The 57,671-nt window shown below is 44.9% G+C and carries 50 protein-coding genes and 3 pseudogenes (1 of these 53 running past the window's edge); 26 read left to right on the top strand and 27 right to left on the bottom strand.

The window, feature by feature from the left end:
• Positions 1-1,385, top strand: partial view of a CHAT domain-containing protein gene (locus RIE73_RS03635; RefSeq protein WP_446399889.1) — the 3' end only. The gene continues 5,647 nt to the left of window position 1, outside the view; only the last 1,385 of its 7,032 coding nucleotides appear in the window; its start codon lies off the left edge, out of view; it ends in the stop codon at positions 1,383-1,385.
• A gap of 461 nt (positions 1,386-1,846) precedes the next feature.
• Here the strand turns inward: RIE73_RS03635 and RIE73_RS03630 are convergent, their stop codons facing one another.
• Genes RIE73_RS03630 through RIE73_RS03620 form a run of 3 tightly spaced genes read right to left on the bottom strand, consistent with a single transcriptional unit; the run spans position 1,847 to position 2,614 of the window.
• Positions 1,847-1,984: a hypothetical protein gene (locus RIE73_RS03630; protein WP_446399888.1), complete on the bottom strand. Its 138-nt coding sequence runs from the start codon at positions 1,982-1,984 to the stop codon at positions 1,847-1,849.
• A gap of 20 nt (positions 1,985-2,004) precedes the next feature.
• Entirely contained in the window at positions 2,005-2,223 is a 219-nt protein-coding gene (locus tag RIE73_RS03625) for a hypothetical protein (RefSeq protein WP_446399887.1), read from the bottom strand.
• Positions 2,216-2,614: a hypothetical protein gene (locus tag RIE73_RS03620; protein WP_446399886.1), complete on the bottom strand. Its 399-nt coding sequence runs from the start codon at positions 2,612-2,614 to the stop codon at positions 2,216-2,218. Before RIE73_RS03620 ends, RIE73_RS03625 begins: the two co-directional genes overlap by 8 nt.
• A 168-nt stretch (positions 2,615-2,782) precedes the next feature.
• Between RIE73_RS03620 and RIE73_RS03615 the strand changes: the two genes are divergently transcribed.
• Positions 2,783-3,250 (top strand): hypothetical protein, encoded by a 468-nt coding sequence (locus RIE73_RS03615; RefSeq protein ID WP_446399885.1) that lies wholly within the window; start codon positions 2,783-2,785, stop codon positions 3,248-3,250.
• A gap of 33 nt (positions 3,251-3,283) precedes the next feature.
• Complete coding sequence (locus tag RIE73_RS03610) at positions 3,284-3,646, top strand: hypothetical protein (protein ID WP_446399884.1); 363 nt, start codon at positions 3,284-3,286, stop codon at positions 3,644-3,646.
• Between the two features lie 258 nt (positions 3,647-3,904).
• On the opposite strand, the pseudogene RIE73_RS03605 reads toward RIE73_RS03610, so the two are convergent.
• Positions 3,905-4,009 (bottom strand): annotated as a pseudogene (locus RIE73_RS03605) (transcriptional regulator); the annotation flags it as partial.
• A gap of 101 nt (positions 4,010-4,110) precedes the next feature.
• Here RIE73_RS03605 and RIE73_RS03600 point away from each other — a divergent pair.
• Both RIE73_RS03600 and RIE73_RS03595 read left to right on the top strand, forming a co-directional pair.
• Complete coding sequence (locus tag RIE73_RS03600; protein ID WP_446399883.1) at positions 4,111-4,530, top strand: hypothetical protein; 420 nt, start codon at positions 4,111-4,113, stop codon at positions 4,528-4,530.
• Between the two features lie 45 nt (positions 4,531-4,575).
• Positions 4,576-5,715, top strand: coding sequence for an IS4 family transposase (locus tag RIE73_RS03595; RefSeq protein WP_446399882.1), 1,140 nt, complete (start codon positions 4,576-4,578; stop codon positions 5,713-5,715).
• Between the two features lie 402 nt (positions 5,716-6,117).
• On the opposite strand, the pseudogene RIE73_RS03590 reads toward RIE73_RS03595, so the two are convergent.
• Positions 6,118-6,423: pseudogene (locus RIE73_RS03590) on the bottom strand (helix-turn-helix domain-containing protein); the annotation flags it as partial.
• Between the two features lie 255 nt (positions 6,424-6,678).
• On the opposite strand from RIE73_RS03590, the gene RIE73_RS03585 reads away from it, so the two are divergent.
• Positions 6,679-7,752, top strand: coding sequence for a DUF262 domain-containing protein (locus RIE73_RS03585; RefSeq protein WP_446399881.1), 1,074 nt, complete (start codon positions 6,679-6,681; stop codon positions 7,750-7,752).
• A 13-nt stretch (positions 7,753-7,765) separates the two neighbouring features.
• Entirely contained in the window at positions 7,766-8,752 is a 987-nt protein-coding gene (locus RIE73_RS03580) for a hypothetical protein (protein ID WP_446399880.1), read from the top strand.
• Here RIE73_RS03580 and RIE73_RS03575 read toward each other — a convergent pair.
• Positions 8,729-9,428: pseudogene (locus tag RIE73_RS03575) on the bottom strand (Uma2 family endonuclease). The gene RIE73_RS03580 and the pseudogene RIE73_RS03575 sit on opposite strands and share 24 nt — an antisense overlap.
• Between RIE73_RS03575 and RIE73_RS03570 the strand changes: the two are divergent.
• From RIE73_RS03570 to RIE73_RS03560, 3 genes are all read left to right on the top strand, one after another.
• Positions 9,428-9,568, top strand: coding sequence for a hypothetical protein (locus RIE73_RS03570; protein WP_446399879.1), 141 nt, complete (start codon positions 9,428-9,430; stop codon positions 9,566-9,568). The pseudogene RIE73_RS03575 and the gene RIE73_RS03570 sit on opposite strands and share 1 nt — an antisense overlap.
• Positions 9,569-9,636: 68 nt before the next feature.
• Positions 9,637-10,269: a TetR family transcriptional regulator C-terminal domain-containing protein gene (locus RIE73_RS03565; RefSeq protein ID WP_446399878.1), complete on the top strand. Its 633-nt coding sequence runs from the start codon at positions 9,637-9,639 to the stop codon at positions 10,267-10,269.
• 113 nt (positions 10,270-10,382) lie between these two features.
• Positions 10,383-11,045, top strand: a complete 663-nt coding sequence (locus RIE73_RS03560) for a glutathione S-transferase family protein (protein ID WP_446399877.1) — start codon at positions 10,383-10,385, stop codon at positions 11,043-11,045.
• A gap of 291 nt (positions 11,046-11,336) precedes the next feature.
• On the opposite strand, the gene RIE73_RS03555 is transcribed toward RIE73_RS03560, so the two are convergent.
• Entirely contained in the window at positions 11,337-12,701 is a 1,365-nt protein-coding gene (locus RIE73_RS03555; protein ID WP_446399876.1) for a protein kinase domain-containing protein, read from the bottom strand.
• A gap of 208 nt (positions 12,702-12,909) precedes the next feature.
• On the bottom strand, positions 12,910-14,370 hold the full coding sequence (locus RIE73_RS03550; RefSeq protein WP_446399875.1) for a protein kinase domain-containing protein: 1,461 nt from the start codon (positions 14,368-14,370) through the stop codon (positions 12,910-12,912).
• 348 nt (positions 14,371-14,718) lie between these two features.
• Here RIE73_RS03550 and RIE73_RS03545 point away from each other — a divergent pair, with 348 nt between their 5' ends.
• Positions 14,719-14,928 carry a hypothetical protein gene (locus RIE73_RS03545; RefSeq protein WP_446399874.1) on the top strand — a complete coding sequence of 70 codons (210 nt, stop codon included), beginning with the start codon at positions 14,719-14,721 and terminating at the stop codon, positions 14,926-14,928.
• An 84-nt stretch (positions 14,929-15,012) separates the two neighbouring features.
• On the opposite strand, the gene RIE73_RS03540 is transcribed toward RIE73_RS03545, so the two are convergent.
• The 6 genes from RIE73_RS03540 to RIE73_RS03515 form a co-directional block, all read right to left on the bottom strand.
• Positions 15,013-16,419, bottom strand: a complete 1,407-nt coding sequence (locus RIE73_RS03540) for a DUF3370 domain-containing protein (protein WP_446399873.1) — start codon at positions 16,417-16,419, stop codon at positions 15,013-15,015.
• A 343-nt stretch (positions 16,420-16,762) separates the two neighbouring features.
• The gene (locus RIE73_RS03535; RefSeq protein ID WP_446399872.1) at positions 16,763-16,978 is read right to left on the bottom strand and encodes a hypothetical protein; all 216 of its coding nucleotides are present in this window, start codon (positions 16,976-16,978) and stop codon (positions 16,763-16,765) included.
• 280 nt (positions 16,979-17,258) lie between these two features.
• Complete coding sequence (locus RIE73_RS03530; RefSeq protein WP_446399871.1) at positions 17,259-19,109, bottom strand: protein kinase domain-containing protein; 1,851 nt, start codon at positions 19,107-19,109, stop codon at positions 17,259-17,261.
• Positions 19,110-19,199: 90 nt separating this feature from the next.
• The gene (locus RIE73_RS03525; protein WP_446399870.1) at positions 19,200-20,825 is read right to left on the bottom strand and encodes an NB-ARC domain-containing protein; all 1,626 of its coding nucleotides are present in this window, start codon (positions 20,823-20,825) and stop codon (positions 19,200-19,202) included.
• A 150-nt stretch (positions 20,826-20,975) separates the two neighbouring features.
• Complete coding sequence (locus tag RIE73_RS03520; protein ID WP_446399869.1) at positions 20,976-21,941, bottom strand: phosphoribulokinase; 966 nt, start codon at positions 21,939-21,941, stop codon at positions 20,976-20,978.
• Between the two features lie 204 nt (positions 21,942-22,145).
• A complete protein-coding gene (locus tag RIE73_RS03515; RefSeq protein ID WP_446399868.1) occupies positions 22,146-22,496 on the bottom strand; it encodes a 4a-hydroxytetrahydrobiopterin dehydratase in 351 nt (116 codons plus the stop codon).
• Between the two features lie 424 nt (positions 22,497-22,920).
• Here RIE73_RS03515 and argJ point away from each other — a divergent pair, with 424 nt between their 5' ends.
• From argJ to RIE73_RS03500, 3 genes are all read left to right on the top strand, one after another.
• Positions 22,921-24,162 carry a bifunctional ornithine acetyltransferase/N-acetylglutamate synthase gene (gene argJ, locus RIE73_RS03510; protein ID WP_446399867.1) on the top strand — a complete coding sequence of 414 codons (1,242 nt, stop codon included), beginning with the start codon at positions 22,921-22,923 and terminating at the stop codon, positions 24,160-24,162.
• A gap of 181 nt (positions 24,163-24,343) precedes the next feature.
• Positions 24,344-24,757 carry an IS200/IS605 family transposase gene (gene tnpA, locus RIE73_RS03505; protein WP_446399866.1) on the top strand — a complete coding sequence of 138 codons (414 nt, stop codon included), beginning with the start codon at positions 24,344-24,346 and terminating at the stop codon, positions 24,755-24,757.
• A gap of 214 nt (positions 24,758-24,971) precedes the next feature.
• Positions 24,972-25,271: a hypothetical protein gene (locus tag RIE73_RS03500; protein WP_446399865.1), complete on the top strand. Its 300-nt coding sequence runs from the start codon at positions 24,972-24,974 to the stop codon at positions 25,269-25,271.
• A 96-nt stretch (positions 25,272-25,367) separates the two neighbouring features.
• Here RIE73_RS03500 and RIE73_RS03495 read toward each other — a convergent pair whose 3' ends face one another.
• Positions 25,368-25,991: a class I SAM-dependent methyltransferase gene (locus tag RIE73_RS03495; protein WP_446399864.1), complete on the bottom strand. Its 624-nt coding sequence runs from the start codon at positions 25,989-25,991 to the stop codon at positions 25,368-25,370.
• 112 nt (positions 25,992-26,103) lie between these two features.
• Here RIE73_RS03495 and hemH point away from each other — a divergent pair, with 112 nt between their 5' ends.
• Positions 26,104-27,270 (top strand): ferrochelatase, encoded by a 1,167-nt coding sequence (gene hemH, locus RIE73_RS03490; RefSeq protein ID WP_446399863.1) that lies wholly within the window; start codon positions 26,104-26,106, stop codon positions 27,268-27,270.
• 224 nt (positions 27,271-27,494) lie between these two features.
• Here the strand turns inward: hemH and rpsU are convergent, their stop codons facing one another.
• The 3 genes from rpsU to RIE73_RS03475 all read right to left on the bottom strand — a co-directional run bounded on the left by rpsU (position 27,495) and on the right by RIE73_RS03475 (position 31,701).
• Complete coding sequence (rpsU, locus tag RIE73_RS03485; protein ID WP_446399862.1) at positions 27,495-27,674, bottom strand: 30S ribosomal protein S21; 180 nt, start codon at positions 27,672-27,674, stop codon at positions 27,495-27,497.
• A 388-nt stretch (positions 27,675-28,062) separates the two neighbouring features.
• The gene (gene dusB, locus RIE73_RS03480) at positions 28,063-29,067 is read right to left on the bottom strand and encodes a tRNA dihydrouridine synthase DusB (protein ID WP_446399861.1); all 1,005 of its coding nucleotides are present in this window, start codon (positions 29,065-29,067) and stop codon (positions 28,063-28,065) included.
• A gap of 240 nt (positions 29,068-29,307) precedes the next feature.
• On the bottom strand, positions 29,308-31,701 hold the full coding sequence (locus tag RIE73_RS03475; protein WP_446399860.1) for a VIT domain-containing protein: 2,394 nt from the start codon (positions 31,699-31,701) through the stop codon (positions 29,308-29,310).
• A 497-nt stretch (positions 31,702-32,198) separates the two neighbouring features.
• Between RIE73_RS03475 and RIE73_RS03470 the strand changes: the two genes are divergently transcribed.
• The 6 genes from RIE73_RS03470 (at position 32,199) to RIE73_RS03445 (ending at position 38,532) form a co-directional block, all read left to right on the top strand.
• A complete protein-coding gene (locus RIE73_RS03470) occupies positions 32,199-32,450 on the top strand; it encodes a FitA-like ribbon-helix-helix domain-containing protein (RefSeq protein WP_446399859.1) in 252 nt (83 codons plus the stop codon).
• 499 nt (positions 32,451-32,949) lie between these two features.
• Positions 32,950-33,195: a UPF0175 family protein gene (locus tag RIE73_RS03465; protein ID WP_446399858.1), complete on the top strand. Its 246-nt coding sequence runs from the start codon at positions 32,950-32,952 to the stop codon at positions 33,193-33,195.
• Entirely contained in the window at positions 33,192-33,686 is a 495-nt protein-coding gene (locus RIE73_RS03460) for a DUF3368 domain-containing protein (protein ID WP_446399857.1), read from the top strand. Before RIE73_RS03465 ends, RIE73_RS03460 begins: the two co-directional genes overlap by 4 nt.
• 182 nt (positions 33,687-33,868) lie before the next feature.
• Entirely contained in the window at positions 33,869-35,791 is a 1,923-nt protein-coding gene (locus RIE73_RS03455; RefSeq protein WP_446399856.1) for a ShlB/FhaC/HecB family hemolysin secretion/activation protein, read from the top strand.
• Between the two features lie 103 nt (positions 35,792-35,894).
• Positions 35,895-37,307, top strand: a complete 1,413-nt coding sequence (locus tag RIE73_RS03450) for a tetratricopeptide repeat protein (protein ID WP_446399855.1) — start codon at positions 35,895-35,897, stop codon at positions 37,305-37,307.
• A gap of 76 nt (positions 37,308-37,383) precedes the next feature.
• Entirely contained in the window at positions 37,384-38,532 is a 1,149-nt protein-coding gene (locus RIE73_RS03445) for a tetratricopeptide repeat protein (RefSeq protein WP_446399854.1), read from the top strand.
• 31 nt (positions 38,533-38,563) lie between these two features.
• On the opposite strand, the gene RIE73_RS03440 is transcribed toward RIE73_RS03445, so the two are convergent.
• The 5 genes from RIE73_RS03440 to RIE73_RS03420 all read right to left on the bottom strand — a co-directional run bounded on the left by RIE73_RS03440 (position 38,564) and on the right by RIE73_RS03420 (position 46,106).
• Positions 38,564-43,483, bottom strand: coding sequence for a CHAT domain-containing protein (locus tag RIE73_RS03440; protein WP_446399853.1), 4,920 nt, complete (start codon positions 43,481-43,483; stop codon positions 38,564-38,566).
• Complete coding sequence (locus RIE73_RS03435; RefSeq protein WP_446399852.1) at positions 43,470-43,637, bottom strand: hypothetical protein; 168 nt, start codon at positions 43,635-43,637, stop codon at positions 43,470-43,472. The genes RIE73_RS03440 and RIE73_RS03435 overlap by 14 nt, the downstream gene beginning before the upstream one ends.
• A 334-nt stretch (positions 43,638-43,971) precedes the next feature.
• Positions 43,972-44,160 (bottom strand): CPXCG motif-containing cysteine-rich protein, encoded by a 189-nt coding sequence (locus tag RIE73_RS03430; protein WP_006104692.1) that lies wholly within the window; start codon positions 44,158-44,160, stop codon positions 43,972-43,974.
• A 133-nt stretch (positions 44,161-44,293) separates the two neighbouring features.
• The gene (locus RIE73_RS03425) at positions 44,294-45,418 is read right to left on the bottom strand and encodes an MFS transporter (protein ID WP_446399851.1); all 1,125 of its coding nucleotides are present in this window, start codon (positions 45,416-45,418) and stop codon (positions 44,294-44,296) included.
• Positions 45,419-45,689: 271 nt separating this feature from the next.
• Positions 45,690-46,106 (bottom strand): thiol-disulfide oxidoreductase DCC family protein, encoded by a 417-nt coding sequence (locus RIE73_RS03420; RefSeq protein WP_446399850.1) that lies wholly within the window; start codon positions 46,104-46,106, stop codon positions 45,690-45,692.
• 364 nt (positions 46,107-46,470) lie between these two features.
• Between RIE73_RS03420 and RIE73_RS03415 the strand changes: the two genes are divergently transcribed.
• Complete coding sequence (locus RIE73_RS03415; protein ID WP_446399849.1) at positions 46,471-47,322, top strand: DUF2382 domain-containing protein; 852 nt, start codon at positions 46,471-46,473, stop codon at positions 47,320-47,322.
• Positions 47,323-47,452: 130 nt separating this feature from the next.
• Complete coding sequence (locus RIE73_RS03410) at positions 47,453-48,280, top strand: DUF2382 domain-containing protein (RefSeq protein WP_446399848.1); 828 nt, start codon at positions 47,453-47,455, stop codon at positions 48,278-48,280.
• 117 nt (positions 48,281-48,397) lie between these two features.
• Here RIE73_RS03410 and RIE73_RS03405 read toward each other — a convergent pair whose 3' ends face one another.
• Positions 48,398-49,261 (bottom strand): endonuclease/exonuclease/phosphatase family protein, encoded by an 864-nt coding sequence (locus RIE73_RS03405; RefSeq protein ID WP_446399847.1) that lies wholly within the window; start codon positions 49,259-49,261, stop codon positions 48,398-48,400.
• A 251-nt stretch (positions 49,262-49,512) separates the two neighbouring features.
• Here RIE73_RS03405 and RIE73_RS03400 point away from each other — a divergent pair, with 251 nt between their 5' ends.
• Together RIE73_RS03400 and RIE73_RS03395 are read left to right on the top strand one after the other, a co-directional pair.
• Positions 49,513-51,201: a potassium channel family protein gene (locus tag RIE73_RS03400; RefSeq protein WP_446399846.1), complete on the top strand. Its 1,689-nt coding sequence runs from the start codon at positions 49,513-49,515 to the stop codon at positions 51,199-51,201.
• Positions 51,202-51,399: 198 nt separating this feature from the next.
• Positions 51,400-51,594: a hypothetical protein gene (locus RIE73_RS03395; protein ID WP_446399845.1), complete on the top strand. Its 195-nt coding sequence runs from the start codon at positions 51,400-51,402 to the stop codon at positions 51,592-51,594.
• Positions 51,595-51,993: 399 nt separating this feature from the next.
• Here the strand turns inward: RIE73_RS03395 and RIE73_RS03390 are convergent, their stop codons facing one another.
• Entirely contained in the window at positions 51,994-54,720 is a 2,727-nt protein-coding gene (locus RIE73_RS03390; RefSeq protein ID WP_446399844.1) for a right-handed parallel beta-helix repeat-containing protein, read from the bottom strand.
• Between the two features lie 232 nt (positions 54,721-54,952).
• On the opposite strand from RIE73_RS03390, the gene RIE73_RS03385 reads away from it, so the two are divergent.
• Positions 54,953-55,162 carry a hypothetical protein gene (locus RIE73_RS03385; RefSeq protein WP_446399843.1) on the top strand — a complete coding sequence of 70 codons (210 nt, stop codon included), beginning with the start codon at positions 54,953-54,955 and terminating at the stop codon, positions 55,160-55,162.
• Positions 55,163-55,267: 105 nt separating this feature from the next.
• Here the strand turns inward: RIE73_RS03385 and RIE73_RS03380 are convergent, their stop codons facing one another.
• Complete coding sequence (locus RIE73_RS03380) at positions 55,268-56,320, bottom strand: pentapeptide repeat-containing protein (RefSeq protein ID WP_446399842.1); 1,053 nt, start codon at positions 56,318-56,320, stop codon at positions 55,268-55,270.
• Positions 56,321-57,263: 943 nt separating this feature from the next.
• On the bottom strand, positions 57,264-57,671 hold a 408-nt coding region (locus RIE73_RS03375; protein ID WP_446399841.1), incomplete at its 5' end, for a zinc ribbon domain-containing protein.

The following is a 57,671-nucleotide window of genomic DNA, read 5'->3' as shown; positions in this document are numbered from 1 at the left end:
ATATTCGGATTATTAGCGTTGATGATACCCGTGATATCCCAGTGAATCCGGTTGATTTAACCACCGCTGATGCCAATCAAAGTCAATCCCCGATTGAAAAGGAAGAATCTAGGGTGATGGAGATTGATACCTTATTTAGTCGAGACTATGAAAAGTATTTTGGTACCCAGAGACGGTCGGGGATTACTTTAGAACAAGCGCGAGAAATCTTACGTCAAAATGAAGCGGCGACCGGGGTGAAGTCGGCGGTGATTTATGTGGTATTTGCCCCACAAACGATTAGCGCGGTGCCTGAGGATGTAGACGTTACGCCAAATAATACCAGTTTATTGCGATCGCTAACCCCGCAACCGAGCGATCGCTTGGAGTTAATTGTCATCTGTGCCGATGGACAACCGATTCGGCGATCGGTTAATGTAACCCGAGCCGAAGTCTTGGACATGGCAGATCAATTTCGCCGCACGGTAACCAATGTAATCGATGACCAGAACTATCTGCCACCCGCTTACCAGATGTATCAATGGTTAATTCAACCAATCGCCGCTGATTTAGCCGCGCAAGACATCAAGCATTTGGCATTTGTTATGGACACCGGGTTGCGTTCCATACCCATTGCCGCTTTGTATGATGGTGACCAGTTTATCATTGAAAACTATAGTGTCGGCTTAATGCCTAGCCTTAGTCTCACCGATACTCGTTATCAAGATGTCAGAGATGATTCAGTGTTGGCAATGGGGGCTTCCAAGTTTCGCGATAAGGCGTCTTTACCGGGTGTTCCCATCGAGTTACAGGTGATTGCGGATCAAGTATGGCAAGGTGAATCCTTTCTGAATGAAGAGTTTACCTTAAATAATCTCCAGCAAGCACGGCGAAAAGCAGCGTATGGTATTGTGCATTTAGCTACCCATGCCGAATTTCAACCGGGAAAACCTGCCAACTCTTACATTCAGTTGTGGGACAATAATAAACTCAAGCTGGATCAAATGTGGCGGTTAGACTGGCATAAACCGACAGTAGAACTGTTGGTTTTAAGTGCCTGTCGCACGGCGTTAGGAGATGAGGAAGCGGAATTAGGATTTACGGGGTTAGCGGTACAATCTGGAGTCAAGTCAGCCTTGGGTAGTCTCTGGTATGTGAGTGATGAGGGGACACTGGGACTAATGACCACATTTTACGAGAAACTCAAACAAAGTTCTACTAAAGCCGAAGCCTTGCGAAAGGCACAACTGGCAATGCTTACAGGTGAAGTGCAACGAGAAGGCGATCGCTTAATCACGACTAAGGGTAGTATTCCCTTACCATCCGATTTTCCGGCGTCGATTAACCCAGACTACAGCCATCCTTATTATTGGAGTTCTTTTACTCTAATTGGTAATCCGTGGTAGTGGGGAAAGTTTTGACCCTTCGCGACCCTCGAGGGAACCTGGTTTTGATGGTCTACCGCGCTGGTTCGTCATTCTCTCCTTTATCGTCGCTAACCTCGTCTTCATCATCAAGGTTTTTACCAGTCTTCGTTTGCAACTCGGCATAAAGACGTTCCAGCCTTGCCTTTCTATTGCTTAGCTGCTTGAGTCGGTTGTTATGGAATTCTATTTGCGAACTGTGATATGCCGTCAACTGGTCATTTTCATCGAGCAGTTCGCGGATGATTCCCCCAGCAGTAGTTCCTCTGTGAGTATCGCCGAATCGATCCGTATTTCTCCTCTGGCTAGTCTCTGTACTAGCTGAGATCTCGACATTCCCAGAGCTTTGGCTTTCTGACGGAATAATTCCCAGTCCCTCGGTTCGAGCCTCAAAGTTACTGTCTTGGTGTTCCTGTCTGATTTCGGTCTACCACGTTTGTTTGTCATTGTCTTTCCTCGTCGCTAACCTTGTCCTCATCATCAAGGTTTTCGCTAGTCTTTACCCGTAATTGGTCAAACAGTTCTTCTAGCTGGCGCTGCCTTTTTTCCAGCCGTTCCACTTCTGAGCGATAATGAGCCAACTGAATCGCGTTTTCCTCTATCAGTTGGCGAAGGATTCCCCCAGAAATCGTTCTTCGGCTAGTTGCGAAAGGTTCTCCTGAATTTCCCCTCTGGCAAATCGCTCCACCAGTTCTGACCTGCTTATTCCCAGTTGCTGCGCTTGAGATTGTAGAAGCTTCCACCCCTTCGGCGTAATCATCAGCGATACGTTTTTCGCGTTTTCTCTGGCTGATTTTGGTCTGCCGCGCTTGTTAGTCATTCTCTCGTTCCTCATCGCCAACCTTGTCTTCCTCGTCGAAGTCTTCAGGAGTTTTTTGCTGCAAATCCCGGTATAGCTGTTGAAGACAGCTAAGCCGCGCCTTCAATCGAGGTAACTTTTGTTCCAGATATGCCAATTCCTCTTGGGTTTCCAAGATTAATTGGCTGAGGATTCCCCCAGATATTTCGCCTTTTGAAACGCTTGTAAGTCTTGCGGATTTTGGACTCTGGATATTTGGGTGATCAGTTCCGTGCGGGTCATTCCCAGACTGGCTGCTAGCTGATTGAGGTTTTCCCAATCCTTGGGTTCGAGCCGTATCCCGACGCTGATCGTCTTCCGGTCTGATTTCGGTCTGCCGCGCTTCTTCGTCATTCCCTGTCGTATTGGTCATTGAGCGTTCCTTTGAATTATCGCATAAACAGAAATTACCTCTTGACAAAATTATTGCACAACATAAAATAAAATAATTGCCAAACAAAAATTATTTGGCAGCCAAACAGTAAATACACTTCCTGGAAAGCGATCGCTCTTCCGTGACAACCTTATCCAGCTTTCGACGATGAAACACTCCGACTGGCTACGCCTTCAATCCGAAGGCGAGAGCATCTGTGCTATCTTGCGCCAACAAGGTTATGTCTGCCGCAAACAGACTCGACGCCTATCCTGGAAACTTTCTAAAACGGGTCAAAACGATTACATGCTCAGATGGCTACCAGCACCCATCAATGAATGGAATTTGATGCCCAACGATACCAGCCCACAATGGGAACAGCTTTGGCAACTCATTGAGGGTACCTTAAGCACCATCAGAGGGGAAGCCAGGAAAATTCTGCTCAAACCCACTTCACAACTGGAAAATAACTCCCGCCCTTGGGCAATTATCCGACTCTTACCTGATGCCAGACGGCATACAGTGGCGAGATTTTTCAACCGTCAAGATGCAGAAGATTACCGACGCTTTCTCAAGCGTTTTATACCGGATGCTGAATTTGAAGTCTTTTTCGATGTTCCTAACGAACAGCTTTAAGGCACAACTAATTAAACCAGGGATCAAGCGATCATGACCGCCTTATTTTGCCGCATCAAACCTGCCCAAAACTTCCGCATCACTAAGCATCAAGTTGCCAGATTCTTAAATATTCCTGCTTCCCTCATCGTAAAAGTCGAATCATGGCTCTACGTTATCTTTGTCCACCGCCTCGACAAAGGAGGACAATTCATCAGCTATCGTCAGATGGAACAATGGAAAAATGCCATTGCCTGTCACCTGCAAAAATGCTCTACCAATCAACAATTACACAGTTTGTGGAATGCGATTAAATATGATCAGACAAAGCACCGCAAACAATATCCTGATTCCATCTTGCCTTTCCTCAAGACAATCTGGGAAAAATGCCTTCAGAGTAGGTTTGTAGCGAAATAACCCCATGCAAGAGGAGGCGATTGAAATCGCTGCTACACAAACATAGGCGAAGCCTTCCCGAAGGGTAGTCCGCCTGCGCGGACTAGGTTATAACGGGGGTAGCTAACCCGGATTTGGTATTAGAACGCTACTTAGTATTAGACTTGATTTTAAGAGCGATCGCGCTTATTTTGCATTGATGTTGGATGGGAGTGGATGTTGGGTTTCGGCGCGTCAACCCAACCGACAGTGATAGGCGATCGCACTATCCTGCAATCGTTAGATAAACAGCGCTGGCGAAATCTGGAAGTAATCGCCAAGTGCCTTAGCTTGTGCTTTGCTAATGAATCGCTTGCCGTTTACCACTTCAGACACTACACCCTGAAGGGGTGACAAGCAGCTCAAAAGCTTGGCAGACAAAGCATTTCCCCCCTCAAGCCTCGAAAAGATGAGAGCTTATTGACAGGTTTATTGCGAATGAATCAGTGAATGAGAATGATAATCACCTGGGTGACGATCCAAGAGTCAGTTGGTTATCTTTAATCCTTAAATACTCCCCCCAAATCAGCACCCCTTCAGGTCACAAGGTTTTGGGGGCGGCGTGCGATCGCGTCGAAGAAGCGGGCGATTCAAACCCCTTGTCAGGCATGGGTTGTGGAGAAAGGCAATCTGGAGGAAGAGAGGCGCATGCGATCACGCAATTAAAGGGAATAGAAAATATTGCGCTTGAAACCCTGATACAAACAAAGCACAGAGCGATTAAACAAGAGAAAAGACGACAGAAAAATCCCGAAAAGTCTCACCGTGAGGGAATTTCAATTTTGGGGCTGAGTGGAATGGCTTCCGTTAGGACATTTTGGAGTTTTTGCAAAAACTTAAATAAAAATGTATGTATTTTATGGTAAAAAAAGAGCGGTCTATCTCGGTTCAAGTTAACCGCCCAATAAATAATGCTACCCCAATTCTATCACAGTTGTCTTAAGAATTATCTAAGTGAGTCTCAACTCCTCACCCTAGAAATTTTACTTTGGCTGCTGCAAGTACATAAACAAGTCAAGATTGAGAGATTAGCCGCGCTCTTTCCTGTACCCATCCTTTATCAAAGTAGGAGGAAACATCTGCAAAGGTTTTTAGTTCTTCCCAATCTTAGTCTACCATTAATTTGGTTTCCGATACTTAAATATATATTAAGAACTCAAGTTCCTCTCGGAAGTCGTGTTATTCTGGCTATAGATAGAACCCAATGGGACAGCAATAACTTATTAATGATTGCTGTGATTTGGAAAAAACGTTCCTTCCCTGTATATTGGCAATTTTTGGAGAAAGCGGGCAGTAGCAATATATCCGAACAAATAGCAGTTATTCGTCCAGTCTTAAAATTGCTTTCCCGTTATCAAATTGTTATCATTGGAGATCGGGAATTCCGCAGCGTTGAACTAGCCTACTGGCTGAAGACAAAGAAGGTATTTTTTGCATTGCGGATCAAGCAAGATACTTATATCCGTCAATCAAAAGGAAACTATCAACAGCTAAGTAAGTTGGGTTTAACTCCGGGGATGAAGTTATTTCATTCGGGAGTTAATTATACAAAGAAAAAGGGATTTGGTCGTTTTAATTTAGCCGCTTATTGGAAACGGAAGTATCGAGGTTCATGTGAAAAACAAGGCTGGTTCATTTTGACCAATTTAAGTAGTATTGATGAAGTGATTCAGGTTTATCAATCTCGCAGTGGTATAGAATCCTTGTTCAAAGATTGTAAGACGGGTGGCTATAACCTAGAAGGAACTAAGGCATGCATAGAACGTTTAAATCGTTTAGTCTTGTTAATTGCCATGGCTTATACTATCGCTTCTTTAAGAGGTAACAAAACTCGCTATCAAAAGCAACAAAAATATATCTGTCGTCTCAGAGAAGTAGCAAGAAGCCAGAGACGTCACAGCAACTTTTGGCTTGGTCTTTATGGATTGACCTGGACTATTGGATGGGATTTTTGTCAAGTCATGGTTGAGAAACTTATGAGGGTTAATCGCTCTAAAATACATTGCTTTCAGCAAGGGTTGAAGGCAATGTATTTAATAAAAAATTATTAACTGCTTTTTCTTGAAATTAAGCTGTATAAACTCTCCCTATTCCCATTCTATTCTTGACTAATTTTAACCCAAAATATTCAACAATTCAAGAGTCTGGGTAGCAATATTCTGCTCTTAAACTTGAGCAGTAACTAAAAAAACTGACGCGATTCGCAGTCCGCGATAGCGAGAGCTTCACGCACGGATAGACCCGAAATCCATCTAGCCGTTGCTGGGTAATGTTTTGGCAACAAGAAAAAGTTAAAGACAATCAACATACTCCTGGAGTGTCACCCAGGTGATTATCATTCTCATTCACTTATTCATTCTCAATAAGCCTGTCAATAAGCTACCATCTTTTTGAGGCTTGAGGGGGGAAATGCTTTGTCTGCCAAGCTTTTGAGCTGCTTGTCACCCCTTCAGCACTACACCACTCGATCCAATCACACCCACCAAGTCAGCTTGACGAGTGCCACTGGATTCCATGATGTGTTGGAGAATTTCATGAGGTGCAGCTTGATCCATCGGATAGTTCTGTTCCTCATAGGCTTCAATCAGCGTTACAAGCAACTTGTGTAACGCTTTCTCCTCTGGAGTTCGGTGTTTAGCAAAGGTTAGCCGTTCTGCTTCTGCTAGGGCGCGATCATACTCCTGTTCTGTCTCAATCACTTTGGGCGCGACTTGTGCGAGTAGATGACGATAAGCGGCTTGGTCAAAAGTAAGGGTCATTTTTCCACTTTTTTTTAATCAGAGTTAAATTGAGGGTGTGATCGCCTTAGAGTTGATTGTAAGAGCGATCGCGCTTATCTGGTGTTGATGTTGCAGGAGAGTGGATGTTGGGTAACAGGCGTCAACCCAACCTACAGCGATGGGCGATCGCACTTAGTACCGCTAGAATAATTATAAATAAATCACGAACGGCTCAAACCCAAAATCTTAAATAGAGATTTTTATCGTTAAACCTATACTACAATCGATAAAGTTATGATGAATAGAGCAATTAATTTTCAAACAGTTTCTTGGTTTTGGGATCTTTACACAAGGAAGTTGCTCGATCTCGATCCCCCCTATCAAAGACGCAGTGTTTGGAATCAAGATTACAAGGATTTTTTTATAGATACTGTTCTCAATAATTATCCTGCACCAGCAATTTTTTTGTATCAAGACATTACGGCTGAAGGCATTTCTAAATACAGTGTTGTTGATGGAAAACAAAGGCTATCTACTTTGTTTGAGTTTGCTCAAAACCAATTTCCTGTCAGCGAAACTGCAACTATTACAAACCTTAGAGGTAAATATTTTAAGGATTTAGATACTGAGGTTAAACAAAATTTTTGGAAATATCAGTTTGCAGTTGAATACCTTCCATCTTCAGATGAAGCCATCATTAATAATATATTTGACCGGATTAATCGAAATGTTAGTAAATTAACCCCTCAAGAGCTTCGCCATGCAAAGTTTAATGGAGTATTTATTAACGCAGTGGAGGATTTAACTCAATGGATGAGTAATGTTCTTTCACCCAACTCCAAATTACCCAACTTTCCTTCAATTAATACAAAATCACGAAAGCAAATGAAGGATGTAGAATTAGTTGCTCAACTTTTACTTTTTTTAGAGGAAGGAGTCAAATCTTACCGTCAAGAAGACCTGGATAAAGCTTTTAGTGATAGAGAAGTTAATTGGGACGATCAAGACGAGATAGAAAATGAATTTAAACACGTCATTCAATTGATAAAAAAGCTTATAGAAAAATCCCCTGATCATATAGATTTGCGGAAAACTAGGCTAAAAAATCAAACTGATTTTTATTCGCTTTTTGCAGCTATTTCAGAATTAAATCGTGATAATTATGATTTTTCAAACAGGTTGCCTGAAGTATCTAGCAAAATAAATGATTTTCTAAAAATCGTTAACTCTCCAGAAGAAACAACTAATATTCAAGAAGCGCAAGATTATCATGATGCTATTACAAGTTCACCACTTTACTCTAGCGTTGAAAAAACTAAAGTTAGAATTGATATTTTAAAATCTTTAATACAAGGAAATATTATTTAATTTTAATTTATTAATGATTTATCCTTCAATTTTAGAACGTCGCTATCTAGAATACCTTCCTTTTGTAGAGCAAGTGGCAAGTCGAGTTAAGGACACTATAATTAACTTTTGTGAAAAAAATGGATATGCCTCAACTTATCGAATTAAAACCAAGGAATCTTTGGCAGAAAAGATTGAAACAGGTAGGTTTAAGAAATGGTCGGATTTAGATGATTTATTTGGATGTACAGTTATTATACCAACCTTATACAAAGAAACAAATGTGATCCAATTTTGCAAAAATACCTTTGAAGTTGTTAAAACCATTAAAAGAGGACAAAACAAAAAATCACCCGATACTTTTCGATTCGATACAACTAGAATCTATGCTCGTTTAAAAAAACCAGAAGATGCAATTGCCAATAAACAATTAAACATTTTTGATATTATATTTGAGATTCAAATCAAAAGTGCTTTTGAACATGCCTGGACAGTTTCCACTCATGAATTAGTTTATAAAAGTTCTACGATTGACTGGAAAAGACTTCGTTTAGCCGCACAAATTAAAGCTACTGTTGAACAACTAGATACACTGATTTTGGCATTTGAACAAGCCTATCCTAGTATACAAGATAATGACTATCCTGAAATTAAAAGAAAGCGGCAACTAGCTATCGCGACCCAAGAGCTTTTTGATCAAGGTAAAATTCCCCAAGAACTGAAGCCAAAAGATATGACCCGTTTTTGCGATAACGTATATCGTATTCTTGCTAGTGCTAAGAAAGAGAATAATATTCAAGACATTATTAAATGTATTAAACAAAAAATTAATTCAACACCAACAAAGCAAATTCCTCGGAGCATATCTTTGTGGCAATATTTCATCGCAATTTTAGTAGAACACCAATTTATTAAGTTCCCCTTACCAAAGTATTATTTTCACGTAACCGATGAATTAATTACGCTTTATCCAAAATGTTTTGACAACAATATCAATTCAACTTTCCAATATAATAGCTAACTGCTCTACAAACATTGCATGTTCCTCCGAAGCTAAACCTTCCTGCAAAACTGACAACACCCTCGCCATATTTCCGGCTAACAAATCACCTGCAGCTAACCACAATCCGGGAAACACTCGACTCCGGATTACATTCCCTTCATCCACGGGTAACGATACATACTCACCCTGCTGCAAGTAAAACCAATCAAGCCTCCGTTCACACACTTGCTGGCGCAATATACTCTTGCACCTCATTGCGACGATACGCCCGTTTCTTGTCATGCAAGTCTATTGCCACACTACTTGCTGCAATTTCTGCTACTAATTCCGGCGCACCCTCGATATAATCATCTTCGCTGAGTCTCGCCTGTCCCCCTACATTTTCATCAATTAACAGTACAGCATCGGGTTGGGGTTCGTTGTCTAAATCTAAACGAATGGTAGGTTCAATCCCTAACTCAATTCCAGATGTCGCCACTTGATAATTGCCCAGCCAAATAATTAAATTAGCGTGAGGTTGACTGTGACTTCTAAAACGCAGTGCAGCAGGCAAGTAAACGACTCCTTCAATTAGTTCAGCTTTCTGGAGAGAAGGCATCGCATTATAACGACGCTCAAATTCATAACGATTTAAGCGATCGCCACTTTCAAGCGCTGGAGGTAAAGACTCTTGCTGGAAGGGAGTTTGAACCATTGATTGCCGTTGTCGCTAGTGTTGATGTCTCTATCCCTAGATCCTATCTGCTATCATCCGGTATTCCCACAACTCGACGAAGCGCGATCGCATGGCTGATGGCGAAGACAGCGCCACTACGAAATAAGCGCGATCGCTAAATTTTGGTCTATTGCCTTTTTCGAGATCGACCTGCTATAGTGCAAAAAAGACCGCTCGGTTTCCATTTATGTCAAAAGCTGAACAAACCAAAAACCGAATTATTCAGCAAGCCGCAGACCTATTTAACCAGCAAGGTTACGCCGGATCGTCCATGTCGGATATTATGGCGGCGACGGGGTTGAAGAAGGGCGGGATTTATAACCACTTTGCCAGCAAGGATGAGTTGGCGATCGCGGCTTTCGATTTTGCTGTGCAGCAGGTGAGTCAGCGTTATATCCAAGCGTTGAAAGGGAAACAGGGGGCAATTCCCTGTCTCCAAGCGATCGTTCACACCTTCTCTACTGCTCCCGAAGAGGTGTCTCTTAAAGGTGGATGCCCGTTGCTCAACACGGCGATTGAGAGCGACGATACCCATCCCGCCTTGCGAGAGCGGACACAACGCGCTATGTCTAGATGGCGTAATCTGATTCATCAGGTTGTCCAACAAGGAATAGAGGCAGGGGAAATTCAGCCGACGGTTAATCCCGATGCGGTAGCAACGATTTTGATCTCCACTCTGGAAGGATCGCTGATGATGACCAAATTGTATGGCGATCGCATCCATCTGCAACGCGCTAAGGAACATCTTGATCGATACGTGGAGGATTTGCAGGTAAGGCAGGAGGCAGAAGGCAGAAGGCAGGAGGGTTCTTACGAATGACGAATGACGAATGACGATCAGATCCGTTAACTTTCATTGTTCCCACCTACTTATTTTTTTGGCTCAAAAAAGACCAATCGGTCTTAATTTAATGTAAATTGCTGGAGGCTTTAATGCTAACGTTCTACTACCATCCCCTATCACCGATCGCCCGTCGGGTCTGGATTGCACTCTTAGAAAAAGGAATTCCCTTTGAGCCAGTGATCGTGAATCTGAATGGGGAACAATTCCAGCCTGAATTCCTATCGCTCAATCCGTTTCACCATGTCCCGGTTTTAGTGGATGGGGAACTGCGAATTCTGGAATCTTTGGCAATTCTGGACTATTTGGAGGCGAAATATCCCAGCCGATCCTTGCTTCCTCAAACACCAGAGGCGATCGCTCAAATGCGGATGGTGCAAATGGTGACAACCAATGAACTCACGCCCAAGTTGCCTGGGTTGGCGATTGCCAGCGACTCCTCAGAACCCAACGCGGCAACGGTTGAACAGATTGCCACTGTCCTCAATTTTCTAACTCAACAACTGGGCGAGTTGGCTTATTTCGGCGGAAATGATTTATCTTTGGCGGACATTACAGCGGGGACAGCCTTTCCCCTGCTGACGCGACTCGGTATTGAGTTGCAAGGACATCCGGCGATCGCGGCTTGGTACAAGCGTATCACCGCCCGACCCTCTTGGCAGCAAACGGAACTTGATGACAATGACTTTAACACCTGGAAACGATTCGTATCATTGATGATTAAACGTCGTCAACGGCAAACAGCAAGGACATAATTTCACAACCGCAACGGATTGGCATTGATTCTCGGCTATGTCCCAGGGATGAAGTGAAGGAACGAGGCTTCCATCCTCCCGCCTGTTTTTGTGACCTATACAGGACGCTAGTACAAAACAGTAGAAGTTTTTGATCACCTCGGTACTGGGGTAGTTGGGCAGATTTGAGCATAAGTCATCAGTCAATTGTAGGGGCGGGTTTAGGAACTTAGGTCAGCATTTGACCAATAATTTATCAACAAAACCCGCCCTCATATCATGTCCTGAGGATACCGTTCAGAACCTTTATCTTCACAGTAAACGAGACAGTAGCAAATAGATCAAGCGAAATAGAGCCGTTACCGCGATCGCACTCGCCGCCGTAATCCCTCCAGCAATGATCACTTCTAGCATAGACCAACTACCTCGAAGCGGAGGGATAAACAATACAATCGCAGTTATTCCGCTAATCATGAGCAAATTCTTGCCTTGAATCAGGCGACGGTATTGGGTATAAACTAAACCACCAACGACCATACCCAATAATCCCACACTTATACCTGAAATCCCCAGAAAACTATATAGAACAATAAAAATTAATCCAGTTTCAAATCCAATAAACGCCGCGTCATAAAAAATTTCGGATAGTGAACGAGGTAGACTTGGTGAATGGTGTGGGTTAGTGATAACCGTTTGGGGTTGAGGTTGAGGTGATACGGGTTGTGAGTCCAGAGCATCAATCACCTCTTGAGCCGATTGAAAACGCTGAATTGGTGCTTCTAAGAGCAGCTTGTCTAATACATCGGCTAGGGTGTCACTAACGTTGATATACTGCTTCCAATGCCAACAATTGGTATGGGAATCACGCAGTTCTTTGAGATCTTTACCTGCCAACAAAACAACTATTGTCACAGCTAAAGCATACAAGTCAGAGGCAGGTTTAACTTCTCCCCCTATCATCTGTTCAGGTGGAGCATATCCAGGGGAATAAATGCCCGTCGAGGAGTTAGATGATTGTTCTCCTGCTATTTTGCTAACCTGCTTAACTGCACCAAAATCCAACAAGTATAACTGCCCATTGCGGTGACGCATAATATTGGAGGGTTTAATATCCCGATGGATTGAACCGTTCTCATGGACAAACTTGAGGATTTCCAGCATTTCTCGGAAAATTTGTATAGCTTCTGTTTCTGAGAATGTGCCTTTGGTTTGCCGTTCTTCTTCTAAATCTTGCCCATCAATAAATTCCTGTACCAAGTAAAAGAATTTCTCTTGAGTATCAGGTTGGGATAACTTGGCAACACTTAAGGGAAAAAAGGCATAAAGATTAGGAATTTGAGGATGATTATTACCCAGTTGTTCTAACACTTCTGCCTCCTGCTCGAATAACGCTTGAGCTTTAGCGAGTTGGGAGGGACTTAATTGATCAGAAGGCTGAAACTGCTTGACGACACAATAGCGCATCATTGGGGTGTGGCGATCGCGTGCCAAAAACGTTGTGCCAAACCCTCCCTGATTTAGCAACTGGGTTGGAATATAACGACCCCCCAAAATAAGTGGTATTCCACAAGCTGTACAATATCTCTGCTGTGCTGTTTGCAGCGTGGCTTTCTGATCCAGTTCAGCAAAGAAGTTTTGGGGACGAGGGCAATGGGGGCGAGTGCAGTGGATTTCCATTGTTCATATCCAAAGAAGTCATAAGTTATCAGTTATATATAAGTTATAAATCAATTGTAGGGGCGGGTTTAGGAACTCAAGTCCGCTATTCACCAATAACTGAAAAGCAAAACCCCCCCTGATTCATCAGTCTTGGCTACGGAACCCTTCACTTCGTTCAAGGGAACCTGGTTTTGAGTCGCGATCGCGCCTTGTATCACTTTTATCTTCATAGCCAACGAGACAGTAGTAAATAAATCAAGCGAAATAGGGCAGTTATCGCGATCACACCCGCTCCAGCCAACACTCCAGCCACAATGACTGCTGGAATTGACTTATCGGCGAGGAATGCTAGGATAAACGATAAAACTAAAGTAATTCCGGCAAGAATCGGCAAGTCTTTACCTTCAATAATTCGGCGGTATTGGGTATAGATTAAACCCCCAACCGTCATCCCCACCAATCCCACACTAATCCCTGATACCAATCCCCCACTAATCCCTAAAATATCAAAGATACTTCCCAAGACACTAAAAACTAACGCCCCTTCAAAGCCAGTAAACCCTGCGCTGATTAACGTTTCTGATAGGGTAAAACGGGATTTTGGTCGCTGAATCGCGGGTTGTTGCTGAACCACAGGTTGCGGCTGAACCACAGGTTGTTGTTGAACGACTGGTTGGGGTTTGGGAGTAGGGGGAGGTGGAGGTGGTGGTGCTGGGGGAGTTCGACGCGGTTTGAGAGCGTCCATCACCTCTTGAGCCGATTGAAAGCGTTTATTTGGGGTTGGTAGAAGCATACGGTCTAAGACTTCTGCTAACGTATCACTAACCTGAGTATAGGTTTTCCAGTTCCAAGCGTTATTGTAGGAATCATATAACTCTTCTGGCTCTTTCCCCGTGAGCAACATAATCAACGTTACCGCCAACGCATACAAATCTGTTGACGGGTAAACTTGCGCCCCTGACATTTGTTCCGGTGGCGCAAATCCCATCGAATAAATGCCAGTCGATTTGCCAGATGGGGTTCCGGCGGCTGCGCCTTTGGTAACTTGTTGTTTAACCGCTCCAAAATCTAACAGATACAAGCGTCCATTCCGGTGACGCATGATATTAGAGGGTTTAATATCCCGATGGATTGAACCATTCTCATGGACAAACTGAAGTACCTTCAGCATTGCCCGCAATACTTCTAGGACTTCAGCTTCCGAGAAAGTACCTTGGGTTTGCAGTTCTTCCTCCAGGTCTTGTCCATCAATAAATTCCTGGACGAGGTAGAAAAACTGGTCTTCTTTACCCGATTGGTTCAAATTACCAACGCTCAAGGGGAAAAAAGCATAGAGATTGGGAATTTGGGGATGACTATTACCCAATTGTTCCAATACTTCCGCTTCCCGTTCAAACAAACCTTGGGCGATGGCGAGTTGTTGGGGACTTAAGTCACCAGACGGCTGGAACTGCTTGACAACACAATCGCGCATCGTTGGCGTATAGCGATCGCGTGCCAGAAATGCGGTACCAAAGCCACCTTGACCGAGTAACTTAGTGGGAAGATAGCGACCCACTAAAATCAGGGGCATCCCACAAGCCGTACAATACTTCTGTTGTGCCGTTTGCAGTGTCGCCTTGTCATCGAGATCGGCAAAAAAGTTTTGGGGGCGAGGACAGGCGGGACGAGTGCAGTAAATTTCCATTGTTCTGAACGCATTGGCACTAATAATTGTATCGCCCTCTTCGTTGAGGTTTTCCCTGGAAGGGCGGGTTTAGTGGAAATGTATCGATGATATCCTTTCTGGAGTGGTTTACACCTGCCCCTACCCCAGATTTAAGGTAGGGTTTGCTGCATAAGTTGTCACGCATTTAAATGGGGAATGGGTAGCGAGCAAGATGCTCACATTACAACGGTTTTGCAGGTGCGACATTCAGGTTTAAATGCCGAACAGTTTAAGAAATGTTAACAATTCTCAAACCCTTACTGTTGCCTGTTGCCTGTTGCCTAATCTCAACCGTTAACTTTAATGAAAGTCCGACTACTTAATACTATGTCAGAAATTGGTAACGAAAACGACAAAGATAATACTCTGTTGAACCAATGGCGTCAGAAAATCGAAATCGCCAATCGCAACAATATTTTTTGTCATTGTCGCCATTGCCGTGATGAATGGGTAGACTCCTGTTTAAATAGTGCCTGTAATCACTGCGGTAGCCACGATATTGAACGGATTCCCTGTTGGCAATTTCCAGATGGGTAAATAAAGGAACTAGGAATAATTTATATCGTTATTTGTCATTTGTCCTTCCCAGCTCCCCCAGCTCCCCCAGCTCCCTGCGCTGCACTAGGGCGATCGCAAAGTCCGAACCGTTAAAACTTGGGGTGGTGTTGCATCAGCCGGATAGATAAAATCCACCTCGACAAAACGGCGATCGCCTGGAGGCATTTTTAGCGTCAGCAACGGTTCTCCAGCTTGACCCCGATGTTGTACCAGATGAACCGAACGGGTACGGGCTAACCCCCGGTCATCGGTGTAGCGCAGTTGTACCGTACCCCGAAAGAAGACCTGGGAATCGGGAGGATTTAAGAAGTGCAATTCGTCGGTTTCTTCTTCTTCATCAGGTTTAAGTGGGGTTTGAATCGCCAAGGTTACGGTTTGTGAAGCATCTGTCCGGTTGACTAAAGGCAAGGTGAGGTGATACTGCACCCCATAATTGCCATGGGCGCGATGAGCGGTATCCGGATAACGGACTTTTAGAGGCGCACTCTGCACCTGATCAGTCCCTAAAGTGATAAACGGAACCGTACTTAAGGGATAGGAAAACGCTTGACCCGGTTGAGGAATACTCAGATTCGACGCACCCGGACGATCAACGACCTCAGTACGCCATTGAGAACCGACCGCCACACCTGCGACCCGACCATAGACAATCTTACCGTCCGTCTGGTTGGGTGGTGTGGGGATGCGATCGCGCGGTCCGGCTAAATTAGCTTTAAATAATAAATACCGCCATTCGTCAAGAGTTGGTGGACGATAGGGACGTACAGAGGCCCCCGCAGATTCTCGATTCACTTTGCGATCGGAATTCAGGGGGGCATACATGGCTAAACTTGCCATATAAACAGGTCGATTGGTTCGCAGACGCATCAACGTAGACCGGGAATTGCCTAACGCAATGGGTAAATTCAATACCATTTCGCTCTGTCGCGGCGGAATCACAATTTGAGAAGGAAACGAGGATTGATGCACACCACGCAAGACATCAGTCGCTACCCGTGAACCGGGACCCGAATAGACTAAGCCAAAGGGATTATCCATATAAGGCGGTAAATTGATAAACGGAGCATCCGGATTGGTTACATAACTCACCGCTTGCAAAATATCTAAGGTTACAGGTTGACTCCCTGCATTGTGAACCAGAATCCCTTGGTACATGGGTCGCCATTCCTCTGGCGTATTGGAGCGGGCGATATGATGAGCAAAGATATCAAAGCGTCCAGACAGCGGGAAATTTAAATGAGCGCCGGGACTCGCTTTTCCATAGGGGGGGAAGGTTGACAGTAAAATCCCCTCAGTTTGGATCACTTCCGGGCTATTGCTATTAAAGACAGGGATCTGATCCAGTTGTCCTGGTAGGGGTCGTATTTGCTGGGGTTGTACCACCAATTCCTGAGCCGGAGGAGGAGGTGGGGGTGCTGGGAGAACAGGGATAGCTTGAGCTAGCGAGAAATTGGTGAATAAAGACAGCATGAACGCAGGGGTTTTCCAACCTCACACACACAACAACAGTTCTCAGTTTCAGCGTTTCACTCCCGTCATCAGTAATAAACTGGTAACGATGGCGGAGTGGTTAAGTATAGACCGATACTCGAACTGTCGATTTATCATCCTACCGCTTGTTAGTGGTCAAAGCTATCGATACCAACGATGGCGGGTTTATACTGCTGGACATAGTTAATAAAAATGGGCAGAAAGTTTCTGATTTCTTTCTGCCACAGTTAGCCCGATGTACTACAGCTTATTCGGTTTGATTTTGAGTTGTTGAGAGTAGCTCGTAAAATTAGAGCCTGCAACACAATGCTTGTCTGGCTGATTAGGAGTCACTGCCCTTATTGCACAGAAGGTAGGTAAGCGCACCGCCAACCAAACCTCCTGCAAGGAAAGGAAACGCTCCCGTTAAAGCGATTCCTCCTACTGCGATGCCACCGCCAATTCCCGCTAATCCTGAAGTTATTCCGCTAACGGAAATTGTCGCACAAGCACCAGCACCAACAGTGGCTCCTGCTGCCAAAGCATCTTCTGTCTTCATGGATTGCTCCTTGCTAGACTTATCCTGATCATGTCCCACTCAAAATAAAATTGGGTTGATGAAACCCTTGAATTCTGTAAAGATTGTGGAAAAATACGATAAAGATCAGGCAGAAGGTTCCAAGGACTAAGTAGGGTCTGCTGCCGGGAGTCTTGTGGTGGGGAGAGGCAATAGGGAATAGGCATCAGAGAATATCCACATCAGACTGAGCTATTCGTTGACTCGGTGCAAGATTTGTAGCTAACAGTTTAGCACACTAAGTACGGAAGACCCCAGAATGTTAAGCTGACTGCCAAAGCTTAATTTTGCGATCGCTCCCCGCACTGACGAGAATATCCCCATGGGGACTAAAGGCTAAAGAACGAACGGGTTGAGAATGCCCTGATAACTTGGTTAATCGTTGACCATTTTGAATATCCCACAATTCAATCAGCGCCCCACTTCCACTGGCGAGAACTTGACTATCGGGACTAAATGCCAAAGCCGTCACACCTGGAGACTCTGGTGCAAACGTCCGTATTGATTTACCGGTTTGGGGATTCCAGAGGGTGATAGCGCCACTGCTACCACTGGCAAGCATCAGACCATCGGGGCTAAATTCTAGGCAGGTAATACTTGTTGATTGATTGGTAAACGTGATTAGCGGTTTACCATTGTGAGGATTCCACAGTTCAAGAGTGCCATTTAAACTACCCACGGCACAACTATGACCATCTGGGTTAAAGGCAATATGTCGGGCTGAATCTGAATTTCCGGCTAAAATACGCAGCAATTTGCCTGTCCGTACTGCCCAGAGTTTAATTTCCCAATCCCCGCTACTAATTAAAATCTGACCATTGGGACTAAAGACAATATCTCGCACCCGATCCGCACGACTCACCAAAGTATTAATCAGTTTTCCGGTACTGAGTGACCACAGTTTGATGGTTTTATCAAAACTGCCACTGGCTAAAATCTGACCATTGGGACTAATTGCCACACAGGTTACGCGGTGGCTATGTCCAGTTAGGTTATGCAAAGGTTTGCCCAGGCGTAATGCCCACAGTTTAATGCTTTTGTCATAACTACCACTGACTAACGTTTTACCATCTGGACTGATGGCAATGGAACGAATCGCATCCGTATGTCCCGAAAGAGTCCGGCGTAGTTTCACCTTTTCCCAGGGATGGGGTGAGGCGGAAATGGGCAATAACTGAGTAATCAGAGACATCAGTCCTTTGGCTTTAGACTGAGTAGGCGATCGCTTCTTGATCGGAATGGGTGCAGGCGGCGGTAAGTCAGGCTTGGGCGCAATAATGTCTTCAATACAACGGCGAATCATGGCTGGGGTTTGCGGTCGCTGACCAGGAAACGTCGCCATGAGATAATCAATTAAATCGGCTAATTCTTTACTAATTTGCGGCGCACTCTCTCGCCATTGCAATTTGCCCGTCCGGGGGTGAGACTCAAAATCGTTGGGGGATTTGCCTGTGAATAAATAGACAAAGGTGCGACCTAGGGCAAAAAAATCTGATTGCGCTACCGCTTTGCCCTCCATTTGTTCCGGTGGTGTATACCCACTAGAGATAATCACGGTGCCGGTTTCATCTTGTTTTTGCCGTTGTAAGTAGGTTTCGGTGATCTCCCGCACCGCCCCAAAGTCAATTAATGCCAGTTGCCCATTCGGTCGCAGGATAATATTGGAGGGCTTGATATCTCGATGGATTAGCTCTTGTTGGTGCAGTCGTTCTAAAATATCTACAAGTTGTTTCAACCATCTGATCGCCAGATCTTGATTGATCACCGATCGCTTCTGATGCGATCGCCACTGCTTCAACGTGATCCCCTCAATTTTCTCCATGATCAAGCAGTGCAGGGAAACATCTGTCCCCTGTGACCAGACAAAATAGCCGTCTGACTCAACTCTGGGAATACCCGGATGCTGAAGCCGACTTAAGACTGTAGCTTCGCGTTGGAAGAGGGATACCGCTTTTTCCTTGGCATCATCACCGTAAAACCGTTCCAGATTCAGGACTTTCAGGACTTTGGCAATTCCCTGATCATCGACTTCAAAGGTCTGACTAAACCCACCTTTACCGAGTTTTCGCAGGACTCGATAACGGTTTTGAAGCAACAGGTTGGGGTATATCATGAGGGGAGTTAGAAACAGTAATCTTGGCTACATCGCAGTATCACTTATCTCTTTTTGCGTCGCCATTTATACCAAAGCTCTCGGATCGGCTTACAATCTGCCTTCAATCGCTTCGAGCAAGTTAATCGTGTTAAGTCGTGCATATCCCACCACTTGGTCAGATGTTCCTTCTAGTATAGAAAGAATCGCTTTAAGTTGATCGTCGAGGTTATCTACGCCTTTTAACCCATACAATCGATCCCGGACGCGAGTAAGAATTAGACGAATTTGCAGCGTCTTCAGATCATCGGATACCTGTTCTTTGACTAAGGCATGACTCCTGAGTAGCCCCAGTTGACTGACGGATTTCGTTTGGCAAACGGTTAAAATATGCTGACAAACCTGTTCAATAAATTGATTAGTGGCATACTTCAACAAAGCCGGCTGAATGGTGAAAATCGCTTCATTGGCTTCGGCATTGGGTTCTTTTTCCAACAGCGATCGGCGTTTGAGCGATTCCAACGCGGCAAGAAGTTTCGATAAGGATGTGACCGAAAACTTCATTGCCTCTTTTAATTCCGAGATAGAAAGGGGCTGATTTTCCAGTGCCAACCAATAAATAATTTCCTGTTCTAAAGGAGATAAACGCTGGAATTGTTGATTAAAAACATTGGGAAGAATATCACCAATGATTAAGGTACTTTGCTCTAAAAATTCAGAAATATTTCCGTCAAATATTTCTTGGATCGTTGTCGCCATTATTTTTAAGGCTAACGGATTACCACGATAAAGTTGAATTAGGGCATCGGCGCTAGACTTTAAGGAGGAAAATCCTTTGGTTTCTAAAATTTGTTTGGCATCCTCCGCACTTAAGCCTTTGAGTTTGAGTTCGCGAACGGGGAGTTTTTCACCTGCTAATGAGGCAATTTCTATCGGTTTTTCCCGACTAATCAGCAGTAAGCAACTTTGATGGCGTTCTTCAGCCATGCGCCGAATCAGTTCTCCATAGTCTTGATACCCGTCTCGATAATGTCCGGCTAACCTGCCACTACTCATGATAGTTTCCACATCGTCGAGGAGCAACAAGCAGCGATGGCGTTGGCAGTAATCCATCAGTCGCGAAATTTGACCATTGACGGTATCGGGTAACTCTCGTTCCTTACCCTCGGATAAAAAGTCAATCACCTCAGTCAGGAGATCACCGAGGGGTGAAGCATGACGTAGCGATCGCCATATAACATATTCAAAGGACGATTGCACCTGTTCAGCTAACTTCGCCGCTAGGGTTGTTTTACCGATTCCCCCCATTCCCAGGAGTGCCACAATGCGACAGCGTTCTTTGACAATCCATTGGTCTAGCTGTTTCAGTTCCCCTGTGCGACCGTAAAAGATGGAGATGTCAATGGTTTCTCCCCAATCCTGGCGACTACGACTATTGGAGGGTGTCGTCTTGCCTTGATCGACAATTTCTTCCCAGTTGAGTCCTAAAACGTGACAATATGCTTTAAAAGCATGAGCGCTAATGGGTTGTCGTCCGGCTAAAAACCGCTTCCATGTCCCTTGGGAGAGTCCATTGGCATAAGGTCCGCCAGTATACCACGGTTTATCCGGTTCCAGTATTCGACTAGCCTCAAGCAAGCAGGTGTCGTCATCATCAAGACTCCAACTCCACCCCTTTTCATTTCTGGCTTGCTTGATTTTAGCGAGTCCCCATTGAGAGGCTTTAAGAGTCGGCACTGTCTCACCTTAGTTTTGCCATTTGTCAAGATCGATTTTAGTGCAATTTCTAGCGTTATGGATAAAAGCTTGCTGACTGGCACGCATTGAACGCACCCCAGCTAAATTAAAAATTCTAGCTGGGGATTCTTATGCTAGGCTTCAAAGGTGTCAAGTTAAGGCGGGTTCAGTGGACTGATAAATATGTGCGGCTTTGAGCATGTGATAGGTAATCAACAGTTGGGTTAGCGCTAAGGGATAACTCTGGAGTGTTTCCCCCGTTGTTCCCGTAACCTTACCAATATTGGGATCACCTTCTAATGTGCAGTATTTACCTAAGTAGGGAATTTCGCTACATAAAATCCGTTCTAATTCCCGCACCTGTTCCTCTGTCGCATGACCATCGATTTCCAGAACATCTACGGGTTTACCCATATCTCGGTCTAATTCTAGGCGAATGGCTGTACTCAGATGGGATTTACTGGGACTGAGGAGTCGGGTAAAGTCTGGATGGGGAATTGTCGGTCTCAGGACTAACCGTACATTCAGCATTAAATCACTCTGTTCTTCGGATAATTCGTCAGGGGGATAGAAACTGACAACAATATCTGACCACTTGCGCTGGGGACGGATAAATTCCTCCGAATCCATTTCCCGTTTTCTCAATTGTTCGAGTACCTGTTCCTCTGTATACCCTCGCTTGCGCGTATCCCGCTTAACTTTCCACTCACTCCGCAGCGATTCCGGTGGGGCTAAAAATACCTTGACATCGAAGCACTCACGCGCTAAACGAGTCGAATAACCGAGTAATCCTTCAACAATGACAAATCGGCGGGGTTGGATGTACTCCGGGGGTTCAAAGGTGCCAGTGTTATGGTTGTAAATCGGTTTGAGAATCGATTGTCCCGTTCGCAGCAGATTCAGGTGCTGCTGCATGATATCCAGATAGTTACAGTCGGGATGGAGGGCTGAAATCGATTTTTGCGCCCGTTGCTGGCGATCATAGCGATGGTAATCATCGGTACAGAGGATTGTGACTTCATCTTCGCCCAAGATTTGAGCAATTCCTCGTGTTAGCGTTGTTTTGCCAGCAGCGCTATCACCGACAATACCGAGGATAATAGGGCGATGAGTCATAATTCTTCGATGATTATAAAATTAGGGAACTCCTGATTTGTCTCATTTTAGGGGGAAGGGGTTGTTTTGTCATTTGTTAAAGAAAAGGGAACAGGGAACAGGGAAGCTAAGAGCGGTCTTATGTCTGTTATTGGGGAAGAGGTAATTGACAATATTCTCCCTCATCTCCCCCATCTCCCCCATCTCCCCCATATCCCCTGCACCTTATCCAGCCATCTGGGTGGCTATATCATCCGTCTTTGCCGCCATGATAAAGTCGTTTTTATGTAAGCTGGAGATGGCGTGAGTCCACCAGGTTACAGTGACTTTACCATATTCGGTTAAAATAGCGGGGTGATGTCCTTGTTCCTCGGCAATTTCACCCACACGGTTGGTAAAAGTGAGCGCTTCTTTGAAATCGGGAAATTTATAAGACCGTTCTAAGTGGGCTTCCCCTTCTGGCTGAATTAGGTTCCAGTCGGGGATTTCCGGTTTAAGTTGGGCGATCTCCTCTTGGCTAACGGGGGATGAATTCTTGGTGCAAGCTTCGCACTTTTGTTGGTTTAATTGAGCCATCGTGATTATCCTTGTGACTGCCATCACTTTCACATGCCCAACTTAGTCAGAACATCTATCTTAGGAGCAATGGCACGCTCCAGTCAGCCGTTTTGGATTGCCAAAACCCTTGATATACCGTAGGGTGGGCATTGCCCACCAGCCTTAAGTTAGTACCATTGAGGAGGAGTGGCGCTGACGTAAGATATGGTGTAAGCGCTGATGGCACGCTTCGTGCCAACTACTAACAAACTTAGCTGAGGTTAGCCAAAAATTTTAGAAAAGGGGGTGACACCCCTAAGATCAAAAATGATATAGTGTGATAGATAGATGCACCCTGATAATTGGGAGAGTCCTTTGAGTGGCTCTCTTTTTTATTGCTTTATGTCCCCTGAGAGTTGATATAATCGCTACTCGAAACAACTAGGGTAGAGGGGGACAAATCATGTCAGACTGGCAGGAAATTACAGGTGGCGTCACTGCACCGAAAGGATATCGCGCCTCTGGAATAGCGGCGGGACTTAAGCCTTCAGGACTGCCGGATTTGGCATTGATTGTGTCGGATGTGGAGGCGATCGCCGCCGGAGTCTTTACCCAGAATCAGGTTTGTGCTGCACCTGTTACCTATTGTCGCCAGCGTTTGCAAAAAAAAGCCAGCGCCCGTGCTATTTTAATTAACGCAGGTCAAGCGAATGCGGCAACCGGGGAAGCGGGATGGCAGGATGCAATGAACTCGGCGCAAGCATTAGCACAAGCCCTAACGATTGCTCCAGAGTCTGTACTACTAGGTTCGACGGGTGTGATTGGACAGCGTATTCGCATGGATGCTCTTCTCGCCGGAATTCCTCAATTGGTGGAAGGCTTATCAGAACTGGGTTCCAATGCTGCCGCCCAAGCGATTATTACTACAGATTTAGTGACAAAATCCATTGCCTTGGAAACCACGATTGACGATCGCCCCGTGCGGATTGGGGGGATTGCCAAGGGTTCAGGGATGATTCACCCAAATATGGCAACACTGCTGGCATTTATTACCTGTGATGCGGTGGTTTCCACGTCTTTGTGGCAAAAAATGTTAAGTCGGGCGGCGGATAAAAGCTTTAATCAAATTACCGTCGATGGAGATACCAGTACCAACGATACCCTGATTGCCTTGGCGAATGGTCAATCTCGCACCTCAGCGATTACGGAAATGGGACCCCATGCCGAAAAGCTAGAGGCGATGCTGACGGCGGTATGCCAACATTTAGCCAAGGCGATCGCACGGGATGGGGAAGGGGCGACGTGTTTGATGGAAGTACAAGTCACAGGCGCCCCTAATGATCAAGCAGCGCGTCAACTTGCCCGAACGATTGCGGGTTCATCCCTAGTCAAATCTGCCATATTTGGTCGTGATCCCAACTGGGGGAGAATAGCGGGTGCAGCGGGGCGTGCAGGTGTACCTTTTTCCCAGGAAGCCTTGCGGATTCAGATGGGGGATTTTGTGCTAATGGATAAAGGTCAACCTTTACCCTTTGACCGAGATGCAGCGAGTGCTTATTTGAAAAATGCCGCGACTGGGGCGTATTTGAAAGAGGATACGGTTTTAATTTCGGTGAGTATTGGCAATGAACCGGGTACGGGTAAGGCGTGGGGCTGTGATTTGAGTTATGACTATGTGAAAATTAATGCCGAGTATACGACGTGAGGGCGATGGTTCGGTTCAGGGGACGATGGTTCGGTTCCGTTCAGGGGGCGATTAAAATCGCTTCTACACAAACAAAGTCCGCCTGCGCGGACTGGGTTATAACGGGGATACTTAATCCGGATGTGGTATCAAACCCACCGGATTTTATCCTTGAACGAAGCAAAGGGCGGGTTCAAGAAATATGAGGTCTAATTTTACGCAGTTGTATCTCCATTGTGTTTGGGCAATCTGGGATAGATTACCTCTGATTACGCCCGATATTCAAGAGGCAGTTTATGCAGCAATTATTGGGGAATGCCAACAGCTAAAATGTACAGTTATTGCCTTGGGCGGTATTGAAGATCATGTACATCTATTAATAAGTTTTCCCCCTACACTAGCCGTTTCCGACTTAATCAAACAAGTTAAAGGAAGTTCTTCTCATTTAGTTACGCATGAAATCAATCCGGGGGACTTCTTCAAATGGCAAGGTAGCTACGGCGCATTCAGTGTTAGCCATGATAATCTTGACCAGGTAGCTAACTACATCAGAAATCAGCCGATTCACCATCGACAGAAATCAATAATTCCTACTTGGGAATTAATGGCTAACTGATTAATTAAATCATTTATAGTGGTTATAAATCGCGTTGATATGTAAAAAACTGCTTCTATTCGTTTCCGATAAAGTACAAGTTGTAAGTCCGCGAAGGCGGACTTTGTTTGTGTAGCTGCGAATTCCATTCGCCCAGCTTGTGTAATTGTTTCTTTGGCAACATAGAGTGGGATAAGCTGATTCGCGATCGCTCTACCACCACCCCTAAACCATCATGCTCAAAAAAATCGGCATCATCTGCTTAGCATTCCTGGTCGGAATTCTCATCTTTCCCCCGTTAACCTCCGCCCAATCCACCGCCGCTTTAGCCTCACGCCTCTCGCGCCTAGAAACCGAGAATTTCCAGTTGCGATCGCAAATCAACCGCATCGAGTCTCAGCTTGCTGCCTTAACTCGACAAGTTCCCAGTCCAAATCGCCCTCTCAACCCCCCAACGCTAGCACCATCAGTCCCCCCAGAACCCCACCGCGAGTCTTATAGCGCTACGCGCTGGGCAATGGGCAATGGGCAATAGGCAATAGTCAGGTCAGGGCGGGTTTTGCACAAACGTTATTATTTATAGCCAAACGAAAGTCCCTAAACCCGCCCCGACAAACTCTGCTTTTCCCACTCACTTTTTTGCCTGAATCACCTGCAAACTTCCCCCTGCATGGAGGTGCTGTTCACAGGATGAAAACCCCGTCTGCTTCAACAATCCCACCAAATCTGTCTCCAATAACTGCCAAGCTGTTTCTGTTTCAAATAACCAGAGAAACAGGGCGACTCCCGGCATAAATAAAACATTCGTCGGCTTGTGGAAATCCACCAGCGCGAACACACCCCCTGGTTTCAGCACCCGATGCACTTCCCGCAGAATTTGCTGTAACACTGACGGCGGCATCTCATGGAGTGCTACACTGGTATGCACAAGGTCAAACTGATTGTCCGAAAACGGCATATCCTCGGCAAAAGCTTCTATATACTTGGCTTGAGGTACATTCTTTTCGGCGCGTTGCAGCGATAAGGGTGAGACATCCAGCCCCGTGACATTCTGGGAATACTCCACCAGAAAGCGGGTCGCCTGACCCCCGCCGCAGCACAGGTCTAACACTGGGGTTTCTGAGTCAATTGTTAAGCCTTGCAAAGGCAGATGGTGAAATCGCCGTTCTCCACCCACGCTGGTGGCGGCTAGTCGGGAAATCGTGTCATAGAGCCACTGATACTTATAACTCAAGGGTCTTAATACGGTTGCCATGGTTCTGCTTAGGATCAACAATCTAGATTTTTTCCGGAAAACACAGACCATTACCAGCATATATTGTTAAAATCAGTAACAAATATGAAATATTTGGAATGCCGTGGTCGCTATGGGTCGTGTTGGGGTATTATTACTTAATTTAGGTGGACCGGATAATTTAGAGGATGTCCGCCCCTTTCTTTTTAATCTATTTGCCGATCCCGAAATTATTCGCCTGCCATTTTCGTGGATGCAAAAGCCATTGGCTTGGTTAATCTCGACAATGCGGGCAAAGAAGTCGCAAGAGAATTATCGCCAAATTGGTGGAGGTTCACCCCTGCGGCACATCACTGAAGCCCAAGCCCAAGCTTTACAGGAGAGGTTAAAGCATCAGGGGCAAGAGGCAAATATCTATGTAGGTATGCGTTACTGGCATCCCTTCACCGAAGAAGCGATCGCCCACGTTAAACGCGATCGCATTGAACACCTGGTTATTTTACCCCTATACCCACAATTTTCCATCAGTACCAGTGGTTCCAGTTTCCGGCTGCTGGAACAACTTTGGCAGGACGATGCTAAACTCAACCAAATCGAATACACGGTCATTCCCTCTTGGTATCAAGAACCGGGCTATCTGCAAGCCATGGCGGACTTAATTGACCAGGAACTGCAACAACGATTTGATCATCCTGACGCTGTTCATATATTCTTCAGCGCCCATGGTGTTCCTAGCAGCTATGTTACAGAAGCTGGAGATCCCTACCAGCAAGAGATTGAGCATTGCACGGCGCTAATTATGCAGACCCTCAACCGTCCTAACCCTCATACCTTGGCATATCAAAGCCGGGTAGGACCGGTGGAGTGGCTGCAACCCTATACTGAAGATGCACTGCAAGAGTTAGGGAATCAAGGCGTCAAAGACTTGCTAGTTGTCCCGATTAGCTTTGTCTCTGAACATATTGAAACCCTCCAAGAAGTTGATATTGAGTATCGGGAAATTGCCGAAGAAGCCGGCGTTGAGAACTTCCAGCGAGTTCCCGCCCTGAATACCCATCCCGTTTTTATTGAATCCCTCGCCACTTTAGTTGTAGAGGCTTTAAACACGCCGCCTCGAACATTTACCGAAGTTGTACGTCCCAGCAAAAAAGTTAAACTGTATCCCCAAGAACGTTGGGAATGGGGTATGACAACGGCGGCGGAAGTGTGGAATGGTCGTTTGGCGATGATTGGCTTTCTGGCGTTAGTCTTGGAGTTAATTAGTGGTCAGGGACCTCTCCATTTTGTGGGATTGTTATAAAACTAGAGTAAAGCGTGGCGCGTGGATGTGTAGGGGCGGGTTTCATGATTCTCCTATCTTTATTCACCCAGATGTGACTAAACCCGCCCTGACCAAGCCTTAATCACCGATTTGGTCTCAGTTAGTCCTGACGGCTGAGATCCTAAACTTTATCGTGTTTGCCACTAGACAAAATGACACCCCATTGGGATGTCTGTTTGCATGAAAAGAAACTGAGAAATGGCTTAGCGGACTCTCCGCTTACGCCGTCTAGCCACCGCTTTGCGCTTTTTCTTTTCAATCGGCGTCTCATAGTGACGCAAGCGCTTCATATCTGCAAAAATTCCCGCTTTAGACACTTGCCGCTTAAATCGGCGCAGTGCTGACTCAATTCCTTCATTTTCGCCTACAACCACTTGGGTCATACGATATCCTCCTTCTAGCGTACAGTACATAATGGATGATGATCATCATCCAATTCAATCTCTAACAAAATTAGCGTATTAAAACCCGCAGCGATGCTCATCTTTATGGAACCTCGCTGAGGCTACACTACCTCGACCAATGAGTAATTCCAAGTTAACTTGGACGGCTTCACTCATGAAATTAAAACAAAAACTTGAACCGTCTTGACAATTATTGGTTGCGACTGACTAACCTTGATAAGCATCAATTTAGTCATTTCAGAGGCGATGAGCATCGCTGCATGCAGTTATCTGAATAGTTCCATAGTAACGATTAATTTGTATGGAAACAAGCCTGTCCCCTTATCCGGTGAGACAGAACTGACCTGGGCTTGCCATCACCCCCAGATTACAACTTCGCGATCGCACTGTCAATCAACGTCACCCCCTGTTCCACAGTATCAATGCGACTAAGCTGATCTCGCCAGTCGCTGGCTCCCACAAAGCCCTTAGTATACCATGCCAAATGTTTTCTGGCTTGCTGAACGCCGCGATCGCCTTTATATTCCCATAAAGCCTGTAGATGTTCCTTAGCACAGGTTAGCCGTTCCACTGTTGTCGGTGGTGTGCGCTGTTTCCCCGTTTTCAGGAAATAGTCAATTTCTCCCACCAAAAACGGATAGCCCAATGTTCCTCGCGAACACATCACCCCATCCGCCCCCGTCTGTTCCAAGCATTTCACGGCTGACTCAACTGAAAAAATATCGCCATTGGCAATCACCGGAATCGACAAAACCTGCTTCACCTTACCAATCCACTCCCACTTCGCCTCCCCCTTATACCCCTGGGCGCGGGTACGGGCGTGTAAGGTTAGCATTTGCGCCCCCGCTTCCTGCATCCGCTGGGCAAAATCGAGGATATTAATCTCATCATCACTCCAACCAATCCGCGTCTTCACCGTAACCGGAACAGACACCGCCTCCACCACCGCCCGGACAATCGCCACCGCCGTTTCTGGTTCTCGCAGTAACGATGAACCCCCTCCCTTTTTCGTAATTTTATTCACCGGACATCCCATATTAATATCCACCGTATCCGCGCCTTCCGCCACCGCTTTTTGGGCGGCTTCTCCCAGGAAATCGGGGCGACAGTCAAATAACTGGATACTAATCGGCTTTTCATTGGGATCAACGTCCATGATTTTGGATAAACCCTTAACATGATGCAATCCGGCTGCATGCACCATCTCCGTATACATCATCGACTCTGGCGCATAGCGGCGCACCAAGCGACGGAAAACCAAATCTGTCACCCCAGACAGAGGAGACTGGAGAACCCGACTCTTAACTTCAAACGAACCAATTTTCAGAGGAGTTGCTAATCGCTGGTGTAATTGAGAGCAAAAAACAGTCATACAGGGAAGTATGCACGGTATTGGTACGCCATATTAACAAATAGTAAATTTACGCTTAGTGTGGGCAGGCAAAAGCATGCCCTCGAACGAAGTGAAGGGTTCCGCCCACACGCTGCGAACGCCAGTGACACTCAGTACTCTTTGGGAGCTGAGTCAAACCTAGTACAAGAAGGCAGAAGTCCGAAGCCTCCATGGCAGAAGGCTATAAGGAACATAATGTAGCTGCTTTTAAGGAGCTTGTTAACTGGTTAGTATTTGAAGCCGCGCTGCACTAGCATAAGAATCCCCACTCAGAATCTTCGATTGGAGTGGGGTGCGTTCAATCCGTAAGGTTAAACGCACTGTATCCATTAACCATTGAGGAACGCGCCAACTTAAGAGCGATCGCTTAATTAAATCAATGACAACGGCTTCATTGAGGCTAGAGGCATCCTCATCCCATAATACCCGCACCACACGCCCCTTACGCACCGGAAACTCAAACACAAGTTCACCACAGTATCCCGATGGTAAAATAACTTGTTGCAGGTGTTGCGTGAGTAGAGTGGCACTTGACTTTTCTAACCCCGTAACGCTGAGAACTTGTAGGTTGGTAATGGTTGTATCCGGAACCGGGGGAGAAGGGGTAGGGGGGATCTCAACCTCAGTACAGCTAAGGAGTGGTGGCTGGGTGGAATCGCCCACCATAGGCGAGGAAACGCCATTCGACGTGAATGAGGGGGGCAAACCCGAATTGCCTCGCGATCGCCTGAATTTGAGTCCGAGGAAACGCATGGGAGATTGATCAAAGAGTCCTTCGTATGATACCCCTTCTGGCATCTCCACGGGGACAGAGACACAAATTCCTTTCCCTTGGGAATCCGTGCGGATTTGTTCACTAACCGCCACAAACGCTGTATAGGGTGCTAAAATCTGATAGGTTAAAGCCGTCTCGATAATTGCCTCAACCTGTGCCTTCTTTTCACAGTGCCACATTTGATGCATCAGATCCTTGATTCGCGCCCGCCCCCACAACTGCGCGATCGCACAATTTCCATCTGAATCAAATCTCAGGTGAAAGTCCTGTTGATAACGTTTCCCCCCAGTTACGGTTCCGGTAATTTTCAGGATACCCGTTTGTTCGGGATTCATTGGAGAAATGCGCCCAAATAAAACTAAGGGTTGTTGGGTAAACAAATCGGGGGGAGTTGTCGGATAAATCATCGCCTCTCCCTCTCCTTGCCACTCCACATTTATATTCGTAAGAACGGGATTATTGATGTGGCGTAAGAATTCTTCAGTGACTTTCTGATTTGATTCATCCTGACGTACAATTCGCGATGTTCCTCGCCCTAATTCTGCAATCCGATTTAAGAGAAATCGATTCGGTGAACTGCCAACCCCAAAACTATATAAACGATTTCCGGGTTTGAGATACTGTTTTACCTCTGCCAGAATTTCTGATTCATTGCCAATGTAGCCGTCAGTGAGTAAAACAATACTGCGTAACCGTCCTTCGGGTGCAGCGGGGAAATTTAAGACAGCGCGAATTCCATTGAGTAAATAAGTGCCGCCATTTGCCTTTAATTGATTGATGTAGGTGAGGGCTTTAATCCGATTTTGGGGTGTATTGGCTAAAGGTTGGGCAGACAGTTGGGTTGTGATATCAGAAAAATCCAGAATCGTAAACGTATCCTGCGGATTCAAACCCTGGATAAATCGGCGCATCAGTTCCTGGGATTTGCGGAAGGGGTCACCTTTTTGAGATCCTGAAGTATCGATGAGAAAAACTACATCTTTGGGGACAATTTCATGATCGGAATAATCCACCGCCGGAATCAAATAGAGGGCAAAATGACCGCCGCGTGGATCTGATTGCGTCAGTACCGTCGCCTGAGTGCGATCGCCTGAGACTTGATAACGTAAAATCAGATCTTTGTTGGGAATGGTGTCCCCTTCCCCCAGGAGTACGCGCACCTCTGTTTCCTCATGTTCCACTTTGATCTGGTGCGAGGGAGAATTAATGTTGGAAATGGGAACCCCAGCGTCAATTTCCACCGTGATTTGAATATCATGTCCGGAACGGGTACTGGGTGGGATAATTGTAGGCATAATCCGTGACGCATCCGCCACGCGATCGCTATCCCCCGTCTCATCAATGGGAATCCCTGGACAAAATCGGGGTCCTACCACCATCGGAAACACGAATTCGCACTCACCGCCACTAAATTTCAGCGTATCAGTATAGCGAATCGTGACATCAATTCGTTCTCCGGGTTTAATATTGGCTAAAGATTGGGTAAAAATATTATCCCGTTCTTGTTCTAATAATCCAGCCGTTCGTCCCTCTTGGCGGGCTTGTTCATAAATTAGCTGCGCCTCTTCCCGTTTTTTAATCCCTCCTTTAATTATGCGATCGCCCAATTTTATTTCCATCTCATCCACCACCGCCGCATCGGGCAAAGGGAAGATATAGATGGCTTCTAAGGGTTCCCGGAAGGAATTTTCAAAGGTTTGGGTTACTTCGACGCGGGATAAATTACCCGCCACTTTAGCCAGCACTTGCGTATGCTTCAAAGGAAAAACCAAAGCGTGTTCCCCCGTTTTGGTGTATAGTCCACCAAGGGGTTTATGAGAGCGGAGCGTTGTATTCATCACCATGAGTACATCTTTCACCAATGAGGGGCATCTATAATCAATGCTACTGTTGAATTTTGGCGTTTCAGGAGTAGTTGACCCCTTATGCTAGCGTTAGTGATTTTCGTACATCCAGGGAAAATCAACAAATATAAAGGATGAGGAGTATAGCGATTTGACGCCTTCAATGGTGGGATAGGAGCCGTTACAGGCGTTTATCGGCAACGAAATAATAAAAAAAGCTAAAGCTACGCCGAGATCTCTATCTCAGGGATGAGAATGGAGCAACTGTCACACGCGATCGCGTGTCCGATAGGACGTAAGCACGTATCGCTTTCCCCTTCCTCTTGCTCCCATAAGACTGCTTGACAGCGTGATCAGTTTATATCACGCAGCAGAAGGGTTATACAATAAGACGCGAGCCCCTTTTTTAACTGGAGAGTTACTTCCGCTGCGCTGGTCTAGCCTGATAGTGTAGCTTTCCCTAAAATATAGCTTTAGCCATTGAGTCTACTATGAACAGGATCACGATTCAAAACTTTGATGATGACCTAAAAAAACGCCTCCAAAAGCGAGCTGAATATTCGGGACGTTCTGTTGAAGAAGAAGCCAAAGAAATCCTCCGCGCTGTCTTAACAGAACAAGTTCCTAAACCCTTAAATTTAGCTTTGGCTATCGAGCGACGTTTTGCCCATTTTGGCGATTTTAAACTGCCGATAATTTCTAGGGAACCCTTACGCGAACCTCCTAATTTTGACGAGTTGTAGAGACGTTGCATGCAACGTCTCTACTAAATGATGTGTCCTAACCGCTATCGCGGTTGCTATAAATGATAGTCCTTGATACAAATGTTGGGATGTGGGATTGCAATTATTAATCCTTGGGAATCTGACTGAACTAAACACAGGTAACATAGATAACGATCGCTAACCGTTCTAAACAATCAAGTAAAAATACTCAGTTGACTAAGGGGTCACAGCAAGACGACGCGAACTTTTTCTGGACATATCTCCTTACTGTCATTAGTTTGTGCTTATTGAGAATTTAAACATATATATAAGGACTTACGCACAGCCTCTATTCGTAGGGTGTGTTAGCGCAGCGTAACGCACCGAAAGCCCCCATAAGTGGTGTCGCTGCGTAAGTCCTGATATAGAGAAGTATAGCGGTTTGACGCCTTCAAGGGCGGGATAGGAGACGTCCCATCTGACGCAGAATCGCTTATCCTTAGAATCAGAATAATCCAATTTCCTCAAACCGAAACCGATGAGTCTGGTCATACCGAATGACATCCTCCAAGCCACCAAGATGACTAAGGATGAACTAAAGCTAGAGATTGCCATCATGCTGTACAAACAAGAAAAAATCAGCAGTGGCAAAGTCCGCGCCTGGACTGGACTGACCGTAATTGAGTTCCAACACGAATTAGGGAAACGAGGACTTTGCATCAACTATGATGTAGAAGATTTTCAGTTGGATATTCAAACCTTGCAGTCAATGGGCTTACTATGATTGTTGTCAGTGATACTTCACCCATCACCAATCTGGCAGCAATTGGTCAGCTCGATTTATTGCGGCAACTCTATAAAACCATCATTATTCCGCAAGCTGTTTATGATGAAATGGTGGCAGTGAATAAAATTGTTCCTGGTGCAGTTGAAGTACAGTCTCTATCTTGGATTCAGACTAAGACAGTCGCTGATGTTCAAAGAGTGACAGATATTCAAACTAGCCAGAACAATATTGATTTGGGTGAAGCCGAAGCAATCATTTTGGCGCTGGAATTGAAAGCTAACTTACTCCTGATGGATGAGCGGCGTGGTAGAGCGTTGGCAACTCATTATGGACTCAATGTAACTGGATTGTTAGGCGTTCTACTACAAGCTAAACAAAATGGTTTCATTCCCACGGTTAAACCTCTGATAGATCGGTTGATGGGGGAGTTGGATTTTCGGGTAAGTAGTCAGTTGTATGCAACAATTCTACAAGCGGCGGGTGAGTAGCTAACTTGGCTCAGAATGACACGTTAGAACACAATTTGGCATAAAGTGTGTTTTGTAGACCAATGAATCTGGTGGGCTATATCCGCGACGAAATAATAAAAAAAGCTAAAGCTATGCTGAGATCTCTATCTCAGGGATGAGAATGGATTGGAAAGAGTTAGTAGTTTTTACCTATAACTACGATGGCTGCGCCTTTAGGCTTACAGGGTTGTCTGCTAATGCTCCCCCTAGTTTTGCTCATGACAGGGAGTGGGTTCAGGGCTACCGCTAATCCTGATCATGCTTTGACCTCAGCGACTGGGTTAGGTGAGGTAGAAATGCAACGTCTGAGTGATCCAGTTGTGCAGCTATCCGCTCCAAACAGTGAAGCAGAAGCCTCTTCGCCAGCGGCTTCAGCTTGTCCAGATACCCATGAGTTTCACCAGCAACATTCTGCGATCGCGTTTCCAGCCGAACATATTCCAGCGCTGACGATTAAGGTGATCGGCAACACAGTTTTTAGTCGTGAGGAACTGATGGATGCGGTTAGGGAAGTGACTGAACCCTTAGAGAAGCGATATGTCACGGTAAGATTCTTGCTGACAGCACCGGAAAAATACACCCAACGAGAAGAGTTTGATGATCTGAACAACGTTCTGGAAAATTTACCGGATAACATTGCTGGAGCCATTACTGATCTTTATCTCACAAAGGGTTACATTAATTCTCAAGCAGAAGTTTCCAGCTTTGAGAATGGGGTTGTGGCAATTTGTGCGATTGAGGGAAGTTTAGATCAGATTCAGATAGTTGAAATAATTGATGCGGAGGAGAATGGAAGCCGCCAGATTACGGACAGTGAAAACCAAGAAGAAAATAAAGCGGTTCAAAAAGTTGAAGTAACAGGACGATGGGCATCTTATATCCGCGATCGCATTCAATTGGGTGCAGGGACTCCCCTGAATACGGCTGAACTGGAAGACCAACTGAGATTACTACGTGACGATCCCATTATCGGGGGTATAGAAGCCAGCTTACTAGAAACCGGGGAAACAGGGCAAACTAATCTCGATGTTCGCTTCACTAAAGCGAATCCCTTTGAGGGTAGTGTACGTGCTGATAACTTTTCACCGCCGAGTGTTGGTTCTGAACGATTGGGCGTTGAGTTAAGCCATCGTAACTTAGCGGTTGTTGGAGATAAAATTTCCTTTTACCGTGCGGCGACATTGGGCGCTGATGTGGTTGATTTGGGCTATCAACTGCCACTCAATTCAATGAACGGTACACTGAGACTGAGAATAGCACCCAATAGAAATGATATTATTCAGTCAGAGTTTGATGACTTTGATATTCGAGGAGAAACGGATCTATATGAAATCGTTTATCGTCAACCGTTGATACGCAAGCCTCGTGAAGAGTTTGCCTTATCCTTGGGTTTTACTTTCCAAGAGGGTCAGACGTTTATTTTCGATTCGTTAGGGATTCCCTTTGGCATTGGTCCGGATGAGGATGGGGTCAGTCGCACGAGTGTGATTCAGTTTGGACAAGAGTATCTGCGTCGTTCATCGCGGGGCGCGTGGTTTTTGGGTTCACAGTTTAGTTTTGGGACGGGTTTCTTTGATGCAACGACAAATGAGGGGGAGGTTCCGGATGGACAGTTCTTGAGTTGGTTGGGTCAAGTGCAACGGGTGCAACGAATCGGTGGGAATCACTTGTTGGTTGTTCAGGCTGAATTACAACTGACACCGGGTAGTTTATTACCCGCTCAACAGTTTGTAATGGGTGGAGGTCAATCGGTGCGAGGTTATCGGCAGAATGTGCGTTCTGGGGATAATGGGTTTCGCTTATCAATTGAAGATAGAATTACTCTTGAACGCAATCAAACTGGTGTTTCTACCTTACTACTAGCTCCCTTTTTTGATGCAGGGATTGTCTGGAATCATCCTGATAATCCGAATGAGTTACCATTAGATCGTTTCTTAGCTGGTCTGGGTTTGGGATTAATTGTGGAGCCAGAGTCGCAATTGAGCTTTCGTTTCGACTGGGGCATTCCTTTAAATTTGCTAGATGACCGGGGTGATAATTTCCAGGATATTGGATACTACTTTAGTGTTAACTATCGTTTTTAGGAGTTGCTTATTAGTTACATTTAATATTTTAGAGCTACCTATATCTTCTTAAAATACAGTTTTACAGAGTTGATTTATGCTACGCCAAAACTAATCAAAGAAAATGATGTTTACTTCATTAGATGAAGCAATAGAAAACTATAGAATTAGGCTAGAGGCACTTGAAAAAGCGTCTAAATACTCAAGAAAACAAATAAATGTTGCAATTCTATATACTCGATTAAAACGCTGGTATAAGGCACTCAATGTAGATGTTCGTAGAGCTTCATACAAAACATTTTTTGCCGTCATATTCACGTACCTTAGATATTTACCTACAGCCCTAAAAGCAAATGTTCATCAGCCATCAGATAAGCAAAAGCGAGTGATAAATGTCTTAATTGCTCGTGATGCCGTTGAAGCTGTCCAACTTGAGAAAAACCAGGATTTCCCCGATACTTTACTCACTCTGATTGACCTAGACAAGCGCTTGAGAGAACAGGCAAAGTTTATTGCCCAAACCATCGATTTAACTGAATGGCGTAAAAGCCTGAAGCTTCCACCTAAGGCATGGTGGTGGTTTTTCCCTCCTCCTGTCCATCCACAGGATCGTTTTGATTGGTTGTGGAGTGGATTATCTGTCTTATTCTTCACGGCTTCTCTTGGGCTTTTGGTAAATATTTCCTCCCGTGTTTTAACAGGCGGACCTGATTTATTTGGAGCATTGGCAATTAGTGTTCAGAGTGTGTTGACACTTTTGGCAGCTAAAGGCGCACTCACCCAATCAGGTAAGGAAGGAATAAAACAGTTTCTCGAAAACTGTAATCTACCTAAGCATTGGTGGCAAGAGATTAAATTGGGTTTAGCATTATTAGCCTGTGTAATTTTAGGAACTATCTACTGGGTGTTGCCTAGATTCGCCGCGCCTTACCGTCAACACGGATATCAAGAATACCAAGCTGGTCGTTTAGCGAGTGCTGAGTCAGATTACAAACGCGCTCTGGCACTGAATCCAGATGACGCAAAAACACATTTCTATCTGGGTTTGCTTTACGAAGAATTACAAGATTTTAAGCGTGCCAGTACAGAATATGAATATGCTATACAAGGTGATTACAAAACAGCTTTTAACAACTTAGCTCGCTTGTATATTCTCAAAAAAGATTATGCTAATGCTGGTGTCCTTCTAATACAGCTTGGGAAAAAGCCAATCGAAAATAAGCGCTTGGAGTACACCTTGTACAAGAACTTTGGCTGGTTGTTTTTAGAAAAGAATGATCTCACTCTTGCTAAGGAATATCTAAATATAGCAATTTATCTGGCTGATCAGTCGCCCCGAAGTCTTGATGAACGCCCAGGTTCTGCCCATTGTTTACTAGCACAGGTGCTAAATAAGGAAAATGATAATACTAAGGCAGAACAAAAACAATGGGAATACTGTAATAAATACACTTCTGGAGAATTTCCTGAGGAATTTATCTGGTTGGCAATGGCTAAGGAACGACTGCGAGAACTTAAAACTGTTCAGGTTAAATAGGAGAAATAAAGCTATGACATAACTCCATGTAAAAAAATCTGGACTTTATTACGACGTATCTACCCTGAGAAACATCATGAACCATAAAATACCTGTCGCGATTGCTGTTACTCTGATACAAACAACAGCGCTCGGATTCACTGCTATTTCATCCACCCCTGAGATAAAACTGATTGAGGCTCAAGGCGAAGTAACTCTCCTCCGGGGAGATGCGGAGACATCAATCAAACCAGGGGAAGTACTTCAGCCCGGTGATATTCTAATACCCTCGTCAATCGTGAGGATTCGCTGCCCTAATGGGGCTAAACCACTATTACCTGCCAATGTATCATCGGGCGTAAACAGCACTTGCCACCTATCTAACAAACCAGATGAGCGTATTACAGTTATTAGATATAGACTGGGTGGAAGTAATTCAGAAATTCCATACATACTTAGTCCTCGCATGACTTATCTGCTCAATGAAAGACCAACTTTTCATTGGAATGAAGTACCGGGAACAAACAGCTATACCGTAAAAGTATTAGGACCAGCAGGGTTCGTAAAGTGGGAACAAGAAAAAATTACCTCTACGGAGCTAAAGTATCCTAATGATGCCCCTTCTTTGACAGAGGGAGTTCAATATTTGCTGACTGTTATAACAGAACATGGCAGATCCTCACGTGAAGATGATGGTTCTGGAGGCAGTTTAGGTTTTGAAATCCTTCCAGAAAATAAGCGGAAAAAAATACTCAATAAAGTAGTAGAAATTAACAATTCAAACTGGACGGATGAAAATAAGGCACTTGCCCTAGCTGAAGTTTACAGTGCTGAAGATTTAATAACTGATGCGATTAAAGAACTCAGACAACTAGAAGGAGCCAAAACACCATTTGTGTACAGCAGACTGGGGAAACTCTATGCAGAATCCGGACTCAACTTGCTAGCTGAGGATTACTATTCCAAGGCAATAGAGCGCTTTGACCCTATCGAGCATAGCTACTATCTAACAGAATCAAAAGCTGGCTTAGCAGGAGTCAAGCTCATTCTAGGCAAGCAAGAGGAGGCAGAACAACTAGAAACCCAAGCAAAATCTGGATATGAAGTTTTGGGAGAGAGTGAAAGCGCCAAAGATCTAGAAATCACACTGACAGAATTGAGAAAAGAATTAAGAAAGCAAGGGGAAAATAATGGTCAGTCTAATCCAAAAGAGAGTGTTATTATAATTACACCGCGAAACAATTAATTGACTGCAAGATTTTACTGCCAAACTACTATTACCAAGGATTGCCAATCACTGTGAAACCACTCCAGTAGTAAGGATGAGTAAATTCTTGATCTTTTAGATTCCTCAGCAACTTAGAGGGTAGAGGATAGCTACTACTCCTCGTTACGATTTGACCTCCCTCCAATCGCACTTCACCTCGGCTCATCGCTAGCTGAGCTTGTTGTAATGCTTTAGCCTTAATCGGAATTTCAGTTTCTCCCATTTTCTCGTAGAAGGAGATCATGAGCGCCAGTGTACCAAGATCACTGACAGCCCATAAACTTCCCAAGGCTGACTTGACACCAGTCCGTTTAGCAAACCCAGCAAATCCTAATTCTGACTCTGAGTCACCCATCACCGTGCGACAAGCACTTAACACCAACAGTTCAACTAATGGGTCATTTAAATTTAGCTGACTGAGTTGATCAAATGTTAGCTTTTTACTATTACCCAAGCGAATGTATGAATTAACAGGATCTCCCGGTTGGAAGTTGGCATGAGTTGCCAAGTGAACAATACGAAATTCTGGCGTGCGCTCCTTGGTTAGATTTTCTAGGTTGAAGTCGTCGTTGAGAAACTCTTTCCCTGACCAAATTTGTTGAGTAATTACACTTAGTTCTACAGGGACTGCTGGTAACGATTCTTCTCCAGTTGTAAAGTTTTCAGCCCCCATAGCTAAAACTTGAAAGTCCTGAATATTGACATAGCGAGTATCAGTAAGGCTTAGGCTAGGCATTAAACCCACGCTATACTTGTTTAAAATTGACAATCCTTCTTTATCGTAAAGTGTTGCTAAAGGTAGCGATCTAAGACCACTATCCATGATGAAAACTAGGTTCTCAATTTGTTGATTTTGTAAATCTGGCTCGATGGATTCAATTAACCACTGATATATTTTTTGAGCTAGTTCTATGTAGTCATTTTTCTGATTTTGATTGTTGGAAACAAGCCCCTGAAATTGACTAACTGTTTCGAGAATATCACTGACCGAGACTTCTGCTATTCGTTTCCGAATTGGTTTTCCGTTAGCTGTTACTACAACTATTCGTAACTGATCTTCAACTTCAGGGCGAAGATTGCGCCTAATCTTACTCTGAGCTGTTGTATCCACCACTAATCCTTGCTCGTTGAACTCCCACACCTCCAGCTCAGAGGAAAGCTCTGATGACTGACTTTGGTATTGAAGTAGCGGATTCATTGGAGCAAAAAATACATAAATCAGTGCTGATTTAACTCCTGTTTGCTCCTCAATCGCCCGGAGTTCTTCCTGAGCATCCTCTAGTGTTTTAATTGGAGTCCCCGACTGCCCTAGATACTGCTCAAACTCACTGGTAAACAATTCCTCTAGTTCAAAAACCAACTCTGGAAGAGGATTACTCGCCCTCAGATTGCTGATTTCAAGATTACAGTCAGGTGGACAATTGCCAGATATAAAAGAGTTGTCTTGAGGTGAAATCAAAGCGTTATCTTGAGTAACGAAATCAATATCACTAGGAGAAATACCTTGGCTGACAACATTTGGGAAAGACTGTGGTGGCAAAATCACAGAAGGTAGCGGCGAGAAAACAAAAGAGTTATTTTGAGCAATGATCTGAATATCGTTTGGCGGAGTCCCCTGGCTATAAGAATCTGAAAAAGACTGTGGTGGCACAATTGAATTATCAGTGCCAGTAGTAATAGCTCCAGCAGTTCCGTTTAAAGAGGCATTTCCTACATCAAAGGAAATACCAACACCACCTCCATGTCGAATGATGACCTGACCTCCTGTACTCCCAGCAGCAGTAGAAATGCTGGCATCTATATCATTCTGATCTGTAAACGTGCCTGTGGCGCTGAAAAATCCTTTGGCGGTAATGTCAACATCACCCCCTGTGTCGCTGTCCCCCCCTTGAGCATTGATAGAGGTAACTTGAACATTTCCTTGAGCATCAAGGGTTACGTTTCCACCGTTACCAGCACTCCCGTTGCTTGCTGAACTGGTATCAATCTGTGTCGTATTAATGTCATCCCCGGCCGAAAGTGCGATCGCTCCCCCATTCCCACTTACTGAACTGGTATCAATCTGTGCCGTGTTAATGTCATCCCCCGCCGAAAGTGCGATCGCTCCCCCATTCCCACTGACTGCACTGGCATCAATCTGTGCCGTATCGATATCACCAGCACTAGAAAATGAGATGGTTCCCCCATCTCCAGAATCCGAACTGGTATCTATCTGTTCCGTTTTAATCTCACCAGCACCAGACAAAGTGACAGTTCCCCCATCTCCAGAATCCGAACTGGCATCTATCTGTGCCGTGTTAATCTCACTAACACCAGAAAGTGACAACGAGAGAGTAACCTGTCCCGAATCAGTATCAACAGTAACCTCATCAGCACTAGAAAAAGAGACAGTTCCCCCATTTCCCGAAACCGAACTCGCATCTATCTGTTCCGTGCTAATCTCACCAACACTAAACAAAGAGACAGTTCCCCCATTTCCCGAAACCGAACTGACATCTATCTGTTGCGTACTAATGTCATCAGGGGGAGAAAATGAGAACGTCATCTGTCCCGTATCAGTCCCATCAGCAATATCAACAAAACCGGAAAAAGAGACAGTTCCCCCATTTCCGGAAACCGAACTGGCATCTATCTGTGCCGTATTAATATCACTCGCACCCGAAAAAGAGATAGTCCCTCCATCTCCAGAGGTCGCACTCGCCTTAATTTCAGCCGTGTTAATCTCATCAGCAGCCGAAAGTGCGATCGCACCCCCGTTACCATCCGTTGAAAAAGCCCAAATTTCTCCTGAACGGGTATCAATCGAACCATTCGTACTGGTTAGAGAAATCTGACCCCCATTTCCTGTGTTGGTGCTAGAAATCAGTGTTCCCTCACCGTTTTGACCCAAAAGACCTGTAGTTGTGATATTACCTCCCGCTTGCAGGGTTATAGATCCAGCATCCCCTGTCGGATTAACGTAACTACCGATAGACTTAACCGTAATGTTGCCCCCAGCTTGTAACGCGACAGAACCTCCCCTACCATCAGGCGTTACAGATAAGATATCTCCAGAACTCGTATTAATAGAACCATTCGTACTGATCAGGGAAATATCACCCCCATTGCCGCTACCATTAACACTAACCGACGCATTGATACTGGCGTCCGCTATATCAGCAACGCCTGCTGAGATATTTTCCGGATCGACGAGTTCCACGAGAAAATTCTCTATCGTTGTGATATCCCCCGCCGCTTGCAACGTTACAGAACCAGCATTCCCTGTATTCACACTGGTATCAATACCATCAAACACAATTCCGCCCGTTGTCGCAGTTAACTCGACCGAACCACCCGCTGTCGTTAGGCGTGAATTAATCTGAATATCTCGACCCGCCTCAAAGCGAATCGTCTCACCAAACGTCTGATTGGTGAAATTCAAAGTCGTCCCAGCCTGGGCAATAATATCTTGCTGTGCTTGCAGAAGAATATTACCCGTCAAAGCCGTCAATGCTGTGTCATCAATTTGAAAATCAACCCCATCCCCACCATCATCAAAGAGAATTTGTTCGTCTACGCCAGGAGAAATCTCTCCATTATCATCAGCCACCTCATCATCCGGCTCAATAATAATATCTCTAGGGTCGAGTAAAATAGTCCCATCTTGACCATTTGCCGCCGACACATCCACATAACCACTAAAGGCTAATGCGTCTTTTCCCGACACCTCAACAAAACCACCATCCCCAGAAATACTCCCCCCACCAGTGCTAATATTGCCATTAAACCCAGTAGCGTCATCCGCCCAAACAATTACCTGTCCCCCATTCCCCTCAACCAGCGCATCTGCATTAATCCTGGAATCAGCACTAACCAACGTCCGCAACGCATTCGGTATCGTACCCTGACCTTGATAATCCCCTCCGACTCTCACCAATCCACCGCCGTTCGTACCCGAAGCATCCACCGTAGCCCCGAATACACCAACGCGCTGACCTAAAATATTCACCTCACCGCCAACTTTACCCACACCCAGATTAGAGACATCCAGCCTACCAGACGCGATCGCACTTCCTTCAGTTGTTGGTATCCTTGTCCCAGAATCCCCTAACTGCACCGTACCATCCGCACCCGTCGTCAATCCCGTCTCCATCTCCGTCGCCCCAACCGTCAGCAAATCCGGTAAATCCCGTGCGGTAAACGGTAACGCTTGTCCATCCGCTGTCCGAGGTGCTTCAATCTCCAAACTCAACAAATGTCCCGACTGACGAATCCGGACTCGATTTTTCCCCGGTATCGCCGCCATCGTAATGGTTCCTCCGGGTGCCCGGATTTCTCCCGTATTGACCACCGTACCACCCAGCAGGGTTAAGGTTTGACCTTCCAGCACCTCCAAGTTACCAGCATTAATAATACTTCCCGGTTGCATCGAATCAAACGCAAACTGACTCGGTGTACCACTTAAATTCGAGTAGTCATTCTCACCAAACCCATTGAACCAATACCCATTCTCAAACCCCACACCCGTCGCCGTTGTCAGCGTAAACGCCGCCGGAACATTAATTTGAGCCTCTGAACCCAGCACCCAACCCGCCGGATTCATCAACACTAAATTAGAGTTACCCCCCATCACCTGAATTAAACCATTAATCTGAGAGGCATCACCGCCAACAACTCGCCCGATAATATGCTGAATCGTAGGATTCGATAAAAAATTGGCAATTTGACCCGAATCTAAGCCAAACTGCTCAAAACTGTGGAACAGATTTGCCCCATCTCCCGAAAACGTGCCACCGTGGATATCGAAGCGGTTTCCATCCGGTGTTACCATCGTCCCCGTATCATCTGCTGCTGGAGTAATGGATTGAGCATCGGTAGAGGAAGGAGTGAGCATTCCTGCCAACAAGACAAGCAGAAAAGTCCAAACCGGGCGAACTTTAGGATACGGCATGGTTCAATACCCTTTTACGCTCTCTAAGGAAAAGTTTCCCCCATAAACTGACTTTTTTTGCCAAACGACCAAAAAACTTAACAAATCCGGCGTCTTCTTCTCTAGAGTCAACGGCTATAGCAGTAGACACATCGATTAGGACTTTCGGCATCATTGTAGAGACGTTCCATGGAACGTCTCTACATAAATCATCTGTCCTAACAGCTATATCGCTACCCATTTCCAATTTAAATGCGTAATAGTTTAGCCGAGGTAATGGTGTGTTACGCTACGCTCTCCCCACGATGGCGGCGTGGCACACCTTAATTGGTGGATTAGCATTGTAGGGGCGCACCGACGTGCGCCCGATTTAATTGTCTGTTAAATTTATTCCACGTAGTGCGAGCATCTTGCTCGCTACCCATTCCCAATTTAAATGCATGACAGCTTAACAAACCAAAACTGATTTTAGACCGCTCCAGCATCAAAGGAATTAACAAAAGCGCCAGTTAACTTTCCACATCTGTATCAATTTCCACGTCGAGGGTTTCTTCATCAATGCGGACATACAAAATATTCGGCTGACAACACACCTGACAATCCTCAACATACGATTGCTGAGATCCAGCACTAATGTCAATAAAGGTGACATTGGCTTCGCCACAGTAGGCGCAACTGTATTCGGCTGTGTTTTCCATGATGACGACTGATAACGTATAGATCAGTTAGGGGTGAGATCGGGCGGGTTTTGTTGTTCGGTTATTGGTGACTATCGAAATTGAGTGGCTAAACCCGCCCCTACAATTTCCTAAACCCGCCCCTACCATTGATCTATGACTGATGATTGCGTTCCCAAAGTTGATGGAGAATTTGGACATGAACCTCACGAGTAATCGGATAAAAATAGCTAAAAACCAAACCGCAAATTAAGATCAATGTCGGTAACGGACCAATAATCATCCGGATGGCGAACAACGGCATCCCGATTAAATAAACCGCTTTTTTGCCGACTCGCTTACTCACAAAACTCCAAATAAACATCATCATCAGTGCCGTTCCTTGCACCGCGATCGCGACTTGGGTAAAGTGGTGATCAGGTAATCCCATCCAGTTAATCACAAAGTAGGGCAAAATCGCAGCAGTGATCTGTACGCCTAACCAAGAGCAAAGATAAATGCCCATGACATACAAAAAGGGGCGATTGGCAAAAATATAGCCAATTTGCGATCGCCAAGGTAACGATGGGCGTACCGGCGCATTCACTGTATCCGTTGCTTGCTGATTGAGGACAACCCGATGAGTTCCTAAAACACTGACGTAGACAGATACAACAGCACAAGTGGCACAGACAATTCCTAACACTAAATATTTTTGGCTAGGGTGTTCCACTACAGAAAAGATAACTTGAGCCAAGACTAATGCCAAAATTGCACCGCCGACAGAAAATGCCGATTTAAAACTGATCAAGCTAGTTCGTTCGTGATAATCTTGAGTCAGTTCGGGAGCTAGGGCAGAGAAGGGCAGCAGCACTGATGTAAACGCGGCATAAAATAGAACCCCTAAAACACCGTAGTAACCGAATAAAGCCTGCTGATTCAACGTTACATCTTGACTAAACGTCGGCACAATCCACAGCAACCCAAAAAAGAGTCCCAAAGGAACCGCGCCACAGACAATCCACGGATACCGCCGTCCCCAAGGCGAACGGGTGTGATCACTAAGCCAGCCAATCAGCGGATCATTAATCGCATCCCAGGCTTTGCTAATCAGCATCACAGTCCCCGCTTTACTCGCACTAAGTCCAGCGATATTCGTGAGAAAAAATAAGAAGAAAAAGGATAAAATATTGCCAGGAATCGCGGCTGATAACTCACCTAATCCATAGGTGAACTTGGTGGTAAAACGCAGCGTTTTAGTCTCTGGCTTCGGTAAGGCAGATGAGGGAGAGTGATCCATAGCGTTAACTTTAGAGTTTGTAGTAAGCGCTTTAGCGCTGATCTCTCTTGGACTGACAACAAAGCCAAAGCCTTATTATTACTACCTTATACCCCACACCCTATCTACTTGGAAAGTAGCGTGTCACTCCGTCAGGTTTATGGCACTAAAGTGCCTACTACGAGCAATGGCACTAAAGTGCCTACTACGAGCAATGGCACTAAAGTGCCTACTACGAACAATGGCACTAAAGTGCCTACTACGAACGGAACGAACGCGATCGCCTGATCAATTACGTCTGACAATTTTGCTTCCCCTGACATCCCAGAGGATAGGCTGAATTGTAGGTATGCGATCGCTTACCAAACCAACTGTACCGATTATCACGCACCTGTTGATAGGTGCGATCGCCTAGCCACTTCATTCCCGGCATTGTCCGATACGCTGAGACAAATACCTCTCCCATCGGCAACAGACGCCCAATTTCCTCCGCCGCCTCACTCCCTTGCCACCGACGTTCCGGGGATGCCCCATCAATGAGAATCATCCCTAGTTCGCAGTCTTGGGAAGTCACACCGAAGGTTTCACAGGTGGCTTCATCCTGCATGGGAATGTAGTCAAACTGCTGTCCTTGATCCAGATTTTCCAGAAGCTGCACCAACGTGACACAAAGATTGCAGTTGCCGTCGTAAATAACGTGATATCGCATCAAAGGGGTTAATCGCACTCCTTATGAGTTATCTTTATTTATTTTATCTCTTCCTATAGGATGATAACAAAAACAAGCAATAGTGTTAATTTATATCTATTTATATATTATGTTTATGGTGGTAAGTGCTTTAGGCTAATAAGATAGTGTTAAAATTCAGAAATTTACATAGAGGTAAGTTAGTTAATAAGCCCAACTCTTCTAAGTCAAAGGAAATAGCAGTACCGTTGTAAAAAAAATTACCAACCTAATTTGGTTTATGTCTTTTGAGGGATTAAATAAAAATCTTTTTTGTGTAATCTGAAATTAGAGTGCGAGAGTTGAACTCTCAAAACTCGGAATAAAGAAACACGGAGACCAATCTATGAATCTCATCAAAATAGAAAAGTTTTACCCCAATTATAAAGAACAGATTTTTGGTGGCGATGACATTAAAGGATATGATGTCTACACAGATCGTGAAGAGAAAATCGGTGAAGTTCATGATGCTCTTCTAGATGAAACAGGTCATTTCCGGTATCTAGTCATTGATACAGGGTTCTGGGTCTTTGGTAAAAAGGTCTTGTTACCCGTGGGTAATGCCCGGATGGACTATGATCGTCATCGGGTTTATGCGATCGGTATGACAAAAGCGCAAGCCGAAAGCTTACCGGAATACCATGACAACATGACCATTGACTACGACTACGAAGAACGAGTCCGCAACGTCTACCGACCAACGGCTGCTAATCGTTCAACCGCAGCAAAATCGGCTCAAGCAACAAGCTATAATCGCGACACCTACACGTATGATCATGAGCCGGAACTCTACGCCACCACGGAGCAGAATCATAAAAATCTCAAGCTGTATGAAGAAAAACTGATTGCCAACAAAGACCGTTACAAGAGTGGCGAAGTTGCTCTGGGTAAGCATGTAGAATCTGAAACGGCTCAGGTATCAGTTCCTGTAGAAAAAGAACGGGTGGTCATTGAGCGTAATACTCCTGCTGAAGCCCGCGAAGTTCAACCCGGTAATGTTGACTTCCAGGAAGGTGAAGTGGCTCGCATGGAAGTTCATGAAGAGGAAGCCAATATCGATAAGAAAGCCTTTGTGCGGGAAGAAGTTGGTGTCAAGAAAGAAGTTGAACGTGACACTGTAGATGCCCAAGAAAAGGTTCGCCGCGAAGAATTAGACGTTGATGTAGAGGGTAATCCTGTAGTCAAAGGTCGTCAGTAGAATTCTGTCTGAAAACCATTAAATTTCACCGATTGAACTAAATAAATTGGTGGATACGGGGGTGGGCATTGCCCACCCTACGTTTAATAAGTTTGGCTAGGTTGCATGAATTGAGTCGGAGAGGTAAACGATGATCCAAGAAGAACCTAAAGGAAGTTATACAAAGGAAAAAATTCAACAATTATTAGATCAATTTAGAGAAAGATTCACCTTCTTTACCATCGTAAATCAAAAAGGTAAAGTATTGGGGCGGGTTGAGGATTTCTGCGTCGCCAAAAATCATCGCCTTTATATGGTAATGTCTACCCAAGGGGCAAACAGTGACTCTCCTTGGTTTCTCCTTAGTCGCCAGCACATTCAGACCATTGAGCCAGAAAATAGAGCTGTAATTGTTGACCTATCACCAGCCGAACTTGAATACTTGCCTGTTTATCAAAAAAATGACGTAACCTCTACAAGTGCTGGGGATTCGGAAAAGCCTATAGAAGTTGAACAGAGAGTGAATCCTGATCTGGATCAGTCTGATCAGACGTCAGAGATAGTCGAAGAAGACATGATTCGCTTACTAGAAGAACAGTTAGTCGTCAACCGCAGTAAGCAGAAAGTCGGCGAAGTCGTTGTTCGCAAAGAAATTGAAACCCGTATGGTAGAAGTTCCAGTACGACGGGAAAAATTAATTGTTGAACAAGTTGGCGCAGACTCGAAACCACTGGCAGAAATTGATTTAGGCAAGGGAAAGGTTACAGGTGTTTCTGATAGTGTAGAGACAAGTCCTCAGACAACGACTACCGTCAAGGGTGAATTTGTCTCGCCTAAAGCCGCCAGTGATCTTTTAGCCGCGATCGCGCTACAAGATAATCACGGTTGTGCTAATGTGCGTGTAGAGCTAGTGGTGGACAATCCAGAGCTTCAGGAAATGTACCAAAAGATGTTTGATCGCTGCCGTGGAAGTAGATAGAAAGCAGGGGAAGCGGTGTAGAGACGTAGCATGCTACGTCTGGAAGATGGGGAAGATGGGGGAGTAAACGAATGACGAATGACGAATGACGATCTCCACCGTTAACTTTTATTGTGCCTACCTACTGATTAGATGACAAACTAAACCAAAATGGTCAGATGGGAAAACATTAGGACAATTCGGGGAAATAGGTTCTAATCCCAAGCGTTCAATGGATTGCGGCTGCCAACTTGAAGCAGTTGAACGGAGTAAGATGCGGTCAAAGCGGACTTTTTTATGTTTTTGTTTTTGCTGTAACCGCATGACATTAATATCTGTATCTTCCGTATAACCCGGTTCATTCTCTCTAAGAACTGCCCACAGATCTTGATAGCGAGGGTCAAGATTACGGTTTTCATCTTGCCAAGACGAACAAAAATTAAAGTCTCCCATCAGTACAGTATGATCGGCGTGTTCTAAGAGGGGAAAGATATCAGCAAGCTGCATGGCACGGATGGGGGCAAACTTCTTTTTACTTTCTAAATGAACTGTAGCAATATTAAAATTTTGTCCATTAAGCCGCAATTGGGCACAGAGAAATTTGCGACTCATTTGGCTAATCAGATCACAGAAAAATAACCGATGAATGGGAAGCTTAGACAGCAGGAGAACGCCATAAGGATTCACCGTTTCTCCGGTGGTGTCGGAACTATAATAATTGGTTCTGATCCAGTCTTGCTCTAAAATGAGTTTGAGAGAGGGTGGTGTCACCTCTTGCAACGCGATCGCGTCAGCCCCGCAGTCTTGAATTAGCTTCAGTATTGCCTCGTGGCGTTGTTGGCGATGATAGTCAGAAAACCAGATATTATAGGTGACCAGTGTTAGTTCACTGGTTTTTGTGTCACTGACAACATCGGTTGATTGAGTCCACGCTTGTTTTTCAAAATCAAACCTCTTGGGGTTGAGTTCTTGTAGGTGTGGAGGAATCTGAGCCTTAGTCATAAACGGTTAGTGATTCAATTACTATTACTTTTAGAGTAAGGATTCCCTTTCGTCAATAAACAGGGATTGCGGCGGATAACCGATCAAAAAAAGCTATCCTATTTGCCGGATAAATGATCAACCCGGATCAGTTTTTTCCGGATTTCTGCTAGTCTTGGTGTCTTCGGTTACAATGGTCGCGGTCAATCTGTAGGAAAATAAGAGTTCAAAACACGACCAGGCAAAACTCTGTCTGTGGATAAAGCAAATTCATGAAACCCCGAATCATCGTTTGTGGCTTGGGTCGCACTGGCTATCAAATTTTCTCACTATTAAAGCAACAGGGCGCCTCTGTTGTTGGAATTAGCGATCGCCTGGTTCCGGGTAACTGTCAGGATCTGATTATCGGCGATTTTCGGGCAGCCGCCACCCTACTCGCTGCTGGGATTCAGGAGGCGCAAACTCTAGTCCTCACCTCTAGCGATGATGCCTTGAATCTGGCGATTCTCACCCAAGCCCGAGTCCTTAATCCCCGGATTCGGATTATTAATCGGCTATTTAACAACAGCTTAGGCGATCGCTTGGATCAGATCCTGCCTAATCATGTCAGTCTCAGTGTCGCCGCATTAGCCGCCCCGGTGTTTGCCTTTGCTGCGATGGGGAATCAAGCGATTGGGCAACTGCGACTCTTTAATCAAACGTGGCCCATTCACGAAGAATACATTCATGACTCTCATCCCTGGAACGGGCGTCAGTTGAGTGAGTTGTGGGACGATCGATCGCGGATGTTGATCTACTATCGACCCCGGAAAGGGCAGGTGAGTTTAGTGTCGGCTGTTGTGCAAGAACAAACATTACAACCGGGCGATCGCTTGATTGTTGGCACTCAACCCAATGTCCGCAGCCGTCGAGGGTTGTGGCTACGCCGACTGTTTAAGGTTCTCACAAACCTGAAACAGTTTCAACACCATGGTCAACCCATTCTCGCTGGAACTCTCGCCCTACTGCTAACCATTTTTATCGCTACACTCACTTATGTTAGTGTGCAGTTGAATACCTCAATTGTTGACGCCCTCTATTTTTCCGTGGGTATGATTACTGGGGCGGGGGGGAAAGAAGAAGTGGCAGAATTAGCCCCCGACAGCATCAAAGTTTTTACGGCGGTGATGATGCTAGTTGGGGCGGGTGTGATTGGGATTTGTTACGCCCTACTCAACGATTTTATTTTAGGCACTCGGTTTAGTCAATTTTTAGATGCTGCCCGGGTTCCCAGTTGCCATCATTATATTGTTTGTGGTTTGGGGGGTATTGGTGTCCAAATCATGAATCAACTGCACACTCATGGCTATGACGTGGTTGTTATTGAACCTGATACCCACAATCGATTTCTCGGTGTTGCCCGTTCCTTGGGAGTCCCGGTGATTATCGGTGATGCGAGTTTGGCAACTAATTTAAAAGCGGCGAATATCCATACAGCGGAAGCCTTATTAGCAGTAACCAGTAGCGACATGACCAATGTCGAAATTAGTTTAAGTGCCAAAGCCTTAACCCCCAATTTACCCATCGTGGTGCGAAATCATGACCCTCAATTTGCCCGAGGGGTGCAGCAAGTGTTTAATTTTGAAGTGGTACTTAGTCCCACTGAATTAGCCACACCTGCTTTTGCCGCCGCCGCCTTAGGGGGGCGTATTTTAGGCAATGGTATGACCGGGAATACTCTTTGGGTAGCGTTGGCAACAACGATTACGCTAAAGCATCCATTCTGTGGACGCCGGGTGAGAGATTTAACCCTGGATATTGAGTTTGTTCCTCTATACATTGAAACCCGACATCAAAAGCTTCACGGTCGAGATTTATTGGAAACCGCGTTAGCAGCAGGTGATGTTTTATACTTGACCATGCCCGCGTCACAATTAGAACAGTTGTGGCGAGTCACCCCTTCTCAGTTGTTGGCAAGTTGAAGCTGGGGAGTGTTGAATGTTGACCCTTCGCTTCGCTAATTGGACTAGGTGTGCCAAACCACTCCACAAGCCCCATTGCGTCAACGTACTAATTCTTTAGATAGAGAGATTAATAAATCAAACTCCTATTTTAGGAAGAGGAACATTCTCTCCCAGTTTTTTAGGATTGATAGTAACGTCGAAATTAAGAATGTAATTATGCCATCTGAAGAACAAACATTTAAAGGTAAACAGACTACAACCGCTGCGGGAGCTAGAACAACAGGTATTGAGACTAAAAATCCTCAAGCCGATGAGCAAGCTTCTCAGAAAGATCCGGAAACCATCGCGGAAGCTGAAGGTGGAAACAAGCGTGTAGAAGGCGACCCCAATCAAGGGACTGACTCTCGTTAATAGTCTTCCGGATTGGCTAGATTTGCAAACAGCCTAAACGAATAAAACTGGTAGAGACGTAGCAGCCTACGTCTCTATTCTAGTGGTGTGGCACAGCTAATTTCTAGATTTAGATTCTTTTGGGTTTCCTGGCGTCAACCCAACCTACTGGACTGACACAGCTAAAATTGTGGGATAGATTTGACGGTTAAACTGGGCGCAAGCCTTGCGCCCCTACAATTCTAATCCACCAATTAAGGTGTGCCACGCCACTACTGGACTGACACAGCTAAAATTGTGGAAGAGATTTGACGGTTAAACTGGGCGCAAGCCTTGCGCCCCTACAATTCTAATCTACCATTTTAGCTGTGCCACGCCACTACAATCTATCTATACAACCCTTTTAGCTGTACCACGCCACTACGGAACTGGACAATCCCCTAGCGGCTCAACAGGCAATTGTGGTATAGAAATTGCACCATTATTTGCCGTTGTATCGGCTTTGAAGGTACTGTCAGGATCGGTGTAATTTAGTGAAAAGCCATTCTCGCTAGTATTATTACTTAAATCTAAACAGATAGTCGATTCCGGGTCAGGATTAATAAGGTCTGCTCCTGTCTGTACTAAAAAATCATTAGGATTGTTAACAATACCTGGGTTTCCTGTGAATATATTGAATCGGACACCCGCAAAAATTTCAGACTGATTCTCCGCTGCTATAAACGCACCAAAACGAGCATTATCCATTACTGTATTTCTTTCCAGCAATAGTTGAAGCGTTGCATTATTGAGTGCGTCTATAAAAATGCCATCGGGTTGGGGAAAATTTAGGTCAACGCCCTGGAAGCCATTCCTATCAACTTGATTATCAGTGATTGTCAGTCTCAGTGTAGCAGATTCTTGAATGCTAACACCGATACCGTGATGACCATTATTCAACATCTCATTGTTGTCAATCGTGACTCCTAAGTTTGAGTCTCCTATCATCAAGCCAGCAATCCCTAGAGTTTCGTTATCAGAAATCAGGTTATTTTGGATAATGACTTCCCCTTCAGCAGTCATCGTAGATTGTACAGTCATTCCCCGCCTCTGATTTCTAGTCAGGGTATTTTCGGCAATCGTTACCATTCCACGGGAATCTTCTAGGAACGTGAATATAATGCCATCCACCTGATTATTCAAAATAGTATTTTTTGTAATATTAAATCTTCCCTGGGCATTATCCCTTAGAAATAGGTTAATTCCATTAAACTGATTGTCCGATAGCGTATTATCTACAATCGTAACGGTTTCATCAGAATCTGCAAATAATCCCATGACAATCCCGTCTTCTTGATTACCCCTAAGATTATTGTTAGTAATCGTGACTCTTCCATCTAAATCATCTATTAGTGCCATAGAAATCCCATCAAATTGGTTGTCTGAAATTTCATTGTTGATAATTGTGACGCTTGAATTAGAATTGCTGAATAGCTCAGATAAAAGTCCGGCACTGCCATTGTTTTGACTTGTATTATCCTTAATATTAAAGTTAACATTGACAGCATTAGCCAATCTGAAACCAATGCCGTTAAGGAGATTATTCGCCAGGACATTTTCCGAAACCGTTACTGTACTGTCCTCAGTATTAAACAGAACAATACCCATCCCATCGCCTGTCGTATTGACAATCTGATTCCTGACCAGGTTTAAGTCAACCGAACCCGCCGTATTGCCAATAAAAAATCCGCTATTACCCAAACCACCTGTCGTATCAATACTATTATCAGTAACGGTGACAGTTCCTGTCGTCTCCAGTAGCACTATACCAGCTTGAGTTGAATTCGCGATCGCGTTCTCCCGAATCGTGACTGTATCAATCTCCCTCCCCTCAATCGCAAACGTACCTGCATCAGGGATATAAAACCCAGATAGGGTAGTTTGATTCCCCATCGTTACCGAAGCCGCCGCGCCTGGAGTAATCGTGGGGAGTACCCCTGCACCCGATAGCGGTAATTGCACGATCCCTCGTTCTACAGTATCCAATTGCTGAATGGGACCGGTGGATAACACCTGCACTTGATCAGGAATTGTAAACGGTGGAATTCCTGGATTGGTTCCGGGTTGTACATAAACAATATCATTACCATCGGATATCGTTTGAGTTAACCCATTCTCAACAGTACCCAAGGGATTTTCAAATGTACCATCTCCCCCCATTTCACCCAAAACAACATGCTGGAATACATAAGGTTCCCCTGTTTCCGGATTTCTCGCTGGTACCTCTTGAAAATCATCTTGATGATCAATCACAATCGCATTCGTTCGCTGTACCGATTCTGCTAATCGTGCCCAAACTTGATCCTCTTCATCCGCTAACCCCTGAGGGCGATTTCCGGGAAATGTTGCACCCACGGTAAAAACCAGATTCGTGCCAAATAAATCATCATTTTGCAAGGACAACCCCAGATTAAAATTATCTGAGGGACGCGCTTCCAATCTCACTCGCCATCCCCATATCTCTGAAGTCCCTTCCGCATCATACCAATACAATCCCCCATAGCCGCGTAGATCCCCATCTGTGCCAATTTGAGCAAGTTTTGCCCCAACTTCTGCATCCCATCCTCCCATAGCGGCTTCTTTATTTTGCCCCTGTTCTAAAATCAAGAAATTGCGGCGAAAGAAAATATCTCGCACCCCAGCATCACCGACTCCCTGGCGCGTATCGCCAATAGGTAAATAACCATTCACCCGAAAATCCCAAACCGTACCTAAACTTTCTATCCCTAACCCCAGTTGGTTAAATGTATTGTGACCCGTATGGCGGTTATCATAACCAATATAACCGCCCCAAATGCGATGGGAATTGGCATTATAGGTACGATATCCCAGAATCAGATTCCCCCCCAAATTGGCATCATCATTATCCAGGAATAATCGCCCTTCCAGAAACGTTAGAGTCTCACCCGGCGTTTGTAACAGGGGGACAAATCCCTCTAAACGGGTAAATCCATCAAATCCACCGCCGGAACTCGTATGTCCAATTCCCAAACGGGGTGTAATTCTTAAAGGAGTCGCCGTTTCGGGTGTCTCTGTCTGTGCTAACATTGGTGGGCTAGAGAGAGAAAGTAAAAATATACTGATTAATCCCAGTTTTGTGGTATTCATTCGTCATCAAGTCCAATTAGCGTTTGTAGTAAGCGCTTTAGCGCAACTACGAACCTTCTGTCTGCTGCTATATTACTGCCTTTGTGACCTGTATCACTACCTAATTCTATCGCAGATCACGATTTTTTTTTATAGAAATCACCAACTACCTTTTATAACGATCACAAAATTGACCTCGAAAATCTTTCATAATTATGACAATTGAAAGAAACATTTAATAGTTGTCAAGCTAATGAACGCGACTCTGCCTCAGACCAACATCGAAGAGTTAGTGATTAAAATTTTAATGAATCGCTGCCTCACTCCCGCCGATCAGCAATTTTTAAAATGCGCTGTACTCTATAAAGATAGCTTAAATGAGCATGAACGAATTCTCATTGAACGAGTTTTTTATGGAATTCGGCATGGATTGCTGCAAATTCTTGAATCCACATCGGTTTAGAGATTCTTTTAAATAGAGAAATTCAAGACCATTCATTTAGTCAGTACAAAACAGCCAGAGCAGATACCATAAACCTGACAGCCTTCTGCTCTCTGCTGTTTTGTCCTAGGAGTGTATCCTACCATTAGGCATAATAGTTCCAACTAAGGAGGCGTCACTTAAATCCGCTCCCGTTAAATTCGCGCCAATTAAGTTAGCGCCCTTGAGATTAGCATGACTCAAGTTAGCATCCGTTAAATACGCCAAAAGCAAACCCGCTCGCTTGAGATTCGACTGGGCTAAGTTAGCATACTCTAAGTTTGCCTCTAGCAAATTCGCCCCTGACAAATTGGCTTTATATAAATTAGCTTGGTTTAGATTGGCTTTGCTGAGTTGGGCGCTTTGCAAATTGGCTTTTTTGAGGAGCAATTCACTCAGATTGGCGTGACTCAGATTGGCATTTTGCAAGTGAGCGCCAGTCAGATTTGCCCCCGTAAGATTGGCGTGACTCAGATTTGCCCCACTCAAGTCAGCCCTTGACAAATTAGCATGACTCAGGTCAGCGCCCTTGAGATTAGCATCACTCAAGTCAGCCTCTGTTAAATTAGCATATCGCAAATTTACCCGATGTAAATAGGCTCGAATTAAACAAGCGCCCGTTAGATTTGCTCGTCTTAAGTCTGCTTCACTGAGAATGGCTCGATTTAAGATGACTCCCTTCAAGTCTGCGGCTTTGAGACTAGCCCGACTTAAGCTAGCTCCCGTACAATTTGCCTTTGCCAATTTTGCTCGTTTCATTTTGGCATCGATCAGACTTGTGCCAATTAAGGTAGCATATTGTAGATTTGTATCGAGTAGGATAGCGCCACTGAGAATCGCCCCACTCAAATCGGCTTCCTTGAGAATTGTAGCTGTCAAATTGGCTTGGCAAAGCGTGGCTTCAATTAATAGGGCATTCTTAAGATTAGCCTTGCTTAAATCTGCATCTTTAAGTTGAGCGCCAATTAGTTTCGCTTTGGCTAAATTCGCTCGCTGCAAATGGGCAGCACTCAAATTAATCCGATTCAGATTTGCTTGCGTTAAATTGGCTCTGCTCAAATTCACGCCAGGAAAATTTCGTTCTCCCGTTTCATGCAAACTCAGAAGTTTTGCTGTAGTCAAACATTGACTTGATTTCATAAAAAATGCTGGTTTTTATGGATTTTGGCTAGCTACGGGCTATCTATTGTGCTTTGGTTTTGACAAAAGCTTGTCAATTAGGATTTGTATTTTCCCTGATTTCAATTATGGATAAATCCCGAAAACAATAAGCTTGCCCTCAGTGGGGATTCAAAGCCTGTAAATTGGTTTAATTTAGGAATGAATTTTAAGGTCAATTCATTCCCTGTCTCTAGATAAGGATTGAATTATGAGTGCCACAGCTACCGACTTATTTCGATAGACTAATCGTTATTAATGATGATTTTTGTTTTCAAATCACTGAATAGAAATACAGTCGTGGCAACTCTTTTGGTATCACCTCCAAAAGTTGGCATGGTTAAACCCGAAGCAATAGGTGTAATTTATCGCCATTCTCGGTTTTGTTTCTCACCCATTTCTGAGTTCAGTGCGGTGTAAATAAGTGAGCAGCGAATACCTCTGCCAAACGCCGTTACTTAGAAAAACTGAAGTTTTTTATTAGGGCAAACCAACGGGTTTCACTGTAAATGCGTTGAAGTGATATAAAGCTAATCGATATCCTGAGCCTGAACTAGCCGATAACTGCTCACTGATATTCGTTATTCCAACCGCTACAAAAAGTCTTTTCCTGATGATGAATTCTTGTGCCAACCAGGTCTGGGCATTAAGCTAGAGAAATCGCTGCTTGTTAATGCCCTAGTGAATGTTACTACTGCGCCCAAGTCTTGAGAAGGCGTCATACCATTGGAGTTGAATTGCGTTAGTTTGGTGTTTATTACAACTGCTCGCCCAATTGTCAGTTACGAGCAAGGGGCTTCCGTCGATAGCCATCAGTTTCCCACTTAGAGGCATCCTCAGGCTATACGTTGTCAACAGGCTGACTTCGATTGGCTGAATTGATGGCGAGGAGCCACGTTGATCAAACTTATCCGATATAATTTTGCTAACTTATGCTAACAATGCACTCTAAAAGACAAGCTCTTAGAGAGGGGATATCTCCCAAAGCCCGTAGGAAAATCCCACGAGCGCCGTTAATGTCCCTGTCCATCCGAAATCCATCACCACCAACAATGACCTTCTTTCCACCAAGATTATAAATGATTTCACCTGTCCAGCTTACGGTTTTGCTGGTGTAGGCTTCATTACAATCAAGTACGACTTTGCCCGTCTCAAACGCTTTGTGCTTCAAAAACCTCTCAAAGCGGTAATGTGCCCAGGACAGCATTTGTCTAACTGATTTAGACCTGAGCTTTCTTGTGGACTTAACCACCATTTGAGACACGTCAAACGTCGGAAGTAAAATGACATCAAAGTTATCGACTAAGAATCGAGCAACTTTGTGATGCATCTC

The sequence above is a fragment of the Coleofasciculus sp. C1-SOL-03 genome (assembly GCF_040220555.1).
Lineage (GTDB): Bacteria > Cyanobacteriota > Cyanobacteriia > Cyanobacteriales > Coleofasciculaceae > Coleofasciculus.
This window is presented reverse-complemented; position numbering and strand designations above follow the sequence as displayed.

Excerpts from the sequence above, each read along its gene's own strand:
- RIE73_RS03625 (WP_446399887.1), bottom strand. The coding sequence starts at position 2,223 with ATGACTAACAAGCGCGGCAGACCAAAATCAGCCAGAGAAAACGCGAAA.
- RIE73_RS03620 (WP_446399886.1), bottom strand. The coding sequence starts at position 2,614 with ATGACCAATACGACAGGGAATGACGAAGAAGCGCGGCAGACCGAAATC.
- RIE73_RS03615 (WP_446399885.1), top strand. The coding sequence starts at position 2,783 with ATGAAACACTCCGACTGGCTACGCCTTCAATCCGAAGGCGAGAGCATC.
- RIE73_RS03610 (WP_446399884.1), top strand. The coding sequence starts at position 3,284 with ATGACCGCCTTATTTTGCCGCATCAAACCTGCCCAAAACTTCCGCATC.
- RIE73_RS03595 (WP_446399882.1), top strand. The coding sequence starts at position 4,576 with ATGCTACCCCAATTCTATCACAGTTGTCTTAAGAATTATCTAAGTGAG.
- RIE73_RS03585 (WP_446399881.1), top strand. The coding sequence starts at position 6,679 with ATGATGAATAGAGCAATTAATTTTCAAACAGTTTCTTGGTTTTGGGAT.
- RIE73_RS03580 (WP_446399880.1), top strand. The coding sequence starts at position 7,766 with ATGATTTATCCTTCAATTTTAGAACGTCGCTATCTAGAATACCTTCCT.
- RIE73_RS03565 (WP_446399878.1), top strand. The coding sequence starts at position 9,637 with ATGTCAAAAGCTGAACAAACCAAAAACCGAATTATTCAGCAAGCCGCA.
- RIE73_RS03560 (WP_446399877.1), top strand. The coding sequence starts at position 10,383 with ATGCTAACGTTCTACTACCATCCCCTATCACCGATCGCCCGTCGGGTC.
- RIE73_RS03555 (WP_446399876.1), bottom strand. The coding sequence starts at position 12,701 with ATGGAAATCCACTGCACTCGCCCCCATTGCCCTCGTCCCCAAAACTTC.
- RIE73_RS03550 (WP_446399875.1), bottom strand. The coding sequence starts at position 14,370 with ATGGAAATTTACTGCACTCGTCCCGCCTGTCCTCGCCCCCAAAACTTT.
- RIE73_RS03545 (WP_446399874.1), top strand. The coding sequence starts at position 14,719 with ATGTCAGAAATTGGTAACGAAAACGACAAAGATAATACTCTGTTGAAC.
- RIE73_RS03540 (WP_446399873.1), bottom strand. The coding sequence starts at position 16,419 with ATGCTGTCTTTATTCACCAATTTCTCGCTAGCTCAAGCTATCCCTGTT.
- RIE73_RS03535 (WP_446399872.1), bottom strand. The coding sequence starts at position 16,978 with ATGAAGACAGAAGATGCTTTGGCAGCAGGAGCCACTGTTGGTGCTGGT.
- RIE73_RS03530 (WP_446399871.1), bottom strand. The coding sequence starts at position 19,109 with ATGATATACCCCAACCTGTTGCTTCAAAACCGTTATCGAGTCCTGCGA.
- RIE73_RS03520 (WP_446399869.1), bottom strand. The coding sequence starts at position 21,941 with ATGACTCATCGCCCTATTATCCTCGGTATTGTCGGTGATAGCGCTGCT.
- RIE73_RS03515 (WP_446399868.1), bottom strand. The coding sequence starts at position 22,496 with ATGGCTCAATTAAACCAACAAAAGTGCGAAGCTTGCACCAAGAATTCA.
- argJ (WP_446399867.1), top strand. The coding sequence starts at position 22,921 with ATGTCAGACTGGCAGGAAATTACAGGTGGCGTCACTGCACCGAAAGGA.
- tnpA (WP_446399866.1), top strand. The coding sequence starts at position 24,344 with ATGAGGTCTAATTTTACGCAGTTGTATCTCCATTGTGTTTGGGCAATC.
- RIE73_RS03500 (WP_446399865.1), top strand. The coding sequence starts at position 24,972 with ATGCTCAAAAAAATCGGCATCATCTGCTTAGCATTCCTGGTCGGAATT.
- RIE73_RS03495 (WP_446399864.1), bottom strand. The coding sequence starts at position 25,991 with ATGGCAACCGTATTAAGACCCTTGAGTTATAAGTATCAGTGGCTCTAT.
- hemH (WP_446399863.1), top strand. The coding sequence starts at position 26,104 with ATGGGTCGTGTTGGGGTATTATTACTTAATTTAGGTGGACCGGATAAT.
- rpsU (WP_446399862.1), bottom strand. The coding sequence starts at position 27,674 with ATGACCCAAGTGGTTGTAGGCGAAAATGAAGGAATTGAGTCAGCACTG.
- dusB (WP_446399861.1), bottom strand. The coding sequence starts at position 29,067 with ATGACTGTTTTTTGCTCTCAATTACACCAGCGATTAGCAACTCCTCTG.
- RIE73_RS03475 (WP_446399860.1), bottom strand. The coding sequence starts at position 31,701 with ATGAATACAACGCTCCGCTCTCATAAACCCCTTGGTGGACTATACACC.
- RIE73_RS03470 (WP_446399859.1), top strand. The coding sequence starts at position 32,199 with ATGAACAGGATCACGATTCAAAACTTTGATGATGACCTAAAAAAACGC.
- RIE73_RS03465 (WP_446399858.1), top strand. The coding sequence starts at position 32,950 with ATGAGTCTGGTCATACCGAATGACATCCTCCAAGCCACCAAGATGACT.
- RIE73_RS03460 (WP_446399857.1), top strand. The coding sequence starts at position 33,192 with ATGATTGTTGTCAGTGATACTTCACCCATCACCAATCTGGCAGCAATT.
- RIE73_RS03455 (WP_446399856.1), top strand. The coding sequence starts at position 33,869 with ATGGCTGCGCCTTTAGGCTTACAGGGTTGTCTGCTAATGCTCCCCCTA.
- RIE73_RS03450 (WP_446399855.1), top strand. The coding sequence starts at position 35,895 with ATGATGTTTACTTCATTAGATGAAGCAATAGAAAACTATAGAATTAGG.
- RIE73_RS03445 (WP_446399854.1), top strand. The coding sequence starts at position 37,384 with ATGAACCATAAAATACCTGTCGCGATTGCTGTTACTCTGATACAAACA.
- RIE73_RS03440 (WP_446399853.1), bottom strand. The coding sequence starts at position 43,483 with ATGCCGTATCCTAAAGTTCGCCCGGTTTGGACTTTTCTGCTTGTCTTG.
- RIE73_RS03435 (WP_446399852.1), bottom strand. The coding sequence starts at position 43,637 with ATGATGCCGAAAGTCCTAATCGATGTGTCTACTGCTATAGCCGTTGAC.
- RIE73_RS03430 (WP_006104692.1), bottom strand. The coding sequence starts at position 44,160 with ATGGAAAACACAGCCGAATACAGTTGCGCCTACTGTGGCGAAGCCAAT.
- RIE73_RS03425 (WP_446399851.1), bottom strand. The coding sequence starts at position 45,418 with ATGGATCACTCTCCCTCATCTGCCTTACCGAAGCCAGAGACTAAAACG.
- RIE73_RS03420 (WP_446399850.1), bottom strand. The coding sequence starts at position 46,106 with ATGCGATATCACGTTATTTACGACGGCAACTGCAATCTTTGTGTCACG.
- RIE73_RS03415 (WP_446399849.1), top strand. The coding sequence starts at position 46,471 with ATGAATCTCATCAAAATAGAAAAGTTTTACCCCAATTATAAAGAACAG.
- RIE73_RS03410 (WP_446399848.1), top strand. The coding sequence starts at position 47,453 with ATGATCCAAGAAGAACCTAAAGGAAGTTATACAAAGGAAAAAATTCAA.
- RIE73_RS03405 (WP_446399847.1), bottom strand. The coding sequence starts at position 49,261 with ATGACTAAGGCTCAGATTCCTCCACACCTACAAGAACTCAACCCCAAG.
- RIE73_RS03400 (WP_446399846.1), top strand. The coding sequence starts at position 49,513 with ATGAAACCCCGAATCATCGTTTGTGGCTTGGGTCGCACTGGCTATCAA.
- RIE73_RS03395 (WP_446399845.1), top strand. The coding sequence starts at position 51,400 with ATGCCATCTGAAGAACAAACATTTAAAGGTAAACAGACTACAACCGCT.
- RIE73_RS03390 (WP_446399844.1), bottom strand. The coding sequence starts at position 54,720 with ATGAATACCACAAAACTGGGATTAATCAGTATATTTTTACTTTCTCTC.
- RIE73_RS03385 (WP_446399843.1), top strand. The coding sequence starts at position 54,953 with ATGAACGCGACTCTGCCTCAGACCAACATCGAAGAGTTAGTGATTAAA.
- RIE73_RS03380 (WP_446399842.1), bottom strand. The coding sequence starts at position 56,320 with ATGAAATCAAGTCAATGTTTGACTACAGCAAAACTTCTGAGTTTGCAT.